At 70.3% G+C, this 53,350-nt stretch carries 57 protein-coding genes and 1 pseudogene; 19 read left to right on the top strand and 39 right to left on the bottom strand.

What is annotated here, in order from left to right; genetic code table 11:
• From VFR64_00290 to VFR64_00265, 6 genes are all read right to left on the bottom strand, one after another.
• Positions 1–502: glucosidase (locus tag VFR64_00290; GenBank protein ID HET9488179.1), on the bottom strand; the 502-nt coding region annotated here is incomplete at its 3' end.
• A gap of 265 nt (positions 503–767) precedes the next feature.
• Positions 768–1,808: an SMP-30/gluconolactonase/LRE family protein gene (locus VFR64_00285; protein ID HET9488178.1), complete on the bottom strand. Its 1,041-nt coding sequence runs from the start codon at positions 1,806–1,808 to the stop codon at positions 768–770.
• A gap of 3 nt (positions 1,809–1,811) precedes the next feature.
• Positions 1,812–2,939, bottom strand: coding sequence for a glucose 1-dehydrogenase (locus VFR64_00280; protein HET9488177.1), 1,128 nt, complete (start codon positions 2,937–2,939; stop codon positions 1,812–1,814).
• 193 nt (positions 2,940–3,132) lie between these two features.
• Positions 3,133–4,758 (bottom strand): SMP-30/gluconolactonase/LRE family protein, encoded by a 1,626-nt coding sequence (locus VFR64_00275; GenBank protein HET9488176.1) that lies wholly within the window; start codon positions 4,756–4,758, stop codon positions 3,133–3,135.
• Positions 4,755–5,627, bottom strand: coding sequence for a heme-binding protein (locus tag VFR64_00270; GenBank protein ID HET9488175.1), 873 nt, complete (start codon positions 5,625–5,627; stop codon positions 4,755–4,757). Before VFR64_00270 ends, VFR64_00275 begins: the two co-directional genes overlap by 4 nt.
• A gap of 110 nt (positions 5,628–5,737) precedes the next feature.
• Positions 5,738–6,145 carry a hypothetical protein gene (locus tag VFR64_00265; protein HET9488174.1) on the bottom strand — a complete coding sequence of 136 codons (408 nt, stop codon included), beginning with the start codon at positions 6,143–6,145 and terminating at the stop codon, positions 5,738–5,740.
• A gap of 255 nt (positions 6,146–6,400) precedes the next feature.
• Here VFR64_00265 and VFR64_00260 point away from each other — a divergent pair, with 255 nt between their 5' ends.
• The 11 genes from VFR64_00260 (at position 6,401) to VFR64_00210 (ending at position 16,177) form a co-directional block, all read left to right on the top strand.
• Positions 6,401–7,096 (top strand): methyltransferase domain-containing protein, encoded by a 696-nt coding sequence (locus tag VFR64_00260; protein ID HET9488173.1) that lies wholly within the window; start codon positions 6,401–6,403, stop codon positions 7,094–7,096.
• A 220-nt stretch (positions 7,097–7,316) separates the two neighbouring features.
• The gene (locus VFR64_00255) at positions 7,317–8,024 is read left to right on the top strand and encodes a glycosyltransferase family 2 protein (protein ID HET9488172.1); all 708 of its coding nucleotides are present in this window, start codon (positions 7,317–7,319) and stop codon (positions 8,022–8,024) included.
• Complete coding sequence (locus tag VFR64_00250) at positions 8,024–9,016, top strand: radical SAM protein (protein ID HET9488171.1); 993 nt, start codon at positions 8,024–8,026, stop codon at positions 9,014–9,016. Before VFR64_00255 ends, VFR64_00250 begins: the two co-directional genes overlap by 1 nt.
• Entirely contained in the window at positions 9,010–10,035 is a 1,026-nt protein-coding gene (locus VFR64_00245) for a radical SAM protein (protein ID HET9488170.1), read from the top strand. The genes VFR64_00250 and VFR64_00245 overlap by 7 nt, the downstream gene beginning before the upstream one ends.
• Before the next feature lie 10 nt (positions 10,036–10,045).
• Complete coding sequence (locus VFR64_00240) at positions 10,046–10,558, top strand: TQO small subunit DoxD (protein ID HET9488169.1); 513 nt, start codon at positions 10,046–10,048, stop codon at positions 10,556–10,558.
• The gene (locus VFR64_00235; protein ID HET9488168.1) at positions 10,555–11,970 is read left to right on the top strand and encodes a glycosyltransferase 87 family protein; all 1,416 of its coding nucleotides are present in this window, start codon (positions 10,555–10,557) and stop codon (positions 11,968–11,970) included. The genes VFR64_00240 and VFR64_00235 overlap by 4 nt, the downstream gene beginning before the upstream one ends.
• Entirely contained in the window at positions 11,967–13,451 is a 1,485-nt protein-coding gene (locus VFR64_00230) for a glycosyltransferase (protein ID HET9488167.1), read from the top strand. The genes VFR64_00235 and VFR64_00230 overlap by 4 nt, the downstream gene beginning before the upstream one ends.
• Positions 13,448–14,104 carry a c-type cytochrome gene (locus VFR64_00225; GenBank protein HET9488166.1) on the top strand — a complete coding sequence of 219 codons (657 nt, stop codon included), beginning with the start codon at positions 13,448–13,450 and terminating at the stop codon, positions 14,102–14,104. The genes VFR64_00230 and VFR64_00225 overlap by 4 nt, the downstream gene beginning before the upstream one ends.
• Positions 14,105–14,247: 143 nt before the next feature.
• Complete coding sequence (locus tag VFR64_00220; GenBank protein ID HET9488165.1) at positions 14,248–14,937, top strand: carboxypeptidase-like regulatory domain-containing protein; 690 nt, start codon at positions 14,248–14,250, stop codon at positions 14,935–14,937.
• A complete protein-coding gene (locus VFR64_00215; protein ID HET9488164.1) occupies positions 14,934–15,620 on the top strand; it encodes a TIGR04282 family arsenosugar biosynthesis glycosyltransferase in 687 nt (228 codons plus the stop codon). Before VFR64_00220 ends, VFR64_00215 begins: the two co-directional genes overlap by 4 nt.
• Positions 15,617–16,177 (top strand): NUDIX hydrolase, encoded by a 561-nt coding sequence (locus VFR64_00210; protein HET9488163.1) that lies wholly within the window; start codon positions 15,617–15,619, stop codon positions 16,175–16,177. The genes VFR64_00215 and VFR64_00210 overlap by 4 nt, the downstream gene beginning before the upstream one ends.
• A gap of 19 nt (positions 16,178–16,196) precedes the next feature.
• Here the strand turns inward: VFR64_00210 and VFR64_00205 are convergent, their stop codons facing one another.
• Together VFR64_00205 and VFR64_00200 are read right to left on the bottom strand one after the other, a co-directional pair.
• On the bottom strand, positions 16,197–16,784 hold the full coding sequence (locus tag VFR64_00205) for a TQO small subunit DoxD (protein ID HET9488162.1): 588 nt from the start codon (positions 16,782–16,784) through the stop codon (positions 16,197–16,199).
• A 100-nt stretch (positions 16,785–16,884) separates the two neighbouring features.
• A complete protein-coding gene (locus VFR64_00200) occupies positions 16,885–18,210 on the bottom strand; it encodes a glycosyltransferase 87 family protein (protein ID HET9488161.1) in 1,326 nt (441 codons plus the stop codon).
• 43 nt (positions 18,211–18,253) lie between these two features.
• On the opposite strand from VFR64_00200, the gene VFR64_00195 reads away from it, so the two are divergent.
• Positions 18,254–20,119: an adenylate/guanylate cyclase domain-containing protein gene (locus tag VFR64_00195; protein HET9488160.1), complete on the top strand. Its 1,866-nt coding sequence runs from the start codon at positions 18,254–18,256 to the stop codon at positions 20,117–20,119.
• Here VFR64_00195 and VFR64_00190 read toward each other — a convergent pair.
• From VFR64_00190 to VFR64_00170, 5 genes are all read right to left on the bottom strand, one after another.
• On the bottom strand, positions 20,094–20,414 hold the full coding sequence (locus VFR64_00190; GenBank protein ID HET9488159.1) for a DoxX family protein: 321 nt from the start codon (positions 20,412–20,414) through the stop codon (positions 20,094–20,096). The genes VFR64_00195 and VFR64_00190 overlap by 26 nt on opposite strands.
• Complete coding sequence (locus tag VFR64_00185) at positions 20,366–20,581, bottom strand: DUF2282 domain-containing protein (protein ID HET9488158.1); 216 nt, start codon at positions 20,579–20,581, stop codon at positions 20,366–20,368. The genes VFR64_00190 and VFR64_00185 overlap by 49 nt, the downstream gene beginning before the upstream one ends.
• Before the next feature lie 174 nt (positions 20,582–20,755).
• Positions 20,756–22,381, bottom strand: a complete 1,626-nt coding sequence (locus tag VFR64_00180) for an FAD-dependent oxidoreductase (protein ID HET9488157.1) — start codon at positions 22,379–22,381, stop codon at positions 20,756–20,758.
• Entirely contained in the window at positions 22,378–24,372 is a 1,995-nt protein-coding gene (locus VFR64_00175; protein HET9488156.1) for an amylo-alpha-1,6-glucosidase, read from the bottom strand. The genes VFR64_00180 and VFR64_00175 overlap by 4 nt, the downstream gene beginning before the upstream one ends.
• Before the next feature lie 5 nt (positions 24,373–24,377).
• Positions 24,378–25,943 (bottom strand): GMC family oxidoreductase, encoded by a 1,566-nt coding sequence (locus tag VFR64_00170; GenBank protein HET9488155.1) that lies wholly within the window; start codon positions 25,941–25,943, stop codon positions 24,378–24,380.
• 169 nt (positions 25,944–26,112) lie between these two features.
• Between VFR64_00170 and VFR64_00165 the strand changes: the two genes are divergently transcribed.
• On the top strand, positions 26,113–26,904 hold the full coding sequence (locus VFR64_00165) for an aquaporin (GenBank protein ID HET9488154.1): 792 nt from the start codon (positions 26,113–26,115) through the stop codon (positions 26,902–26,904).
• 11 nt (positions 26,905–26,915) lie between these two features.
• A complete protein-coding gene (locus tag VFR64_00160) occupies positions 26,916–27,947 on the top strand; it encodes a VOC family protein (protein HET9488153.1) in 1,032 nt (343 codons plus the stop codon).
• Between the two features lie 40 nt (positions 27,948–27,987).
• Here VFR64_00160 and VFR64_00155 read toward each other — a convergent pair whose 3' ends face one another.
• The 22 genes and pseudogenes from VFR64_00155 to VFR64_00050 all read right to left on the bottom strand — a co-directional run bounded on the left by VFR64_00155 (position 27,988) and on the right by VFR64_00050 (position 44,884).
• Positions 27,988–28,614: a sigma-70 family RNA polymerase sigma factor gene (locus tag VFR64_00155; protein ID HET9488152.1), complete on the bottom strand. Its 627-nt coding sequence runs from the start codon at positions 28,612–28,614 to the stop codon at positions 27,988–27,990.
• Between the two features lie 35 nt (positions 28,615–28,649).
• Positions 28,650–28,907, bottom strand: coding sequence for an STAS domain-containing protein (locus VFR64_00150; GenBank protein ID HET9488151.1), 258 nt, complete (start codon positions 28,905–28,907; stop codon positions 28,650–28,652).
• 159 nt (positions 28,908–29,066) lie between these two features.
• The gene (locus VFR64_00145; protein ID HET9488150.1) at positions 29,067–31,229 is read right to left on the bottom strand and encodes a sigma 54-interacting transcriptional regulator; all 2,163 of its coding nucleotides are present in this window, start codon (positions 31,227–31,229) and stop codon (positions 29,067–29,069) included.
• A 103-nt stretch (positions 31,230–31,332) separates the two neighbouring features.
• Positions 31,333–31,524 (bottom strand): hypothetical protein, encoded by a 192-nt coding sequence (locus VFR64_00140; GenBank protein HET9488149.1) that lies wholly within the window; start codon positions 31,522–31,524, stop codon positions 31,333–31,335.
• Positions 31,525–31,581: 57 nt separating this feature from the next.
• Complete coding sequence (locus VFR64_00135; protein ID HET9488148.1) at positions 31,582–33,084, bottom strand: HAMP domain-containing sensor histidine kinase; 1,503 nt, start codon at positions 33,082–33,084, stop codon at positions 31,582–31,584.
• 1 nt (position 33,085) lies between these two features.
• Positions 33,086–33,397, bottom strand: coding sequence for a redoxin domain-containing protein (locus tag VFR64_00130; protein HET9488147.1), 312 nt, complete (start codon positions 33,395–33,397; stop codon positions 33,086–33,088).
• A 15-nt stretch (positions 33,398–33,412) separates the two neighbouring features.
• The gene (locus tag VFR64_00125; GenBank protein ID HET9488146.1) at positions 33,413–33,613 is read right to left on the bottom strand and encodes a hypothetical protein; all 201 of its coding nucleotides are present in this window, start codon (positions 33,611–33,613) and stop codon (positions 33,413–33,415) included.
• Between the two features lie 68 nt (positions 33,614–33,681).
• Positions 33,682–33,993 (bottom strand): hypothetical protein, encoded by a 312-nt coding sequence (locus VFR64_00120; protein ID HET9488145.1) that lies wholly within the window; start codon positions 33,991–33,993, stop codon positions 33,682–33,684.
• A complete protein-coding gene (locus VFR64_00115; protein HET9488144.1) occupies positions 33,994–34,245 on the bottom strand; it encodes a hypothetical protein in 252 nt (83 codons plus the stop codon).
• A 16-nt stretch (positions 34,246–34,261) separates the two neighbouring features.
• Positions 34,262–34,918 carry a fumarate hydratase C-terminal domain-containing protein gene (locus VFR64_00110; protein ID HET9488143.1) on the bottom strand — a complete coding sequence of 219 codons (657 nt, stop codon included), beginning with the start codon at positions 34,916–34,918 and terminating at the stop codon, positions 34,262–34,264.
• Between the two features lie 80 nt (positions 34,919–34,998).
• The gene (locus VFR64_00105) at positions 34,999–35,943 is read right to left on the bottom strand and encodes a fumarate hydratase (protein ID HET9488142.1); all 945 of its coding nucleotides are present in this window, start codon (positions 35,941–35,943) and stop codon (positions 34,999–35,001) included.
• A 128-nt stretch (positions 35,944–36,071) separates the two neighbouring features.
• Positions 36,072–37,319, bottom strand: coding sequence for an MFS transporter (locus VFR64_00100; GenBank protein ID HET9488141.1), 1,248 nt, complete (start codon positions 37,317–37,319; stop codon positions 36,072–36,074).
• Positions 37,320–37,322: 3 nt separating this feature from the next.
• Positions 37,323–37,607, bottom strand: a complete 285-nt coding sequence (locus VFR64_00095) for a virulence factor (GenBank protein ID HET9488140.1) — start codon at positions 37,605–37,607, stop codon at positions 37,323–37,325.
• Positions 37,608–37,616: 9 nt separating this feature from the next.
• Positions 37,617–37,967, bottom strand: coding sequence for a MoaD/ThiS family protein (locus VFR64_00090; GenBank protein HET9488139.1), 351 nt, complete (start codon positions 37,965–37,967; stop codon positions 37,617–37,619).
• Complete coding sequence (locus VFR64_00085) at positions 37,943–38,380, bottom strand: ArsI/CadI family heavy metal resistance metalloenzyme (protein ID HET9488138.1); 438 nt, start codon at positions 38,378–38,380, stop codon at positions 37,943–37,945. The genes VFR64_00090 and VFR64_00085 overlap by 25 nt, the downstream gene beginning before the upstream one ends.
• A gap of 33 nt (positions 38,381–38,413) precedes the next feature.
• Positions 38,414–39,223: pseudogene (locus tag VFR64_00080) on the bottom strand (arsenite methyltransferase).
• 15 nt (positions 39,224–39,238) lie between these two features.
• Positions 39,239–39,568 (bottom strand): metalloregulator ArsR/SmtB family transcription factor, encoded by a 330-nt coding sequence (locus VFR64_00075; GenBank protein ID HET9488137.1) that lies wholly within the window; start codon positions 39,566–39,568, stop codon positions 39,239–39,241.
• A gap of 61 nt (positions 39,569–39,629) precedes the next feature.
• Positions 39,630–41,591 carry an acetate--CoA ligase gene (acs, locus tag VFR64_00070; GenBank protein HET9488136.1) on the bottom strand — a complete coding sequence of 654 codons (1,962 nt, stop codon included), beginning with the start codon at positions 41,589–41,591 and terminating at the stop codon, positions 39,630–39,632.
• 90 nt (positions 41,592–41,681) lie between these two features.
• Positions 41,682–42,311, bottom strand: coding sequence for an ABC transporter substrate-binding protein (locus tag VFR64_00065; protein ID HET9488135.1), 630 nt, complete (start codon positions 42,309–42,311; stop codon positions 41,682–41,684).
• A complete protein-coding gene (locus VFR64_00060; protein HET9488134.1) occupies positions 42,308–43,309 on the bottom strand; it encodes a hypothetical protein in 1,002 nt (333 codons plus the stop codon). The genes VFR64_00065 and VFR64_00060 overlap by 4 nt, the downstream gene beginning before the upstream one ends.
• A 220-nt stretch (positions 43,310–43,529) precedes the next feature.
• Positions 43,530–44,297: an alpha/beta fold hydrolase gene (locus VFR64_00055; GenBank protein HET9488133.1), complete on the bottom strand. Its 768-nt coding sequence runs from the start codon at positions 44,295–44,297 to the stop codon at positions 43,530–43,532.
• Positions 44,298–44,368: 71 nt separating this feature from the next.
• Entirely contained in the window at positions 44,369–44,884 is a 516-nt protein-coding gene (locus VFR64_00050; protein ID HET9488132.1) for a tetratricopeptide repeat protein, read from the bottom strand.
• 63 nt (positions 44,885–44,947) lie between these two features.
• On the opposite strand from VFR64_00050, the gene VFR64_00045 reads away from it, so the two are divergent.
• Genes VFR64_00045 through VFR64_00035 form a run of 3 tightly spaced genes read left to right on the top strand, consistent with a single transcriptional unit; the run spans position 44,948 to position 48,457 of the window.
• Entirely contained in the window at positions 44,948–45,910 is a 963-nt protein-coding gene (locus VFR64_00045; GenBank protein HET9488131.1) for an ABC transporter permease, read from the top strand.
• Entirely contained in the window at positions 45,876–46,826 is a 951-nt protein-coding gene (locus VFR64_00040; protein HET9488130.1) for an ABC transporter permease, read from the top strand. Before VFR64_00045 ends, VFR64_00040 begins: the two co-directional genes overlap by 35 nt.
• A 29-nt stretch (positions 46,827–46,855) precedes the next feature.
• On the top strand, positions 46,856–48,457 hold the full coding sequence (locus tag VFR64_00035) for an ABC transporter substrate-binding protein (protein ID HET9488129.1): 1,602 nt from the start codon (positions 46,856–46,858) through the stop codon (positions 48,455–48,457).
• A gap of 33 nt (positions 48,458–48,490) precedes the next feature.
• Here the strand turns inward: VFR64_00035 and VFR64_00030 are convergent, their stop codons facing one another.
• Positions 48,491–49,285: an enoyl-CoA hydratase gene (locus tag VFR64_00030; protein HET9488128.1), complete on the bottom strand. Its 795-nt coding sequence runs from the start codon at positions 49,283–49,285 to the stop codon at positions 48,491–48,493.
• Positions 49,286–49,345: 60 nt separating this feature from the next.
• Between VFR64_00030 and VFR64_00025 the strand changes: the two genes are divergently transcribed.
• The gene (locus tag VFR64_00025) at positions 49,346–49,792 is read left to right on the top strand and encodes a hypothetical protein (protein ID HET9488127.1); all 447 of its coding nucleotides are present in this window, start codon (positions 49,346–49,348) and stop codon (positions 49,790–49,792) included.
• Between the two features lie 88 nt (positions 49,793–49,880).
• Here VFR64_00025 and pal read toward each other — a convergent pair whose 3' ends face one another.
• From pal to tenA, 3 genes are all read right to left on the bottom strand, one after another.
• A complete protein-coding gene (pal, locus tag VFR64_00020) occupies positions 49,881–50,861 on the bottom strand; it encodes a peptidoglycan-associated lipoprotein Pal (protein ID HET9488126.1) in 981 nt (326 codons plus the stop codon).
• Between the two features lie 133 nt (positions 50,862–50,994).
• Positions 50,995–51,702, bottom strand: a complete 708-nt coding sequence (locus VFR64_00015) for an HAD family hydrolase (GenBank protein ID HET9488125.1) — start codon at positions 51,700–51,702, stop codon at positions 50,995–50,997.
• Complete coding sequence (gene tenA / locus VFR64_00010; protein ID HET9488124.1) at positions 51,699–52,361, bottom strand: thiaminase II; 663 nt, start codon at positions 52,359–52,361, stop codon at positions 51,699–51,701. Before tenA ends, VFR64_00015 begins: the two co-directional genes overlap by 4 nt.
• Positions 52,362–52,413: 52 nt before the next feature.
• On the opposite strand from tenA, the gene VFR64_00005 reads away from it, so the two are divergent.
• Positions 52,414–53,184 carry an SDR family oxidoreductase gene (locus VFR64_00005; protein HET9488123.1) on the top strand — a complete coding sequence of 257 codons (771 nt, stop codon included), beginning with the start codon at positions 52,414–52,416 and terminating at the stop codon, positions 53,182–53,184.
• Positions 53,185–53,350 lie beyond the last annotated feature (166 nt).

Here is a 53,350-nt window from a genome sequence, read left to right as displayed (position 1 = left end):
CGTCGAAGTAACGGTCCTCGTCGAAGACGCCGCAGTCGATCAGCTCGAACTCGGGCGCCCGGCGGTCGCGCAGGCGGTTCTCCTCCACCAGGCGGCCGTAAGGGAAGGCCGCCTGGGGGTACTTGTAGAGTCCCCGCATGTAGGAGTGGGTGGGCGTCGAGTCGAGATAGAAGTAGTACTCCTTGACGTCCTCGCCGTGGTTCCCCTCGTTACCGGTGAGGCCGAACAAACGTTCCTTGAGCATCGGGTCGCGGCCGTTCCACAGGGCCAGCGCGAAGCAGAGCCGCTGATGGTTGTCCGAGATGCCGAGCAGCCCGTCCTCCCCCCACCGGTAGGCGCGGGATCGGGCGTGATCGTGGGGCAGCGACTCCCAGGCGGTGCCCCACGCGCTGTAGTCTTCACGGACCGTGCCCCATTGCCGCTCCGAGAGGTACGGACCCCACCGCTTCCAGTGAGCCGTGCGCTCGCGGGCTTCTAGCAGGCGTTGCGCCTCGCCGGTCATCACTACTTCCCCACCCCCTCGTTGTTGGACACGGGAACCCGGGCCCGGGGTTCGCCAGGGCGTGCCGGTGTCCCGGCCGGGCCTGGAGCGGCCGCCCCCGGGCTGGGCCCGGCGCGTCACCGGCCGCACCTGCGACAGAGACGGAGGCGAGATCGCCGCTGACCCGACCGATGCAGTCCCATGTATTCCATGAACGCGTCCCGCTCGTGAGACACGCCGGCCTGGAACGGCGGTGCGCATCCCAGGCTCCAAGCCCCAGCCCCCGTCAGAATCCCAGCCCTCGCGTGGTCAGCCGCACCCGGTACACCACCGGCCCGGCCGTGATGAAGAGCGCGTGGCCATCCTCTCCCCAGGCCACGTTGCCGGTGGCCGAGCCGATCTCGATGCTGCCCAGGTGAGCGCCGTCGGGCCCGAGCACGTAGACGCCGCCCGGGCCGGCGGCAAACAGGTTGCCCTCCCCGTCCACCTTCATCCCGTCGGGGGCCCCAGGCCTGGTCGCGGCGAGGGCCGTGGCATCGAAGAGGACGGCTCCGGGGCCGAGCGTGCCGTCGTCCCGCAGGGAGTAGGCCATCCAGACAGCCCGGGTCCGCTCGGCATTGCTCACGTAGAGCGTCGACCCGGAGGGGGACAGGGCGATGCCGTTGGGAGCCAGGAGCTCGCGGGCGAGGAGCGTCAGCTCGCCGGCCGTCGACAGGCGGAACACGCCGCTGAACGGCAGCTCCCTGGCAGGATCGTCGAACGTCTCGGGCAGCCCGAAGGGCGGATCGGTGAAGAAGAGATCGCCGTTCGCGCGGAACACCAGGTCGTTGGGGCTGTTGAGCCGGCGGCCCTGGTAGCGGTCGGCGAGCGTGGTCTTGCGCCCGTCGGGCTCCAGGCGGGCGATGCGGCGGTCGCCATGCTCGCAGAGCACCAGGCGGCCGGCGGCGTCGAAGGCGAGGCCGTTGGAGCCCGGCTCCTTCCCGGGGAAGGGGGCCGAGCCCGTGTAGCCGCTCGGCGTGAGCAGGAGGCTCACGCCCTCACCCGCGCGCCAGCGGTGGACCGCGTTGCCGGGCACGTCGGAGAACAACAGCTCCCCGCGCCGGCGGTCCCACACCGGGCCCTCCGTCCAGCGCAGCCCCTCGACGATGCGCTCCAGCGTCGCGCCCGGCGGCACCAGCCGGTCCAGGCGCGGATCGAGGCGCACGATGCGGGGCGCCGACGGTGACGTGATCATCTGTGCGACCCCGAGCCCCCCGGCGTCGCCGAGCGCGGCAGCCAGGCCGAGGAGCAGCCAGGCCAGGAGCGCGATGGCATGCCGCTTCATCATTGCTTACAGGCCCTCTCCTCCGTCCTGCGGGATCGCGGCGACCTCGCAAAAGACCTTGATCGCCCCTTTCGCCGTGGTGAGGGTGTCCAGGAGCTGGCGGTAATTCTGGAGCCCCTTGACCGGGTGGGTGAGCAGCCGTCCGAGCCAGCCCGCGTACTCGGCCTCGGCCTGGGCCAGGTCGCGCACGCCCAGCTCGAAGTATTCGCGGTTCGCGTTCACCGTGCCGACCATCACCTTGTTGCCGAGGACGAACTCGAGGTTGATCTTGTCGGCGGGCACCTCCACCTTGCGGTCGCCTCCGGTGACGCTGGAGAGCACGAGGACCCCGTTCTTGCCGAGGGCCTGCATGCTGTCGAATACGATGGGCGAGTAGCCGGTCGCCTCGAAGATCAGATCGAAGGGCCCGAACTTCTCGGCGCCGGCCAGGATCGGCAGGTCCCCCGTGGATTCGTAGCGTGCCCCGACGGCCTCGATGAGGTCCGAGTTGAGGTAGGGCCTTCGGGTCAACCCGAAGGTGGTCACCTGCAGGCCGCGCAGGCGGAGAACGAGCGTGGCCAGGAGACCGACGGTCCCGGCGCCCATGACCGCCGCCCGCCGGGGACGCCACACGCGCAGGCGCCGCTGGATCTCGTAGGCCTGGGCGATCCCTTTCTCCACGACCGTCAGAGGCTCCAGCAACACCCCCACCTCCCGCAGCCCGCGCGGGACCTTGACGATGAACTCCGCGTCGTCCACGTAGTACTCGGTGAGGAACCCGTGCCGCAGGTTGATCCCGCGCTCGAAGTACGTGTCGTCGGTGGTCATGTCGCTGGTGCCGATCAGGTCGTAGAGGCTCCCGCCCGGGCGGCGGACCGTGGCCACGACGTAGTCTCCCCGCTGCACCTCCGTCACGTCCGCCCCCACGGCCTCGACCCGGCCGAAGCCCTCGTGGCCGATGACCAGCAAGTCGTACCCGGGCGGCGGGGCGCCATACGCGGCGGCGTTGATCTCCTTGTCCGTCCCGTCGACACCGACGCGCAAGACCTTGACCAGGACGCCCCGCCCCCCGGGGATCTCGTCCAGCGAGGGCTTGGGCAGATCGGCCAGATGCACGCTGTCAGGCTTGCCGGGAATCACGGCGATGGCCTTCATGGGGATCCTCCCGCATCGATATCGTTCTCCGGTCCCCTTCCGCACCGACCGCACCATCTGCGGCTTGCGCGGGAGGCTTCGCCGGCCGACCAGACGGCGGCGGCCAGGCTGCCCCGCGCCGCCACCAGGGCGGCGACGATCAGCTCGCTACAGCCGATCAGGGTCTGGTTTCGGCTCGGCATATCGCCTCCGCTCAGCGCCGGGCGCCGGACACGCCCAGCCGGACCCGATAGAGGCCCGTCTGCGCGGTCAGGTAGAGCGTGCGCGCGTCGTCGTCACCCCACGCCATGTTGTGCGGATGCTCGGGACCCTTGAGCGTGCCCAGATGCGTGCCGTCCGGAGAGAGGATCCAGAGCCCGCCCGGCCCCGAGACGTAGACGTTGCCGCGCTGGTCGACCTTGACCCCATCGAGGGCGTCGTCCCCGGGGGCGCCGGTCATGTCGAAGAAGACGCGACCGCCGGCCAGGGACCCGTCGGGCCGGACCTCGTACCGCATCACGACCTTGCGCCGGGGGTCCCAGTTGCCGACGTAAAGGTAGCGCTCGTCGGGCGAGAGGGCCAGGCCGTTGGGGCCGGCCAGCTCGCTGGCGATGAGCTTCAGCTCGCCGTCGATCAGGCAGAAGACTCCGCTGAACGGCAGCTCCCTGGCCGGATCGTCGAAGAACTTCGGCAGCCCGAACGGGGGATCGGTGAAGAACAGGGCGCCATCGGATCGGTAGACCAGGTCGTTCGGGCTGTTGAGCCGCTTGCCCTGGTAGCGGTCGGCCAGGACGGTCAGCGCCCCGGTTCGCTCGAGGCGTACGACGCGGCGATTGCCGTGCTCGTTGATCGTGAGCCGACCCTCGCGGTCGAGGGCGAGGCCGTTCGACCCGGGCTGCCCGTACCGGCCCACGTCGATCCCGGCGTAGCCGCTCTTGGTCCGGAACACCGACACCTGCCCGTCGGGCGACCACCGGTAGATCGTGTTGGCGTTGGGATCGCTGAAGAGAAGATAGCCCTCGGTGCTGGCCGTTCGCGGCACCCAGACCGGCCCCTCGGTGAAGAGGAACCCGTCGGCCAGCTTCTCGATGCGGGCCCCGGCGGGAATGATGTCGTCCAGTCCGGGATCCCCGCGGACGATCTCCGTGGGGACCGCGAGCACTCGACTCGCGTCCCCGGGCGTGTAGAAGTCGAGCGTGGCCGAGCGCACCCAGATGAAGTTTCCCGGCGGGCTGGACACGGGGCCGTTCATGCCGAACACCGCGAGCTGGAACTGCTGGCCCGGGCGGACGTCACGACCGAGCACCACCCGGTTGGGAGCGTTGAAGCCCTTGACCAGGGAACCTCCTGTCTGGCCCAGGACGATCGGCAGCCGGCCGTTGACCCACACTTCCGCGTAGTCGTCGACGACGATCTCGAAGACGGCCGTCGCGCCGGTGGGATCGAACGATCCGATCCGGTCGGGGATGCTGACGTTGATGCGATACCAGGCGAAGCTCAGGCGGCCGTTCCCCTTGCGGGCCTGGAGCTCGGAGGCGGGCAGCACCACCCACGCCGAGTCGTCGAAGTCGGCGGCGCCGGCGTGGGGGGTGATGTCCCGGGTCCGGTTGGGCGGGCCGGACGGCCGCAGGTCGGGACCGGGGGCCCGGTGCTCAACGTCCACGATCCTGACGTCGCTGTACCGCCACTGCCCCTTGACCAGGCTCAGGCCCGCGTCCGTCGCCAGGTCGATGATCGCGGTGGGCCGGCCCCCGGGCGCATCCGCGGTGATCTGGCCCGCCGCCCCCGACGGGCCTCCCACCAGGACGAGGACCGCGATGGCTCCGCACAGGGCCCTCATCGGACCTTCACCACGTAATAGTTCAGTGGCCCCTGCACCTCGGTGAACATGTGGGGGACGCCGGCCGGCACCACGATGACGTCGCCCTTCACCACCCGACGGCTCTCCCCGCCGACGATGGCGGACCCGCGCAGCTCGCTGGGCTCGGTCACCTTCGCGTCGGGGACGCTGCCGCCGGTCACGAAGGTGGCGGCGCCTTCCAGGACGTAGATGAGGTCGGTGTCCAGCCTGTGGATCTCGGCGACGCCATCCATCTCGCGGTGGCTGGCGTGGACCATGTAGCTGCCCGTGTTCACCAGCACCGCGCCCTTCTCGAAGCCGGCTGCTACGGTCCGGGCATCGATGAAGGTAGCCTTCGGCGGCGCCGCCGCATCCGCCATCGCCGTCTTCAGCGTCCTGGCGGCGGCGGCCCCGGCCAGCGCGATCTCCTCGTCCTGCTGGGCGCTGGCCGCTCCGCTCACCCCGATCCCCCCGACGACCTGCTCCCCCACCACGAGGGGCAGGCCGCCCTGCAGCGGGGTGAAGTCGGCCAGGGCCACCATGGCCGTCCGGCCGTTCTTGATGATGTCCTCGAAGGCCCGGGTCGGACGCTTGAAGATCGCCGCCGTGCGGGCCTTGCCGATCGAGATGTTCGCCCCGGCGGCGAACGTCCCGTCCAGCCGTTCCAGCGCCATAAGGTTGCCACCGTCGTCGACGACGGCGATGACCCCGCCGGGCGCGTTGAGACGCCGGGCCTCGCCGATTGCCGTGGCGATGATCTGCCGCGCGCCCTCCAGCGTCAGGCCCTTCTTGTCGACGACCTGGGCCTCTGCCGTCGCCACCACCGCCATCGCCATCGCTGCTGCCGCCACGCTCGTGAGCCACTTCATGGTCATCGTCCTCCTCGGGTCAGTGGGTGGGTCCGCGGGTCCGCCGACCGGCCGCGCCCCGAGCGAGAAACCCGCGGGGGCGGCGGGCCGGCAGCCCGGCCATGTGCGCGCTACTTCATCGCCACCGGCTTGGCGAACGACGCCTCGCCGAGCACGACCTCGGCCCAGGCGCACCACATCTGGACCTTCGCGATGTCGCGGACGTAGGTCGGCAACGTGATCGAGCGGTTGACCTTGTCGTCCTTCAGGGTGAGCCGGTTGAGCAGGTACGTGTTGCCCTGGCTGTCGATGACCTGCCAGTGCGGATCGGGCGAGCCGGGAACCTTGAAGTCACTGGACACCGTGAGGACGTGCTTTCCCCGCTGGTGTTCATGGGTGACCGTCCCGCCGTTGACGGCCTTGCCGGCGAACGGCGTGGTGACGTCGGCCGCGAAGCCGGTGCTGGCCCCCAGCCCCACGACGACGAACGCGGAGAGGACCACGACACGGAGCAGACGAGCTTGCCGAGACCGAATCATGCGGCATCCTCCTTGTGCGGGGGTTCCAGTCCGTTCCCCGGTGGCCTTCCCGGCCGTCGCTCCACGCATCGCGGGGACGACTGTCAGCCGGTTAGACACCGCGGTCCCGGCTCCGGTTCGAGCCGATCCCTTCCCGCGTCGGCGGTGCACCGCGGACGTTCGAGTTCACGCTGGCCGAAGCGCTGTTTTCGAGGCTGTAGCGATCGGTCGACACCGGGGGCCGGCACCCGCGGTTCGCGGCGCTATTGTGGAGGCATGGTCCTCGCGCTGCTCCTTGCTCTGGCCCTGGCCTCGGCCTGCCAGCGGACCGGCTCGGGAACCCAGGACGGCCCGCACTTCCCCGTTCCCGACCGGCCGGTCGCCAGCATCATCTCGGCTGCGTACTCCGACGAGGCCACCCGCGACGCCCATGGCGAAGCCGAGCGGGTCATGGACCGGTTGGGCATCGCTCCCGGCGCGCGGGTGGCCGACATCGGCGCCGGCGACGGCTACTACACGATCCGGCTCGCTCGGCGCCTGGGCTCCTCGGGGCGAATCTATGCCACCGACGTCGAGGCCGACCATTTGAAGCGGCTCGAGGAGCGGCTGGAGCGGGAGGCGATCCGCGAGGTTACGGTGATCCTCGGTGGAGCCGGAGACCCGAACCTGCCCCCCGGCTCCATCGACGTGGCCCTCCTCGCGCACGTGTACCACGAGATCGTGCGCCCGTACGAGTTCATGTACCGCCTGCACGCGGCACTGGCCCCGCACGCACGGGTCGGGATCGTCGAGGTGGACAGGCCGACGCAGGATCACGGAACGCCGGCGGCGCTCCTCCGGTGTGAGCTCGGTGCCGTCGGATATCGTCTGTCGGCGCTCACCTCGCTCGCGCCGGCGGACGGGTACCTCGCGATCTTCGTCCCCCCGCACGTCCTCCCCCGGCCCGACGCGATTCGACCCTGTCGGCAGTGAGCGAGGCCATGGCCCTGCCGCCGCACCGTTCCTGACGATCCGGTGTCTAACCGGGGGGGGGAATCCGCGTGGTCTCTGGTCTATTGACGCCCGCGGCAATCGAGCATATCTCTGGAGCCCGGTCGCCGGCATCGGCAGGCCGCGCGGAATTCACACGGTTGTGACAATTGCGCGCCGGACAGCAGGGCAGGATCACGTCGCCGCGGGGGATGACACCGATATGGGGGACAGTGTGCGGCGAGCCGGCGGCCCGCGGGTCAGCGTCGTCATCCCCGCCCTGAACGAGGAGGCGGCCATCGGTTCCGTGGTCGACGAAGTGCCCCGCCGCTGGGCGGGCGAGATCATCGTCGTGGACAACGCAAGCACGGATCGCACGGCAGAGATCGCCGCCGCCGCTGGTGCCCGCGTGGTGCGCGAGGCCCGGCGCGGCTACGGGTCGGCCTGTCTGGCCGGGGCGCGAGCGGCCATCGACGCCGACATCCTCGTGTTTCTGGACGGCGATCGCAACGAGGACCCTCGCGAAATGGACCGCGTGCTCGCTCCGATCTTGGCCGGCGAGGCGCACCTCGTGATCGGCTCGCGGGTGCGGAGCGGGGCCCCCGCCGCCCTCACGCTCCAGCAGCGGGTGGGCAACCGCGTGGTCACGACATTGCTGCGCGTGCTCTACGGTCTGCGGCTCACCGACATCGGCCCCTTCCGCGCGATCTCGGCACGCGTGCTCCACGACCTCGGCATGGAGCACCCGACCTACGGCTGGCCCGTCGAGATGATCGTCAAAGCGGCGCGGCGCGGCTATCGCATCGTCGAGGTCCCGGTGAGCTGTCGGCCCCGGGTCGGCCGTTCCAAGGTCGCCGGCACCCTGCGGGGGAGTGTTCTGGCCGGCTACCACCTGCTCGTCACCACCGTGCGCTACGCCTGGAGGCGTTGATGGCCTTTTCGGTCGGCATCGGGCTCACCAACGATTGCAACCTCAAGTGCCCGCACTGCTACCGGCCGGACCGGGCGGTCGAGCAGCTGACCCTTCACGACGTGCAGCGCGTCTGCCAGGCGATCTCGGTCCGTTCGATGAACCTCGGCGTCGGGGAGAACGGGCTGCACGCCGAGTACCAGGCGATCCTGGACCACCTGTGGAGGGGAGCCATCAAGACGAGCATCACCTCCAACGGCCTCAGCATCCAGGCCTTGGGGGATGCCGCGGTCAAGCGCTTCCACAGTGTCGAGTTTTCCCTCGACTTCCCCACCGAGCGCGAGCACGACGGCTTTCGCGGGGCCGGCAACTGGCGCACGGTGCTGGGCGGCCTCGAGCGCTGCGTCGATCTGGGGGTCCCGGTGACCGTGACCGCCGTGATGATGAGCATCAACTACGATGGACTGCCGGCCCTGGCTCGCCTCGCCGGGCAGTTCGGGGCGAATCTGCGCGTCAACATCTACCAACCCTCGAAGACCGACCGGTTCACGCTGAGCTACGCCCAGTTCTGGACGGCGTTCCGCCGGCTGGCCGACACGACCCGGCTGGTGGCGACCACCGAACCGGTGCTGGCCGGCGTCCTCGGCCTCGAGGACTTCAGCGGGTCGGGCTGTGGGCGCTCGACGGTGCGGGTGGCTCCCGACGGGCGGGTGTTGCCGTGCACCTACTGGCCGTCGAGCCGGATCCGCATCGCCGATCTCGTCCGCCTGGGCGAGGCCATCGTGGACGCCCCGGAGTTCGCCGACGCGCGGCGCCGGCCCCCGGCCTGCGAAGGCTGTCCCTGCCGCGGCGGCTGCGCCGCGCGCCGCGCGCTGAGCGGGCGGCTGGACGAGCCCGATCCCTACTGCCCGTTCGTGCAGGGGGAACAGATCCAGCTCCACTGGGAGCGAGCGGTCAGCCAGGATCTGCCGAAGCTGGGCAGCGCCTGCACGACCGTCGTTTCCGCGTGCTGACGGAGCCAGCTCTGGGCATCGCGCTCCGTGCCGCCGTGGTCCCCGACCTGCCTCGCTCGCTCTATCTGGAGACCACCAACCGCTGCGACTCGGAGTGTCAGACGTGCATCCGCACGTTCGCCAGCCTCGAACCTCCCGCCGATCTGACGTTGGCCCAGGTCCAGGCGATCGTGGAGCAGTTCCCCGTGCTCGACCGGGTGGTCCTGCACGGCATCGGCGAACCCCTGCTCAACCGCGAGATCTTCGACATCGTCCACTGGCTCAAGCCCCGCGTGGCGACGGTGCTCTTCAACTCCGATGCGATCAGCCTCACGGCTCCGCGCGCCCGGCGCCTGATCGAATCGGGTCTCGACGAATACCGCGTGTCCATGGACGCGGCGACCGCCGCGACCTACCGAAGGCTCCGGGGCGTCGACCAGTTCGACCGCGTCGTCGGCAACGTGCGCCGCCTCGTGGAGCTCGAACACGACCTCGGTCGGCCGACCCCGAAGGTGTCGCTGTGGTTCACAGCCACTCGGACGAACCTGGCCGAGCTGCCGGCCTTCGTGAGTCTGGCCGCCGGCGCGGGCATCGGCGAAGTCTACGTGCAGCGGCTGGTGTTCAACGGCCTCGGACTGGCCGCCGAAGAGAACGCGCTGCACGGCCGCCTGCTGGCGCGGGAGCAGGCCCTGCTCAGCGAGGCTACCCGGATGGCCGAGGACCTGGGCGTCGCGCTCCGCGCATCCGGCCTCACCACGCCGCTGGACAGTCTCAAGGGCGGAGTGGAGCGCCCGCGGCATTGGGCCGGCTGCCAGCGACCGTGGACGCTCGCCTATGTGACCGCCAACGGCAATGTCCTTCCCTGCTGCATTTCCCCCTGGGTGGCCCGTGACTATCGGGGGCTCGTGCTCGGCAACGCCTTCAGCGAGCGCTTCGCCGAGATCTGGAACGGCGAGCGCTACCGGAGGTTCCGTACCGACTTCGAGAGCGACGCCCCTCCCGACCCCTGCCGCGGGTGCGGCCTGCTCTGGAGCATTTGAGGGCCTGGCGGTGCACGCCCTGGGAGTCGGCGCGCGGGTGCCTGGCTGGCCCCTGGCCATCTTCCGCATGGCCTACGGTCTGCTCTACCTCGACATGGCGCTGCAGAAGGCGCCCTGGATCGGCTACGGCTGGCTGCGAGGGTTCATCGAGAAGGAGATCGCCCACCCGACCTTCGGCTGGTACGCCGCGTTCCTGAGCGACGTCGTGCTGCCGAACTTCGGCCTGTTCGCACTGCAGACGTTCGTCGTCGAGCTCGGGCTGGGCCTGCTCCTCCTGGTCGGCGCCCTCACGCGGCTGGCCGGCGCCGTGGGCTTCCTCTGGCAGACGCAGATCGCGCTGGGGGCGTTCAACGTGCCTGGCGAATGGTACTGGATCTGGCCACTGCTCACGCTGCCGCTGTTCTGTTTCGCGGCGACCGGCGCCGGTCGGATCCTCGGGGTGGACGCGTGGCTCGGCCCCGCGCTGGCCCGGCGGGCACAGACCGGCGCGGGCTGGGCGCGCCTGCTGAGACACGCGGCGTGAACGCCGTGAGGACGGGGGCGGCCGGCCGGGTCGCCCTCGGGGCCATCGGCGTCCTCAGCCTCGTGGGCTACGCGCTCGACGCCCGCTCTCTGCCGGGTGACGAGACGAACGCGTTCACGCGCCACGTGAGCGTGTTCACCGCGCTCTTCGTCCTCTACCTCAGCGCGACCTCGCTGACCCTCCGCCGCGGCGGCCACGATCGCGTGGTCCTCGGGCTGGTGCTGGGTTTCGGGCTGCTCTTCCGCGTCGCCGTTCTGCCCACGCCGGTCGTGCTCTCATCGGATGTCAATCGTTATCTCTGGGATGGACGAGTGCAGCGCGCCGGCATCAGCCCCTACCGGTATCCGCCTTCGGCGCCCGAACTGGCTCACCTGCGGGACGAGACCATCTACCCGAACATCAATCGCCCGACCAAGCCCACGGTCTATCCGCCAGGCACGCAGATACTGTTCGCGGCGGTGACGGCGGTGTTTCCCGACAGCCTACTTGGCTGGCGTCTTTTCCTTCTCGGCTGCGAGATCGCCACCGCTGTCCTGCTGCTGCGCGTCCTCCGTCGCATGGGCCGGCCGCCCGGCGCGGTCATCGTGTTTGCCTGGGCGCCGCTGGCTGTGTTCGAGGGCGTCCAGGCGGCCCATGTCGAGCCCGCGCTGTTGCCGCTGGTGCTGCTCGCGCTGCTCTGGCGCCAGGAGGGACGGATGACGATGGCCGGCGCGGCGGTGGGGGCCGCGGTGCTGTTGAAGCTCTACCCGGCGGCGCTCGCGCTCGCCTGGTGGCGCCGCGGGGACCGGCGCTTTGCGGTCGCCTCGCTCGGCGTGGTGGCCGCCGGCTACCTGCTGTATGCCGCGCCGGTCGGTTTCAAGGTGCTCGGCTTCCTGCCCGAGTACTTTTCGAGCGCCGAGGACTTCAACGTCGGCCTGCGCTGGTTTCTCACCGAAGGTATCGGTCTGGGCGGCGACGGTGTGGCCGGTGAAGTCGCGCGCGCCATCGTGATGCTCCTCCTGTTCGGGCTCCTCGGGCATGTGCTGCTGCGGACCCGGAGCCGGCTGCGCGAGAGTGCCGATGGAATCTTCGCCGCAGGCTTCGCCGCCGTGGCTGCCTGGCTCCTGCTGGCCCCGACGGCGCTCCACGCCTGGTACGTGCTGTGGATTCTGCCGTTTCTCGCGGTGGTCCCGTCGGTGGCCTGGCTCTGGCTGAGCGGCGCCGTCGCGCTCTCCTATCTCAAGTACGCGTGGTCCGAGTTGCCGCTCTGGGCTCGTCTCGTCGAGTTCGTCCCCCTCTACGCGCTCTTGATCTGGGAGTGGCGACACCGGCCGCGCACCGGCGCCGCCGCGGCCCCGATGGGGGAGCGAGGCGGTCGCCGAGCCGACCCTCGCCTGCCCGCGGCTCCGGCGCCCTCGCCACGGCCGGGATGATGCTCGCCCTCGAGGCACTCGCTGGCGCGATCGGGGCGGTGGCCGTCGTCGGGCTGTTTCTCTACGGCGTCAACGCGTACGTGATGGTCGGGCTCCACTGGTGGCACCATCGCCGCGTGCGGCCGGCCCCCCCGCCGCCCGCACACTGGCCCTCGGTGACCGTGCAGCTTCCCATCTACAACGAGCGCTACGTGGTCCATCGCTTGCTGACTGCCGTCGGCGCGCTCGACTACCCGGCCGACCGCCTGGAGATCCAGATCCTGGACGACTCCACGGACGACACCGCCGCCATCGTGGCCGACACGGCCTGCGCGCTCACCGCTCGCGGCCTGACCGTCGTGCACATCCATCGCCGCGAGCGGTCGGGGTTCAAGGCGGGCGCTCTCGCCGCGGGCCTGAAAGAAGCCCGGGGAGAATTCATCGCCATCTTCGACGCTGACTTCGTCCCGCCCCCCGATTTTCTGAGAATGACCCTGCCCCACTTCGTGGACGAACGCGTGGCCGTCGTCCAGACGCGATGGGGTCACCTCAACCGCGACTTCTCCCTGCTGACGATCGCCCAGGCCCTGGGTATCGATGGCCATTTCGGCGTCGAGCAGGCCGCCCGCTGCGCCGGCAATCTCTTCCTCAACTTCAACGGCACCGCCGGCGTGTGGCGCCGGGCCGCCATCGAGGATGCGGGCGGCTGGACCCACGACACGCTCACCGAGGATCTGGACCTGTCCTATCGCGCCCAGCTCCGGGGCTGGCGCATCGCCTATCGGCCGGAGCTGGTGTGCCCGGCCGAGCTGCCGGTCCTCGTCACCGGCTTCAAGTCCCAGCAGCGACGGTGGGCCAAGGGCTCGATTCAGACCGCGCTGAAGATACTGCCCCAGGTCTTCCGCGCGCCGGTGAGCCTGTGGGTGAAGTACCAGGCGGCGGTCCACCTGACCTACTACCTGATCCACCCCCTCATGCTCACGGTCCTCCTGCTCTCGATCCCTCTCCTGGCCGTGCGGGAGCTGGCTCCGCCGAAGCCGCTCGTGCCCGCCGTGAGCGTGGCGTTCGCCCTGGCTACCCTGGGGCCGGCCTGTATGCTCGCCTACGCTCAGCGCGCAGTCGATGCCCGCTGGCGCCGGCGGCTCTGGCAGATTCCCGCCATCATGGTGATCGGGGTGGGCGTGGCCTGGAGCACGAGCCTCGCCGTGCTCGGGGCGTTCCGGGGGGGCGACCTCACCTTCCTGCGCACGCCCAAGTTCGGCATCGGGCCCGCCGGCGGCGAGTGGCGTGGCAAGACCTACGTCGACCGCCGGGTGCGGCTCGGCCTGGCCGAGATCGCGATTGGCCTCTATTGCGCGATCGGGACCGTCGTCGTCTGGCACCACGGGGAATACGGCGTGGTGCCATTCCTGTTTCTGTACACGTGCGGCTTCATGGCCGTGGGGATCCTGACGATGCTGCATACGGCGCCGGCCGTCCGGGCGCGAATGGACAGGGCATGAGCTGCTGGCGCGCCGCGCGCGGGCTGGCGATGGCCGGGTTGGCGCTCGTGGCGACGGCGGGCGCGGCCGCGCGGGATGCCCTGGTCGCGGAGGGCGAGCGCTGGTGGATGTCATCCGGCGATCCCCGGACCCCCGTCGCCTGCGCCACGTGCCATCACGACCCCTCCGAGATGCGGGGCTGGGCGCCGAGCTTTCCCAAGTTCAGGCCGCTTCCGCCACCCCACGGCCGGGTCATGACCTTGCTGCAGGCCAACGCGGAGGCCGTCAGACGGCACTACGGCCACACCGATCCGCGGCCGGCGGCGACGGCGATCACCGCGTACCTCGCCGCCCAGGCTGCCGGCCTCCCCCCGACTCCCGGCCGCGCTGAGGGGCAGCCAGCGTTTCCGGCCCGGCTGCGCGCGCTGGAAGAGAGTGTCGCGCGCGGGCGCCGCCTGTATGTTCGCCATTGCGCCGCCTGCCACGGCTCGCCAGCGATCGCGCCAGCGTTCGCGGCGTTTCCACGCACCCGGGGCGGCCACTCCGAATCGCTCGAAGGCTTTCTCGAAGCCCACGCGGGGAGGGAACGAGGACTGGCCTGGGACAGTCCGGCCATGGCCGATGTCATCGCCTATCTCCTCGCCGAAGTCGCGGGGCGACTGTCCTCACGCTGAGAAGGAAACCACGCGTGCCCAGGGCAGGCCACCCTCGGATCGAAGCGGGCTCGCGCCCCCGTTACAACGGAGCCGCCCCGCACCTCGGGCAGGCCACCCTCGGAGCGAACCGGGCTCGCGGCCCCCGTTACAAAGGAGTCACCATGATGCGAGCTGCGTTCGCCACGATCATCATGTTTGGCGCTATTGGTCTAGGGCCCGGGCTCGAGGCCGGCGCGGCGACCGTGATCACGGGCACCGTGAAGAGCAAGGCCGGCCAGGTTCTGCCGGGGCTGGCCCTGCTGGAGAAGGGCGAGATCCACAACAACGTGTGGGACCGTGGCGCTCTGGTGGACGCCAACGGCCGGTTCCGCATCGAGCTCCCGACCGGCGGTCAGTACGGACTTCACGTCTACTCGAGCGGCTACATCTACAAACCGGAGGCGATTCGGGTGGAGACGGGCCGGACACTCACCGTCGACGTCGTCCTCGTCCCCGAGCCGACACGGGCGAACGATCCGGTCATTAAGGGCGCCGGCTTCTTCCCGTGGGAGCAGAGACAAGGCAAGGTCACGTTCGTCAAGCTCGACGTCTCGGACCCCAACGACGACCTCGGTCCCCAGATCCTCGCGTTCAACGCAGCCACCGGGCGCGCGTTCGCCATGCAGCCGCCACGGCGGGTCCGCGATCTCAAGGCCAACTTCCCCCAGGGGGTCTACCAGCTCGAGGTCGACACGTCCGCGGTCCCCATCAATCCGCGCGACTGGCACTTCGTCGTCGCCGACCACCAGTGCAACACGACGGACATCCTGAGCGCCCCCCACGAGCCCAGGCCGCCGCGCGTGATCCGGTGAAGCCACCGGCGACCGTGATGCCGGTGGCCATCGTGATCATGGCCAAGGCGCCGCGTGCGGGCGACGTGAAGACGCGGCTCTGTCCTCCGCTCTCTCCCGGTGCGGCGGCGGCGCTCTATCGCTGCTTCCTGCTGGACAAGATCGACCAGGTGCGCGCTCTCAAGGACGCCCGGCCGTTCGTCGCCTACACGCCGGACGAGGCGCGGCCAGAGTTCGAGGCGCTGGCGCCGGGCTTGGCCCTGGTGTGCCAGCAGGGCGCCGACTTGGGCGCGCGGCTGCTCGGGACCCTCAGTGCCTTGCTCGGCGACGGGCACCCCGGCGCCATCGCCATCGACAGCGATACGCCGACGCTGCCGACCGCCTTTCTTCAGGAGGCGGTGGACAGGATCGCTGATCCGGCGGTCGACGTGGTCCTGGGGCCCACGGACGATGGGGGCTACTACCTGATCGGCATGCGGGCCCCGCGGGCCGAGCTGTTCGAGGCGATGGAGTGGAGCACGCCGCGCGTGCTGAAGGAGACGCTACGGCGGGCGGCGGCCGCCGGACTGAGATTCGTCTGCCTGCCTCCCTGGTTCGACGTCGACACGCCGGACGACCTGACCCGGCTGCGTGACGCCGTGGTCCGTCGGCGCGGCCACGCCCCCCCCCACACCGCGGCATTTCTGGAGGCGCACGAGCGATGACCCGCCGCAGCGAAGAGCCGTGGCGCACCCTGGACTCCAGGCCGATCTACGCCAACAAATGGCTGTCGCTGCGAGAGGACCGCGTGGAGATGCCGGACGGGCGAACGACCACGTACGGGGTCGTCACCACCGGGGATTGCGTCGGCGTGCTGCCCTTCGTGGACGCCGACACGGTGCTCCTGATCCGTCAGTATCGCTACGTGGCCCGCCGGGTCACCTGGGAGATGCCCACCGGCGGCGTGCACGCGGGCGAGCCGCTGGAGGCGGCCGCCCAGCGCGAGCTGGCCGAGGAGATCGGATACCGGGCCGGCCGTCTCAGCGCCCTGTGCATGTATCACACCAGCAAGAGCGTGATCGACGAGACCGCCCACCTCTACCTGGCCGAAGGGCTCACCCCGTCGCCCGCGCCGCCCGATGAGACCGAGTTCATCGACGTCCGGCCATTTCCGTTCGCCGAGGCACTCGACATGGTCCTGGCCGGAGAGATCGTCGACAGCATGACCATCATCGCGATCCTCCTCGCCGCGCGGCGGCGGGCGCCGCACCCAACCGCCTGAGGCCAGCCGCCTTCGACGCTCAGACCAGCCAGCGCATCATCCGGGCTAGGCGGCTGCCGCCAGCGGCGGCGCGGTCCAGGCGCGGCGCCAGGTACGCGTCGACCCCCAGGCTGCGACCGGCATCCGTCAGCAAGAAGAGCACGGGAAACATGATCAGCATCGTGTAGGTCCAGACCCACTCGTGCGGCACGCTCAGAATGCCGATCGTGATGTTGGCGGCCATGCCGATGGCCACCACCGAGCCCAGCCGGGTGAACAGCCCCAGGATCAGCGTGACGCCGATGAACGTCTCCGTGATCAGGGTCATCCAGCCCAAGAACGTCCAGTTCGGGATCAGCACGTTGACGAGGAAGTCCTTGTAGGCCCCCACCGTCGGGTGCTGGATCTCCTGCTGGACCCAGTACCAGAGGCCTCCGCCCGACTTCCTGCCAAAGTCGTCCGACGGCACCTTCCACTTCGACTGCTGCCACCAGAGCACGCCGTAGACGATCCGGGCCAGCGCGAGTGGCCACAGCGGTGCCACCGCGGTGAGCCATCGGGTGGCCGCGCCGCCCCGGACCTCGCTCCGCTCCTCGGAGACCATGCGTTCCCTCGGGATCACCGCCATGCTACCCCTCCCTGGCGCCCGGATGCGCGCCCCCTCAACGCCTATGACACCGCGCCCCCTCGACGCCTATGACACGGGGTGGCCGAGATCCGGTTCGCCCTCATCCCTCCCCGGGGAGGCCCCGGGGGCGGCGCCCGAGAAACGAGGGGATCAGGCCGGCCCGTCCCGCGAAGGGGCGGCCCGTCACGAGCCATGCGAGCAGGCCGGCGGCCAGCGGCAAGCCCTGGACCAGCCTGGCCCAGGCGGGAATCGTCCAGGGCTCGTGCAGGAAGAACGCGTAGGCGTAGGCCACCGTGCCGGTGAAGGCGATCCAGGGCCACGAGGGAGCGAGCGCCAGGAAGGGCCCGAGCCACACCGCGTACCACGGAAAGACGTTGGGCATGAGGACGACGGAGCCGCCGATCAGGAACACCGCGCGTTCGCCGAATGTGCCCCGCCGGGCCGCCGCCCACGCGACGAACGAGACGAGGACGACCAGCGCCAGCGGCGGCCAGTCGATCAACGACCGGACGAGTCCGTGGTTGAAGCTCTCCTCGACCAGATAGCGCGGGAGCGACCCGACCGCGGCCCACCCCAGCAGCAGGGGGGGGAGATAGCCGACGCCGACCGTCAGCGCGAAGAGCGCCAGCACGCGGGCGCTCCGCCGCCCGAGCAGCAGCGGCAGGAACACGACCGGGTAGACCTTCACCAGGGTGGCGAATCCCAGAAGAATGGCCGCGATCTCCCGAGCCCCCCGCACCACGGCCAGCGCGGCCGCCACCACCCCGAGCAGCACGAGCGCGTCGAGATGAGCGCTCCCCCACAGCTCGACGAGCACGAGCGGGTTCCAGGCGTAGATCACGACACGCGCGGGTGACAGGCCCGACGTCACCAGCAAGACCAGCAGCAGCCCCAGGGTGAGGACCTCGGCCAGGGCCAGGCCGACCTTCATGGCCACGATGCTGTCCGGCGCCACGGCGTCGACGAGCCGAAAGAAGAGCTGCGCCCCCGGTGGATAGATGGTCCGCCACGTGGGATGATTCAGCCGCGGGAAGACCGTCGTGTCCCGCAGCGGTTCGAGCTCCCGGGCCACCGGGGGGTAGGCGTACGGATCGATACCGGCCCGGGCGACCCGAGCGTCCCAGACATATCGATATGCATCCGTCGAGAGCGACGGGGCGGCCGGAAGGAGCACCAGCCGACATGTGGCGGCCACCGCCAGGATGGCCACCACTGCTCCGCGCCCCGGCTGCCGCACCCAGACGACGAGGCCCACCACGTAACAGAGGAAGGCGACGGAGAAGGCAATGAGGAACGTCCAGGGCGCCTCCACGAGGTTGGGAACGAGGCCGAGCACGGTGCAGGCACCCAGAAGGCCTACGGCAGACAGCACTCGGAACAGGTCAGCGGTGCCCGCCTTCACCAGGCCGCCGATGATAGCAGGCATTTCTCCGGGGCCGCGACTCCGCGCCGGGTGGTGGTATGTCTGAATGAAGATGCCGCAGGTGCTGGACAGGGCGCCCACGCCCTCCGCTGAAGCTCCGGCCACGGTCCGGCCGCCAGCCCTCCGCCCGTGGCAACGGCTGAGCGTTCGCCTGGCTGGCCTCTTCGCCACCGTCACCCTCCTGACGGTGGGCCTGGTCGGCGGGCTCGTCTACGAGCGGCAAAAACGCGACGTCGAGGAGACGCTCGGCGTCCAGCTCCTCAACATCGCTCGCACCGGCGCCCTGTTGATCGATGCCGGGCTTCACGCGGACGTCCAGCGCACCCTCACCCAGGAGTCGGAGGCCTACGCCCGCATCCGTGCGGCCCTCGCCGCCATCAAGACCGTGGTCGTGCTGCCCACGCCGACCTACACGCTCACCGATTACGATCGATCGAAGCGGCAGGCCCGCTTCATGGTCACCAGCGACGGCCCCGGGCTTCCGGGGGAGCCGTACCCGCTGGTTCCTGAACTGATCGAGCCGCTGGGGCGGACGTTCGAGGACGGGGTCGCGCGGCACACGCGAATCTATCGCAACCAGAGCGGCACGTGGATCACCGCCTTCGCGCCGATCGCGGACGCGACGGGCCGCACCATCGCCGTGCTCGACGTCGATTATCCGGTGAATGTCTACCTGGCGAGGCTGGAGGAGCTCCGATTCACGCTCCTGCAAATCTCGGTGGCCGGGGCGCTGGGCGCCCTCCTCCTCGGCTTCCTCTTCGCACGCCACCTCACCCGGCCGGTCAGCGCCTTGACCGCGGGGGTCGGGCGCGTCGCCGCCGGGGACCTCTCCCGAGCGCTGCCGGTGCGCGGCCATGACGAGGTCGGACAGCTCACTCGCGCCTTCAACGACATGCTCGAAGGGCTGCGCCAGCGCGACTTCATCCGCAGCACCTTCGGCCGGTACGTCTCGCCCGAAGTGGCCCGAACCCTCCTGGAGTCGCCGGAGGCGTTGCGCCTCGGGGGAGCCAAGCGCGAGGTCACGATCTTGATGTCGGACTTGCGGGGCTACACGCGGTTCGCCGAGCATGGCGACCCCGCCGACGTCATGGCCATCCTCAACGCCTGCCTGGGCCGCCTCAGCGAGGTGGTCATCGCGTACGGCGGCACCATCAACGAGTTCATCGGCGACGCCATCTTCGCCATCTTCGGCGCGCCCCTCGACCACCCCGATCACGCCGAACGGGCGGCGGCGGCGGCGCTGGCCATGCAGCGGGCCATGGCCGAGCTCAACGAGGCTCATGCCGCCCGCGGCCTGCCGCGCTTCGAGATGGGCATCGGCGTCAACACCGGCGAGGCCGTGGTCGGGAACATCGGCTCGGAGCAGCGTGCGAAGTACGGGGTGGTGGGGAGCGCCGTCAACACCGCGGCCCGGATCGAGGGAGCCACGGTTGGAGGCCAGGTCTTCGTGAGCGCGGCCACCTACGAGCGGATCCGGGACATCGCCGAGGTCAGCTCCCCGGTGTCGGTCGAGGTGAAGGGGCTCTCGGAGCCGTTGCGCCTCTACGAGCTGCGCGGGCTGGCCGGGCGCTTCGATCTCCGGCTGCCCGAGACCGCCGACGAGACCCGTCCGCTGGCCGCGGTCGCCCTGCCGCTCGCCTGCTGGATCATCGAGGGCAAGACCGTCGCCCCGGACGTTCTGACAGGGATGGTCGTCGGGCTGGCTCCGCGCCGGCTCCAGGCCCGCCTCGCCGTCGCCCTGCCTCCGCTCACCAACGTCCGGCTCCGTCTGACCTACCCGGCCCTCGGCCACGACTCGCAGGATCTCTACGGCAAGGTCGTGGCCGGCGCCGACCACGACTTGACGTGCATCCGGTTGACCTCGGTCGACCAGGTCGACGAGCGAATCATCCAGCGTCTCCTCGCCGGGTGAGCCGCGCGTCGGGCCTCCGGGAGACCGGGTCCGGCCGACCCGCCGACTCCTGATGGCGGCGGTCGACCCAGTGACCGAGCAGGCGATCGAGCGAGACCGCCCCCGCCCCGCGAGTGACGAGCACGAGCAGGATCGCCGTCCAGGTCAGGTGCTCCGGCCACGCGTGCGGAAAGACGAACAGCTGGATGGTCAGGATCATGCCGAAGAACGGCAGGGTGGCGAGGCGGGTGGCCAGGCCGAGCAGGATCAGGATCGAGCCGCCGACCTCGGTGGCCGCCTGGAAGTGCCGGCGCACGAGGAGCTCCTCGTTTCACAGTCGTTCTTGCCGGCCTTGGCGATGCCGTAGCACTTCTCGTGCTCGAACTTCGGCTTCGGCGCGGGCCCACCCTGGGCGCCCGCCGTGACGGCGATCGAGAAAGCGGCCGCGACGGCAGAAGCGATGAGGGCGCGAGACTTGTTCATGCCGCGCTCCTTTCGGCGAAGAGATGTTTGAACGGCTCGTCGGACGTTGGACACCGGACTCCGCACCCGGGTAGCGTGTCCACGACGCCAGGGGGGACTGTAGGCAAGCCCCGGGCGGTCGGATGTCACGGTCGTGTCAAATGTGAGACCGCCGGGGGGGGAGGCGCTCCCGTCCTACCGCCTGGCCTCGACCCGCTCCGGCACGTCGGCCCCCAGGCGCTCGGTGATGAGCTGCTGGAAGAATCCCCGGAGCGGCGGCAAGTTGGCGAAGAGGGCGTGGAAGGCCTCACGATCCACCGCCAGGATGTCCACGCGGCTCAGGCAGCGCGCGGTGGCCGTGCGCGGCCCCTCCCGCACCAGCGCGATCTCGCCGAAGCAGTCGCCCGCGCCGAGCCGGCGCAGCACCATCTCGCCGTCTCCGGCCCGCTGGGCGATCTCGACCTCGCCGTTCACCACGACGTAGAGCCAGTCGCCGCGGTCACCCTCCCGGAACACGGTCTGCCCGGGCTCGTAGTGCTCGCGCTGGATGGTGAAGGCGCGGTCGGTCTTGAGCTGCACGATGTCCGGCGGCAGGAACAGGTCGAGGGTCCAGTCGGCGGCCACCCGGATCTTGCGATCCAGCCCCGGGAGCTTCATCAGATAGATGGTCCGCCACAGCCACCAGGCCACGAAGCCCGAGAGCTTGACGCCGAAGACCTCGGCGACCGCCGAGTGGTGACCGAGCGCGCCCATCTTGCCGAGGGCCTTGAAGGCGAACGCCTGCCGCGGCGTGCTCCGGAGCGTGGCGACCACGTTCCGGGCGACGCAGCGGGCCTCGCGGATGGCGTGCTGGGCCGTGGGCGGGCAGGGCTCGCCCGTCTTGGCGTCCCTGATCCAGGCGCAGTCGCCCACGGCCCACACCCCCGGATGGCCGGCCAATTCCAGATCTGGACCCACCACGATCCGCCCCTTCTCCTTGGGGACGGGCAGGGCGGCGACGACGGGATTTGGCCCCGCGGGAACCGTGCTGACCAGGGTCCGGGTCGGGATGCACTCGCCGCCATCGAGCAGCGCGGCGTCGGCGGTGGCGCCGTGCAGACGGGTGTTGAGCCGGATCTCCACGCCGCGCTCGATCAGCAGGCGCTGGGCGAACTCGGCCAGGCTGGCAGGCAGCTCGGGCAGGATGAGCGGCCCGGCGTGGAGCAGGATCACCCGGAGGTCCTCGACGCGGATGGTGCGGAAGCTCCGCGCCACCGCCCGCACGAAGTCGTTCAGCTCCGCCACCGCCTCCACGCCCGAGAAGCCCCCGCCGGCCACGACGAACGTCAGCAGGCGCCGCCGCATGTCGGGGTCGCGCTCGATGTCCGCTTCCTCGAGGACATGGATGAGGCGGTTGCGCAGGGCCAGCGCGTCGCCGAGATACTTGAACGGCAGCGCGTGCTCCATGAGGCCGGGCTGGCCACTGAAGCTCGTCACGTTCCCGAGCGCGATGACGAGATGGTCGTACTCGAGGTGAAATTGGCCCGAGCCGAAGCCGGCCGCCGCCGTCACCCGCCGCCGGTCGAGATCGATCCGCTCGACCGCCCTGGTGTAGAGGGTGGTGCGCGGGCAGAGCCGCCGGATCGGCGTGATGGTGTCGAGAATCCCGATGCTCCCGGAGATGACCTCGGGCAGCATGGGCTGGAACACGAGGTAGTTCTCGCGGCTGACGAGGTGGATCTCGACGTTCGGATCGCGGCCGACGAGCTTCTCCAGCTCCAGAGCCGCATAGACGCCCCCGAAGCCACCGCCCAGAATGATGATCCGCGTAGGCTGGCTCATGCCTTCTGCTCCGTGCCGAGCGCCTGCCAGGCGCGCAGCGTTTCGGCCACCGACCACGCCTGGGCCACGCACCCCCGGGGCACGAACGGAGGATCGCCGTCGAAGATCTCGGCGATGGACCCCAGCCCGTGATCGTCGAGGTGATGGGCCAGGGGGGCGAGGAAGCTGCGCGCCCGGGCGCGATCGCCGTAGACCTTGTAATGGGCGAGGGCGAAGGGCCCGAGGAGCCACGCCCACACCGTCCCCTGATGGTAGGCGCCGTCCCGCTCGTGAGGACCGCCCCCGTAGTGGCCGTGATAATCGGGATGGCCGGGGGCGAGGCTGCGTAACCCGTACGAGGTCAACAGTTCGCGGGCGCAGACGTCCACGACCCGCCGCTGTCGCTCGGCGCTGAGCGGGCTCTGGGGCAGGGCCACCGCGAAGAGCTGGTTCGGGCGCAGCGAGCCGTCGTGGCCGGCGGCGCCGTCGATCACGTCGTAGCAGTAGCCCGCCCCCTCGTTCCAGAAGCGCTCGAACGAGCTCCGTACCCTCGCGGCCAGCGCCGTCCAGGGCGTGGCCGGCTGGCGCAGGCGGCGGGCGAAGGCTTCCATCGTCGCGAGCGCGTTGAACCAGAGGGCGTTGATCTCGACGGCCTTGCCCGCGCGCGGCGTCACCACCCAGTCTCCCACCTTCGCGTCCATCCAGGTGAGCTGCACACCGGGCTCGCCGGAGCGGAGGAGGCCGTCGGCCGGGTCCACGCCGATGCCGTAGCGGGTGCCCTCGCGATGCCAGTGCACGATCGACTCCAGCACGGGGAAGAGCTCCTTGAGCAGCCCGTCGTCTCCGGTGGCCGCGTGGTAGGCGCGGATCGCGTCGAAGTACCAGAGGGTCGCGTCGACCGTGTTGTACTCGGGCATCTCGCCCTGATCGGGAAATCGATTGGGCAGCATCCCGCGGTCGACGAACCGGGCGAACGTCCGGAGGATCCGGGCGGCGACCTCGGGCCGGCCGGTGGCCAGCGCGAGCCCGGGCAGGGCGATCATCGTGTCCCGTCCCCAGTCGCCGAACCAGTGGTAGCCGGCGATGATCGAGAGGCCCTCGGGCTCCTCGGCCAGCGGGCGGCTGACGATGAACTGGTCGGCCGCCAGCACGAGCCGACCGATCCACGCCGGGGCCGCTTCCGCGGCAGCGCCGAGGGACCCCCGCCAGCGGCGCAAGAGCTCGGCTTCGTGACGCCGGCGCCGCTCCCAGGCCTCCGCAGCGTCGAGCGAGGGATTGGCCTCGGCCGACAGCACCAGCGTCACCGCTTCATCCGCGCCGAGCCTGACCAGGAAGGTCCCCGCGTGCAGGTGGTCCTCTTCGGCGTCCAGTCCCCGCTCGCGCTCCGCGACCCGATGGAAGCCGCGGTACCAGGTGTGGGCCAGCCGGGCCTCAGCTCCGGCCGCCAGCATCAGCAGCGGGCGAGCCCCCGGGTAGGCGATGACCCGGATTCCGTCCCGCGCGGGCGAGATGTCCATCCGCCAGTCGGCGCCGTGGGTCGAGCCGTGATAATCGCGGTAGTTCACGAGCACCTCGAGGTTCAGACCGACCGGGACGCGCCCGCGGAGCAGGGCATAGCGCACGTAGGTCGTATTGGCTCCGGGGTCCATCCAGACGCGCTTCTCGACGAGGGCGTCGGCCAGGGCGTAGGTCCAGACCGGCGTGGTGCCGTCCAGATGGAACCGCTCGATGGCCCGATAGCCCTGAGGGGCCACCGTGCCGTCGGTCCACCGGTTGGTCCCCAGGGCCGCCTCCAGGCCGTCGTAGGCGATCTGCTCCTCGATCTTGCTCACCAGCAAGGTCCGGCCGAGGGGCGGATCGAGCGCGGCCACCAGGAGACCGTGGTAGCGGCGCGTCAGCGTGCCGGCCACCGTGCCCGCGGCGAAACCGCCGAGGCCGTTGGTGCACAGCCACTCCCGACGCTCGGCCGCCTCGAGGTGCCCCGCGATCTCTCGCCCGAAGGTCGTCGTCACGGGGGTCATCCCAGACGTTCTGTCAGGTGGTCGCCGACCCGGAGGGCGTTGGCCATGATCGTCAGGGCCGGGTTCACGGCGGCGCTGGACGGGAAGAAGCTCGCGTCCACCACGTAGAGGTTGGCCACCTCGTGGGCGCGGCAATTGACGTCGAGCGCCGAGATCCGCGGATCGTGCCCGAACCGGATGGTGCCGTTCTGGTGGGCGACGCCGGCCAGGGGGATGCGCTGGCCGATGAACAGGTTCCGGGCGAACAGGCCCTGGTGGCACTCGTGGCCGTGGACCATGCACTTGGACTGGCGCTGCATGAGGGACTTCAGTGCCGCGATCAGCCGCTGGTGGCCTTCCTCGTTGTTAGGCCGGTAGACGAGCACGATGTTCCCCTGCCGGTCGAGCGTCACCCGGTTGTCGGGGTCCGGGAGGTCTTCGGAGGTCAGCCAGAAGTCGAGCGAGTGCGTGGCCATCAGCTCCAGGGTCCAGCCCGGGGCGATGGCGGGCGCGCCGGCCTTCAGGGTGTCGCCATCGAGCTTGCCCACGAAGGAGATGTGCCCCAGGGGGTACTCCCAGTCCGGCGAGCCGAAGTAGAAATCGTTCACGGCCAGGGTCTTCTGGAACACCGTCGGATTGGGGCACTTGGAGAGCGCCATCAGCACGGAGTTGGTGTGCCCCATGTAGTGTCGGCCCACCACGCCGGAGCCGTTGCCCAGACCGCGGGGATGCTTGTCGCTGGCCGAGCGCAGCAGCAGCGCCGCCGAGTTGATGGCGCCGCCGGAGACGACCACGACGTCGGCCGAGTAAAGTTCCCGGGCCCCGTTGCGCTCGACGACGATCTGCGTCACCTCGTGGCCGCTCCGGCTGGTCTCGAGCCGCGACACGTAGGCGCCGGTGAGTAGGGTCACGTTGGGATGCTCCAGCGCGGGCTCCACCGCCACCACCTGGGCATCGGATTTGGCCGAGACCAGGCAGGGGTGCCCGTCGCACGTTCCGCAGCGGATGCACCGGCTGGCGCGGGGGTTCTGCTCGTCGAGCATGATGCCGAGCGGTACCGGGAAGGGCTTGAGGCCCAGGCGCTCGAAGTCGTCGCTGAGCTGCTTCATGCGCGGCTCGTGGCTCACCGGCGGGCGAGGATACGGCGCGCTGGCCGGCGGCTCAGTCGGGTCGGCGCCGCGCTGGCCGTGGACGTGGTAGAGCTGCTCGGCCCGGGTGTAGTACGGCTCGAGGTCCTCGTAGCTGATCGGCCAGGCGGGCGAGATGCCCCCGTGATGACGCAGCTCCCCGAAATCCTCCCGGCGCAGGCGGAACAGCGCCGCCCCGTAGAACTTCGTGTTGCCGCCGACCCCATAGTTGGTGTGCGGGTGCAGCGGCTGGCCGTCGGCGTCGTGCCAGACCTCCTTCGTCTGATACTTGCCCTCGACGTTCACGGCCCGCGTGCTCCAGTTGGCCAGCTCGCGCGGCACCCAGTCGCCCCGTTCCAGTATCAGGATCCGCTTGCCGGTCGGTGCCAACGCCCAGGCCAGCGTGCCGCCGCCGGCGCCGGTCCCGATGATCGCCACGTCGTAGCGTGTGGCCATGGTGTCAGCCTCCCCGGACCAGTCTGATGGACGGTTAGACACCCCCACCGCCCGGGGGGGTTCGCGGCCTGGCCCGGGCGCATCCGGGCGCGGGCCAACCGGTTCTAAGCGGTAGCGATGAACGACCAGACGCGGCTCCGGCTCTCCCGCTGCCCGCGGCGGCTCCGCCGTGCGTGAGACGTTGACCCGTCACTGGCCCGAGTACGTGATCGAGGCGGCCGGCCTCGGCCTCTTCATGATGTCGGCCTGCTTCTTCTCCGTGCTGCTCTTCCACCCCGCTTCCCTGGCGCCCCAGGCCTTGCCCGATCCCCTGCTCCGGCGCGGCCTCATGGGGTTGGCGATGGGCCTCACCGCGGTCGGCTTGATCTATTCGCCCTGGGGGCAGCAGTCGGGAGCGCATTTCAACCCGGCGGTGACGCTCACCTTCCTGCGCCTGGGCCGCGTCACCGGCTGGGACGCCCTATTCTACGTCGGCGCCCAGTTCATGGGCGGCGTAGCCGGCGTGGTCCTGGCCGCGGCCCTCGCCCGCGGGCTCATTGCCGATCGCTCCGTCAACTTCGCCGTCACCGTGCCGGGGATGTGGGGGAGGGGCGTGGCCTTCGCTGCCGAGGTGGCGATCTCGTGCGGCCTCATGCTCGTGGTGCTCACCGTCTCTAACACGCCGCGTCTGAGCCGGTTCACCGGGCTCTTCGCCGGCGTCCTGGTGACGACCTACATCACCCTGGAGGCACCGCTGTCGGGCATGAGCATGAACCCCGCCCGCTCGTTCGCCTCGGCGCTCCCTGCGAGCGTGTGGACGGCGTTCTGGATCTACCTGACGGCGCCGCTGTTCGGCATGCTCCTCGCTGCAGAGCTCTACCGCCGGGCCCGCCGGCCGGTGAAGTGCGCCAAGCTCCACCACGACAACGCCCGCCGCTGCATCTTCCGCTGCGGCTACATGGCGGCGGCGCCGGGACGCTAGGAGAGGCCCCTATGCCCAAGCGCAAGATCGCCACCATGTTCCTGACCCTGGTCCTCGCTCTCGCCCTGCTGATGCCCCCGCCGCCGGCGACCCCGGCGGCCGCGCCGCTGGCCCAGGCGGTGGAGGCCATCGGAATCACCGTGAGCGATATGGAGCGCGCCGTCGAGTTCTACTCCCGCGTTCTGTTCTTCGAGAAGCTGTCCGACGTCGAGCTGGCGGGCGACGCGGTCGAGCGCCTGCACGGCGTCGGGGGCCTCCGGATCAGGGTCGTCCGCATGCGCCTGGGCGAGGAGGTCATCGAGCTCAGTGAACCGGTCACCCCGCGGGGCCGTCCGATTCCGTCGGACTCCCGGAGCAACGATCGCTGGTTCCAGCACATCGCCATCATCGTCTCGGACATGGACCAGGCCTATCTCTGGCTGCGCCGCCACCGGGTCCGGCACCTCTCCTCCGCCCCGCAACGGCTGCCCGACTGGAATCCCAACGCCGGCGGCATCCGGGCCTTCTACTTCGCCGATCCCGACGGCCACCCGCTGGAAATCCTGGAGTTCCCGCCGGACAAGGGCGATCCACGCTGGCAGCGGCCGGGCGATCGCATCTTCCTGGGGATCGACCATACGGCCATCGTCGTCGGCGACACGCAGGCGAGCCTCGAGCTCTATCGCGACGCCCTGGGCATGACGGTGGTGGGCGGGAGCGAGAATTGGGGTCCGGAGCAGGAGCGACTCAACAACGTGGCGGGCGCCCGGCTCCGCATCACCACGGTGCGGGCCGCGGCGGGCCCCGGCATCGAGCTGCTCGAGTACCTGACGCCCCGCGACGGGAGGGCCACGCCGCCTGACGTCAGCGCGAACGACCTGGTGCACTGGCAGACACTGCTGGCCGTCCGCAACGTGCCGGCGACCGCCCGCGCGCTGGGGGCCGGCCGGCTCACGTTCGTCTCGCCGGGCGTCGTGGCGACGACCGACACGCGGCTGGGGTTCCGGGAGGGATTCGTCCTGCGCGACCCCGACGGTCACGCCCTTCAGCTGCGGGCCCGCTGACTTAGTCGCCCGCGCTCGAAGACCCCGACGGTCACGCGCTTCAGCTTCCGGCCCACTGACTCTCCAGCTCAGGGGCTAGACGGCGCGTCAGGCGCTCACGCAGGACCATGCGGGCGCGGTGCAGGCACGACTTGACCGCGGACACCGATTCGGCAAGGACCGCGGCCGTCTCCTCCGAGGAGAGGCCTTCGACGTCCCGCAGCACCAGCACGGCGCGATAACGCGGAGGCAGGGCGTCGAGGGCCCGCTCGAGCTCGGCGCGGGTCTCACCCTCGAGGAGCGCGCGCTCCGGGTCCTGGGACCAGTCGACCACGAGGAACGGACGGTTCCCCTCCCGATGGCCGTCGGCCCTGTAGGTGGGCAGCCACTGGTCGAGCGAGTTCTCCACCTCCAGGCGCTTGCCGCGCCGCTTGTTGAGCGCCGCGTTGGCGGTGACCCGGTAGAGCCAGGTGGCCACGGCGGCACGTCCTTCGAACCCCCGCACCTTGCGGAACACGCTCAGGAAGACGTCCTGGACCACCTCCTCGGCGTCGCCGGCGTTGCGGGTGATGGAGTAGGCCAGGCGATAGACCCGGGCCGAGTAGCGTTCCATGAGCATCTCCAGCGCCTCGGCGTCGCCAGCCTGGAGGCGCTGCACCAGGCTCCCCTCAGCGTGGATTTCAGTCACGGCCACCTCCCGTCCTTGGCCTCGAACGTCACGGCCTAGCCCTTCAGCAGCGCCGACACGAACCCGGAGCAGTTCACCAGCGCCACGCCACGGTCGCGGAGACACCGGAGCAGCGGGACCCCAGGGCGGTCGACGAACGACACTCCCGAGAGATCCAGGGCCACGGAGGTCGACGTGGCCAGGGCCTCCTCGCAGGAGCGGCGGAGCTCTTCCACCCAGGGGCCGATGACACGGCCTTCGAGACGAAGAACGCAACCCGCTCCCGGCTTCTCGGTCCGCGCGATCCTCAGCATCGGCCAGGTCCCGGGGCAAGGGACGTGCCGGGCCAGAATCCGCTCGGGCGGAGACGAGGAACCGCTTGGGATTTCAGGACAATCGTGGCGCGCTACGGCTGGGCGCCGGACTGTTCCCACGACGGAACGTGGCGGGGATCTACGAGGGAGCGGGGCTGACTACGACTGGTCGTGGCGTGAACGCTTGAGTCCGAGCTTCTTCATGCGGCTCCTCAGCGTATTCGGGTGGAGCTTGAGGATCTGCGCGGCCCCCTTCGAGCCCTCGATGACCCCGCCCGTCTTGCTCAGCGCCGCGAGGATGTGCTCGCGCTCCACCTCCTCCAGCGACGGCAGGGGGCCCGCCGTCGCCGGGTCCGGGCTCGGCCAGCGGACCGGCGGCGACTCCGCCGTCCGCGAGGACACCGGCGCCAGGTCGGGGTCGAGCTCGAGGACTTGGCCCGGGGCCAGGATAACCGCGCGCTCGACGACATTCTGGAGCTCGCGGATGTTGCCCGGCCACGAATACCGGAGCAGGCGCTCCATGGTGTCGCCGGACGCCGTCTCGACGCGCTTGCCGAACCGCGCCGAGAACCGGCCGAGGAAGAACGTCACGAGCTGAGGGATGTCAGACCGGCGATCGCGGAGCGGCGGTAGCTCGATGGGGAAGACGTTGAGCCGGTAGAAGAGGTCGGCCCGGAAGCGTCCGGCCCGGACGGCCTCGTCCAGGTTACGGTTGGTGGCCGCGATGACCCGAACCTCGACGCGCACCGTCCGGTTACTGCCCACCGGCTCGAACTCCTGCTCCTGCAGCACGCGGAGCAGCTTGACCTGCGCCTCCGGCGGCAGCTCCCCGATCTCGTCGAGGAAGATCGTCCCACCGTCGGCCACCTCGAAGCGACCGACCCGCCGCTCGATGGCGCCGGTGAACGCTCCCTTGGCGTGGCCGAACAGCTCGCTCTCCAACAGCCCAGCCGAGATGGCGCTGCAATCGACCTTGACGAGGGGGCGGTGGCGACGGGCACTGCGATCGTGGACGGCCCGGGCCACGAGCTCTTTGCCAGTGCCTGTCTCCCCGGAGATCAGCACCGTGGAGTCGGTGCGGGCCACCTGCTCGATCTTGCGGAGGACCCCGAGCAGGGCCGGGCTCGACCCGACCATCTCGACGAAATTGTGCTCCCCCCGGATCTCTTCTTGAAGATAGACATTCTCGGCGTGGAGCCGATTCCTCAGCGTCTCCACCTCGGCCAGGGCGGTCTTGAGTGACCGCTCCGCCTTGACGCGCTCGAGCTCGGCGGCGGCCCGGGAAGCGAAGACCTTCAGCACCGACAGGCCGCCGGGCGGATCGTCCATCGGTTTGTCGTCCATGACGGCCAGGTGGCCGATCACCTGACCCGACGCCGCCGTCATGGGAATGCCCAGGAAGCTCTCGGCCTCCAGCTCGACCAGGATCGTGTCGTCGGGAAACAGGCGTTGCAGCTCCGCGCAGTAGTAGCGCGCGGTCCCCTCGACGACGCTCAGACAGGGCGTCATGGCGACGTCATACTCGAAGTTCTCGCCGAAGCCGTCTCCCTTCCAGAAGGCCAGCGTCCGCACCCGGCTTTGCTGGTCCTCCCGGCACTCGGTGATGAATGCGTAGCGGACGCCCAGGGCAAGCGCGAGGTGACGTACGAGAGAGTAGAAGAAATCGCTTCCCGTCACCGGCGCCGTCCCTTCGACGATCGCCCGGAGCACCTCTTCGGCCTGGGTCCGTCGGGCCACTTCCTGCTGCATGGCGTGACTGAGCTCGGCGATGTCCTCGTAGGCTTTCATGTTGGCGACGGCCAGGGCGATCTGATTGGCGACTTCCTGAAGGAACTCCACGTCGGCCTCGGAGTACTGGTTGAGCCGCGTGCTGGCCACGGCCAGGACGCCCAGGCTGCGCCCCCGCGCCACGAGGGGGACGATGACGTAGGAGCGCACGCCGTCGGCCAGCGCGTGCTCCTCCATCGCGTACTGGCGTTCCTTCTCGAGGTCGCGCCGGAGCAGCGGCCGCTGCTCCTGAAAGGCTCGGCCCACGTGGGTTTCTCCGGCGCCCATCTCCAGGCCCACCACGAAGTAGCTCGAGGACAGGGACGATTCGAGAACGAACAACCGCAGGACGTTCCGCCGGGGATCGTGGAGGAAGATCGCGGTGCGGTCGAACGGCACGACGTCCCGGAGCGCCTGAGCGACGGCGTTGAAGAGCGCGTCCCGGGTCAGGTTGGAGATGATCGCGTTGTTGATCTCGAGCAGCGCGCGGTAGCGCTCGGCGTCCGGGACGGGCCCGGCGTGGTGGCCAGGCTGGGCGGGTAGCGGCGTCGGCACCGCTCCTATTGTACGCCGGCGGTGTGGCGGTCAGCCGGCGGCCGGCCGGCGGTATCGTCCGCGGCCGGCGAATGGGCAGCCGTCCCTGAGGGCCGGGTGCCGATCACGCCGCCGGTGAGGCCGACCGTCCGGGCGAGACGCGGGACCGCACCCAGTCGTGACGGCCGGGCGGGCCGGCGGCTCGACGCTCGCCGAAGTAGTCGATGTAGCGGTCGATCTTGCGCGACCGCGCCCGCAGCAGGGACAGGAGGTACAGGATCGAGTCAGCCAGGACAGAGACGGCCTTGGTATTCATCACGCTCTTAGACGCATGGACCCGGAACAGAGATTCGCCGGCCGTGGCCTCACCGCGTCAGGCGAGCGGGAACCACAGGGTGAACCGGCTACCCTCGCCGGGGCGGCTTTCCACCGTCACGCGCCCGCCATGGGCTTCGGCGACGTGCCGGACCAGGGCCAGCCCCACGCCGCTGCCGCGCCGGCCCTGCGTCTCGCTGCGGCCCACCCGGTAGAACTTGTCGAAGATCCGCGACTGCTCCTCGCGCGGGATGCCGATCCCCTCGTCGGCCACCTCCAGCACCAGATGTCCCTCAGCCGCCCGGGCCTCGACGCGTAGCGATTTCCGCTCCGCCGAGTACTTGATGGCATTGTCGACCAGATTGGCCAGCGCCTGCGCGACGGCGTCGGCGTCCAGAGGCACCTCGGGGAGGTCCGGCGCCACCTGCACTTCGACCTTGAACCCCTGCTGGGCCAGGGGCACGCTGAAGCCCTCCACGCTCTCCCGCACGAGGGGCTCCACGGCGGTGGGCACGGGCACATAGGTGCGCCGGCCGCTCTCGATCCGCGAGAAGTCCAGGACGTTGTCGATCAGGCGCGTGAGCCGCTCGGTCTCTCGGGTGATCACATGGTAGTACTCCTGGCGCGCCGCCTCGTCGGGCAGGCGGCCCATTTCCAGGGTCTCGCCGAACATCCGGATCACCGAGAGCGGCGTCTTGAGATCGTGAGAGACGTTGGCCACGAAGTCGGCCTTGAGGCGCGCCATCTCCGTCTCCCGCCGCACCAGCCGGTAGGTGGCCACCAGGCCGGCCACCACGACCAGGAACAGGACGCCGAAAGCCGCGGTGAAGATGGCCACCTGGCGCTGCACGGCCTGGCGGGGCGAGGGCCCCTCGGGCTGGTAGAGGGCGATGCGCCAGCGAGGGAAGCCCTCGCGGAAGGGGACGGCGGCGATGAGCTCGGCGTGCTCGAGCGGCTCCTTGCTGTAGATCGTCCGGCCTCGCTCGTCCACGATGGCGCAGATCGTCAGCGCCTCCAGCGGCTTGATGGTGCTGTCGAAGACAGCATGCAACGCATCCGGGCGTCGGGTGAAGGCGGCCAGCACTGGCGCGCCCGCGGGGCCGCGGAGGATCGCGGCGAGCCCCGGCTGCTCGTCGGTCACGAAGTGCCGGCGGCCGCCGCGCTCCCACAGCCCCTGAACGACCGCCGCCGGCACCGCGCGCGCCAGCGCCTCGTCCTCGCCGGGCCCCGAGGGGTAGAGCGCGCGGCCGGCGCGGTCGAGGAGCACGAGGCTCTGGAGCAGCGGGGTCTCGGCCCGGAGCCGATCGAGCGCCTGGCGGCGGTCGGGGGCTCCCAGCGCGTGCTCCACACGGGAGAGAATCTCGTCATCGGCCTGCCGGACGACCATCTCGATCTTGTCGACGGCCATGGAGGCCATGTCCCGGGCCTGCTCGCGGAACAGGAGCTCGGCCGAGGTCTGCCACTGGCGAAGCGAGAGATAGCCCAGCCCGGCGACGATCGCGGCGGGAACGACGACGGCCGCCAGCGCGAGCAGGGCCGAGCGCGGAAGGGGCGCCGCCACCTCAGCCCGGCTCGGCCAGCAGCCGGCGGATCATGGCTTCGGTCTCCTCGACCGCCCCCTCCCCGATGTGCCGGTAGCGAACGATCCCGCGGCGGTCGACCAGAAAGGTCGTCGGCCACGCCCACACGCCCCAGCGCCGCCAGAGGGCGTGGTCGTTGTCCTGCACGACCGGATAGAGGATCGAGAGCTCGCGGCTGGCCGCGAGCACGCGCTCATACCGGCGCTCCCAGAAAAATTCCGGGGAGTGCACGCCCACGATGGTGAACCCGCCCGCGCGGTATCGATCGTGCCAGCCCCGCAACTGCGGGACCACCCGCTTGCAGTTGATTCAGCCGTACGTCCAGAACTCGACGAGCACCACCCGGCCACGCAGGCCGGCCAGGGTGAGCGGCGCGCTGTTGATCCACGGCCCGCCGGCGATGTCGGGCGCGGGACTCCCGAGCGTCAGAGTGTCGGCGCCGACGGGCGCGATTCCACCCAGCCCGATCCCCAGCAGCAGCGCGAGACCGATCCACCGGCGCGAGGGCATCGTGGGCCCACAGTGCCCCGGCGCGGCCACCGGGTTGTCACAGCCGTGTGAACTCTGCGCCGGGGCCGTTACACGACCTTCTGCGCCGCAGCCGTGAAGCCCTGCGGCGCGAGCGCGAGGGCCTTGGCGAGCTTGCTGGCGAAGATCTGATAGCCCACCGCGGCAACCACGTCCAGCACCTCCGGCTCCGAGAAGTGCTCGCGGAGCCGGGCGAAGCAGGCGTCGGAGACCTCCAGGTCGTCGCGGGTCATCCGTTCGCAGAGCTCGAGGGCGGCCCGTTCCCGCTCCGTGAAGAGCGGGCTCGTCGGGTAGTCATCGAGCGCGGCCAGCGTCGCCTCGGGGACCCCCGCCTCCACGCCCACGGCGTGGCGGATGTCCATTCAGTACGGCGTCCGAGAGAGACGGGCGACGTGCAGCTGGAGCAGCGCGCGCAGGCGCCCGTCGAGGGTGCCGAACCACTCGATCGCGCCGTAGAAGCCGCCGATGCCGAGCAACAGCGCGGGCCGGTGAGCCATGATCTTTTCCGGCGTCGGAACCTGGCCGAACAGCTTGCGACCGATGGCATAGAACACCTGGAGGATCAGTCCTGGCTCCTCGACGGGCTTCAAGCGGGCGACACTCGCGTGTGTCATGGCGTTGTCCTCCCGTTCAGACGATCTCCTGCTCGGGGGTGGCCTCGCCGAAGCGGCTCATCGAGTACCGCGGCAGCCCCCGGTACACCTCGTGCAGACGATGATTGATCTCCTGGTTGGCGAGCGCGAAGAGGCTCCGGCCGGCCCGATCGCCTTCCACCAGGAAGGGTCCCAACCGTTCGACCTCCAGCACCCACAGGGCCTGGGCGATGCCGAGCTCCCGCAGCCAGTGCACCTCGCGCACGCCCTTGATGCACTTGCCGTAGGCCGCCCCCAGCCCGTACCCGACGGTGGTGAGGTAGACCGCCCCGTGCGGCACGAACCACTCGCGGTAGGCCAGCTCGCTGAGCCCGGCCTTGCCGACGATGACCTTGGCTCCCGACTGCTCGAACCACCGGGGCATCGAGCGGCCGAAGCGGAAGGAGGCGGTGGCCGTGACCGCCTCCACGGAATAGCGGCCGTCCGGCCGTCGCGTCGCGGCCGGCGAGCAGTGGAAGTTCACGTTGGTGAGCTGGCGGACGCCGTCCGGCAGCCCCCGTCCCTCGTCCACGACCTTCCGGTAGACGCCCTCGCGCGCCGTGTAGACGAACCCGTCCAGAAAGACGACGTCGCCGAGCTTGAGACGGTCGAGATCGGCGTCGGCCACCGGGGTGGACAACCGCACCTCGTCCATGGCGACATTGTTTATTGTCGCGGGGGCCGCGGGCTCGGTGAGATCCGAGGGTGGGCTGTTCGAGGTGCGGGGTGGCTGTGTCATGGCCAGTCGATCGTGGTGCGGCGGTAGAAGTCGGTGAACCACTGCGGGTCGGTCCGGAACTCGACGCGGCCATCGCCGTGGATGCGCGCGGTGGCCCGGCGCGACGACAGGCAGAAGGCGTGAATGGCGATCGGCATGCCGCCCGTGTGGGTGTACGCGACCTCGACGTGCGTGGCCACGACCAGCGAGGTGCCGGCGAAGCCCATGGCCCCGATCCCGACCCAGTTGCCCAGCCGGGTGAGCTCGTCTTCCAGCGCGGCGATCTCGGGCTCGGGATTGCGACTGCCCACCGCCCGCAGGCACGCCGCTTCCTTGCCCAGCCGCATGCACGTGTCCTTGGCCCCGCCGATGCCCACGCCCACGATGGCCGGCTGGCAGGCCAGGCCCCGCCGCCCGAACTGCACGAGCGTGTCGAGGAAGAAGCGCTTGATGCCACCCAGGCCATCGGCAGGAAAGAGCATCCGGTAGTCCGTCCCGAAGAGCCCGCCCTTGTGCACCGTGGTCAGGTCGACAAAGTCCCAGCCTGGCTCGAAGGCGTAGGTGATCTCGGGCGCATGCACGCCCACGTTGTTGTTGTGGTCGGCACGGGTGAGCGGATGCACGCGGTTGGGACGTAGCGGGATGGTGGCGGTCGCCTCGGCGGTCGCCCGGCGCAGGACCCGCTCCAGGGCCACCATGCCGCCCTCGATCACGGCCTCGTTGCCCACGCGGACGTAGTAGCGGGGCAGCCCCGTGTCGGCGCACATCGGCCGGCGCTCGGCCGTGGCCAGCTCCCAGTTGGCCAGCATCTCGGTGAGCACGAACCGGGCGAGCTTGCCCGTCTCGCGATCGCGGGCCTGGCGGACGCCGTCCCGGTAGTCGGGCGGAATGTCGATCGCCGCGCGGGCCATCAGCTCGCGGGCCGTGTCCTCGATCAGCTTGGCTGAGATGGCCTGGCTCACGGCGGAGCCAGTCTATCACGCTCGGTCCGCCACCCCAGTTGCCGCGCGGCGGCCGCCGCGGTAGCCTGCCGCATCACCGCCCTGCGGAGGAGATCCACGATGCGCCGCGGGACGACTTCGATGCGCGATCACGATCGCGCTTCCCGACTGTATGAAGTGACCTCGCGCGCCAGAACGCCGCGCTCGCGCGGCAGCCCCCACGCGCAGATGGTGGCCACCAGCCCGCCGAGCCCCAGGCTGGCGAAGGCCCAGCCCCAGAGCATCGGCGTCGTTGTCGCCGGGTTCGTCGCCTTGAGGACGGCGCCGAAGGCCAGCGGCGCGATGGCCCCCGCCCCGAAGCCCAGCAGCGATCGCAGCGCCAGCGCGGAGCCGAGGTAGGCCGGGCTCACCGCCTCGGTCACCGCGGTGGACAGCACCGGGGAGTCCCCGAGCGCGGTGAACGCGTAGACGGCACCCACGGCGAAGATCAGCGCCAGCGGCCAGCCGATGAGCCACCCGAACGTGAAGGAGCACGCCGTCGCGGTGGCGGCCATGGCGACCAGCACGACCCGGCGGCCCAGCCGGTCGGACAGGCGGCCCATGGAGAACGACGCCACGAGGCCGGTCAGGTGGAAGGCCGCCGACATGAAGGCCCCGAGCTCAGCGGCGCGCAGCACGGTGGCCCCGGCGGCGCCCATCGCCGCGGCCACGAACGCCGGCGTCCACGCCCACATGCCGAGGAGCTCCCAGGAATGGAACGTGTACCCCAGAATCAACCGCATGGCGGACCGATTGCGGAGCACCTCACCGCCGAAACGGCGCCCGGCGGCGCGGGCGTGGACTCGGTCGGGAGTGACGCGCAGGGGCACCCACGCCATGGCGATGCCGATGGCGGGCCCGACCCCGGTCAGGACGAATGCGAGGGGATACCCGCCCAGGCGCAACGCCAGACCGGACACGAGCAGCGACATGGCATAGCCGAGCGACGAGAAGGCCAGCAGCCAGCCGACGGCGCCCCCCCGTCTTGCCGGCGGGTAGCGGTCGGCGATCAGCATGATGGCCGTCGTGTAGGTGCCGCCCTGGGACAGCCCCACCAGCGTGTAGAGGAGGAGTCCCGAGGCGTACGAGCGCGCGAACAAGGCGAACCCCAGCGCCGCCACCGCGCTCAACACGCCCGACCAGAGGAACACGCGCCGGGCCCCGATCCGGTCGGCCAGCGCGGAGAAGCCGAGCAGCGAGACCGCGTAGCCGGCTTGAAAGCCCGTCGAGATCGAGCCGGCCTGCACCGCGCTCATCCCCCACGCCGTCCACACCACCGGCAGCGCGGCGGCGTAGGTCTGGAAGACGAGCATGTTGAACGCGCGCGAGGCGCAAAGAATCGCCAGCCAGGCGTCCAACGCTCAGGGCCGCCGGAAGGCCTGGCCGATGAACTCCGGAAACCGCTGCTCCAGCTCGGCCACGACGCCGTCGGCAACCTCGGCGGCGTTGCCCGGTCGCTCCACGGGTGCGCTGCGCGCCCACTGCTCGATGTAGGCCTCGGACTCGTCCAGCCCCAGCTGCATCGCCGCCGAGTCGATCAGCATGTGGAAGCGCTCCGAGAGCTGGCGGGTCACGCTCTCCACGCCGTCCCGCGATTCCACGCTGGCGGGGATGCCGCGCCAGGCGATGATCTGATAAGTGGCCATCGCGCCGGCTCAGCCCCCCATGTACTGGCCGAGCAGCGTGATGCGATCGCCGGGGTGGACCGCCGAATCGAGCGTATGCGTGACCCCCAGCACGGCGTCGTTCACGAGGACCTCGATGTGCTCGCCGATGGCGTCGCCGTGCCAGAGCGCGGCCCGCAGCTCGGGGAAGCGCGCCGAGAGCGTCTCGAGCACGGACCGCACCGTGGCGCCGGCCGTGAGCGGCTCCAGGAACTCCTGCCGGCCCGTCCCGTCGCCGCCGGAGAACCTGGTGACCCAGCTGATGATCTCGACGGGGATCGTCGCCGTGGCCGCGCCCGCCTGTCCGGGGCTCAGGCTCACGGCGTCGCGGGGCCGCAGCACGAGCCCGACGGCACCACCCTGAGCCCCTGCGGCCGGCAGCCGACGGCGGGGGATTCGTCCTCCAGGTCGTGATTGAGGACGTAGACCTCCCACTGCACGCCGTCGGGGTCCTCCACCCAGAACTTGTCCTGGTTGGCGTGGCAGCAATCGACGCCGTGCTCCTCGCGCACCGGCAGCCCGGCGGCCTTGACGCGCGCCAGCTCGCGGACGACGGCGTCGCGGGAGCCGAGCTGCACACCCATGTGGTCGACGTGCCCGCCCTCGGCGCGCGCTCCCTGGGACATGGCCAGGTTGAGCGGCCCCCAGGGGGGCAGGAACTTGACGTAGCCCGGCTTGACCTTGACCGGGGCGGTCCCGAAGAAGCGCTCGTAGAATGCCCGACTCTTGGCCAGGTCCGACACGTGCATGTGCACGTGTATCCGGGGCGTGATGGGCACCGCGTCTCCAGCGGTCGCGGGCTTGCGGGCGCGGACGAAGGCGCTCATGAAGCGGCCGTCCACCAGCGGCGCGATCGCATCGGCGTCGAGGCCGGCCGCCGCCAAGGCCTCGCCCGCGTCCGACGCGCGGTAGATCCGGGTGGGCTCCACGTCGACGTCCACGAAGCCCGCGCGGGCCAGCTTGGCGCGATACTCGCCCTCGTCCAGGGCGCCGGCGATGCACCCGATCCACAGCTCCACGCTGCGGCGGATCTCCTCGGGCACCGGGCCGCGCACCACCACGTCGGACACGGCGAAGCGCCCGCCCGGCTTGAGGACCCGGAACGCCTCGGCCAGGACGCGGTCCTTGTCGGGTGAGAGGTTGATCACGCAGTTGGAGATGACCACGTCGACGGCGCCGTCGGGCAGCGGGATCTCCTCGATGTGACCCTTGAGGAACTCCACGTTGTCGACGCCGGCCCGGGCGGCGTTGTCCCGGGCCAAAGCGAGCATCTCGTCGGTCATGTCGAGGCCGTAGGCTTTGCCCGTCGAGCCCACCCGCCGGGCGGACAGCAGCACGTCGATGCCACCGCCCGAGCCCAGGTCGAGCACGGTTTCGCCGGCCGCCAGGTGGGCCAGCGCGGTCGGATTGCCACAGCCCAGGGAGGCCTGCACGGCTTCCGCAGGCAGCCCGGCGGTCTCGTCGGCCTGGTAGAGATCGGCGGTGATGGGATCGCAGGCCGACCCGACGCTGCTGCAACAACCCTCCGCGCTCTGGCTCACGCGGAGCGCGGCCTTACCATACTTGTCTTTCACCGTGGCCCGGATGTCTTCAGCCATGTCAGCCTCCTGGGATTAGCAACAAGCGGTGAGCAGGCGCACCAGCTCGCTCACCGTCTCCGAGCGTACCGAGTAGTAGACGAAGCGCTCCTGCCGCCGGCTCACGACGAGGCCGGCGCGGCGGAGCAGGTCGAGATGGTGCGAGAGCGTCGGCCCGGGGATCTCCAGCTCGGCCTGGATCTCCCCGGCCGCCACCTCGCGGCCGGCCCGGACCAGGAAGAAGAAGATCTGCAGCCGGCTCAGGTGGGCCAGGGCCTTGAAGGCCTCGACGTGCTGCTCGCGGGCCTGCAGTCGGGCCAGCGGCAGCCGGCCCGCGGGGCTCCGGGGCGGGACACTCAGATTCATAGTTCGAACAATATCGAAATGAGAACGGGCCGTCAAGCGGCCGGTCCAGCCCTGCCCCGAGCTAGCCTTCTTTGTCCTCGTACTTGTGCTTGAGCTCGGCCACCACGTTGGCGTCGGCCAGGGTGGTCGTGTCGCCCAGGGCCCGCCCCTCGGCCACGTCGCGGAGCAGCCGGCGCATGATCTTGCCGCTGCGCGTCTTGGGCAGCTCGGCGGCGTAAATCACGTCGTCGGGCCGGGCCAGCGCGCCGATCTTCTTGGCCACGTGCTCCTTGATCTCCGCCTTGAGACCCTCCGTCGCCGTCCGCCCCACCTTGATCGTGACGAAGGCGGCGATGGCCTGCCCCTTGATCTCGTGGGTCCGCCCGATCACCGCCGCCTCGGCCACCGATGGATGGTCGACGAGCGCGGATTCCACCTCCATGGTGGACACGCGGTGGCCGGAGATGTTCATGACATCGTCGATGCGGCCGAGGAGCCAGAAATAGCCGTCCTTGTCGCGCTTGGCCCCGTCGCCGGTGAAGTACATGCCAGGGATCTGGCTCCAGTACTGCTTGTGGTACCGCTCGGGGTCGCCGTAGATGCCCCGCAACATGGCCGGCCACGGCTTCTTGAGGACCAGGTAGCCGGCGTCCACCGACTCGCCCTTGTCGTTCACCACGTCCGCGTCGATGCCCGGGAACGGGAGAGTAGCCGAGCCCGGCTTGCAGATCGTGATGCCCGGCAGCGGCGAGATCAGGATCTGACCCGTCTCCGTCTGCCACCAGGTGTCCACGATGGGGCAGCGGCCGCCCCCGATCACCTTCCAGTACCACACCCAGGCCTCGGGGTTGATCGGCTCCCCCACCGTCCCCAGCAGGCGCAGGGAGGACAGATTGCAGCGCTTGGGATACTCCTCGCCCCAGCGGACGAAGGTGCGAATGGCCGTCGGGGCCGTGTACAGGATGGTGATGCCGTATTTCTCGACGATCCGCCAGAACCGGTCCTTGTCCGGGTAATCCGGGGTGCCCTCGTACATCACCCCGGTCGTCCCGTTGGCGAGCGGGCCGTACACGATGTAGGAGTGACCGGTGACCCAGCCGATGTCGGCGGTGCACCAGAAGACGTCCTCCTCCTTGATGTCGAAGATCATCCGGTGGGTGGCGGTGATCCCCGTGAGATACCCGCCGGTGGTGTGCACGATGCCCTTGGGCCTGCCCGTCGAGCCCGAGGTGTAGAGCAGGTACAGCATGTCCTCGGCGTCCATGGGCTCCGGCTTGACGTAGGCGTCGGCGCCCTTGACGAAGTCGTCCCACCAGACGTCCCGGTCGCGCTGCCAGTCGATCTCCTGCCCGGTCCGCTTGTACACGACGACCGTCGTCACGAACGGGCATTCCTTGAGCGCGTCGTCGGTGTTCTTCTTGAGCGGCACCTTGCCGCCGCGCCGGTAGCCGCCGTCGGTGGTGATGATGATCTTGGACTTGCAGTCGTTGATCCGGTCGCGGAGCGATTCCGGCGAGAAGCCGCCGAACACCACGCTGTGGGGGGCGCCGATCCGGGCGCAGGCCAGCATGGCGATGGGCAGCTCGGGGATCATCGGCATGTAGATGGTGACGGCGTCGCCCTTCTTGACGCCGTGCCGCTTGAGGGCGGCGGCGAACTGGTTGACCTCGCGGTAGAGGTCCCAGTACGTGAGCACGCGACTGTCGCCGGGCTCCCCTTCCCAGATGAGGGCGGCCTTGTTGCGCCGCGGCCCCTCCACGTGGCGGTCCAGGCAATTGTCGGAGACGTTGAGCCTGCCGCCGACGAACCACTTGGCGTAGGGCAGCTTCCAGTCCAGCGCCTTCTTCCACGGCTTCATCCAGCGCAGCTGGCGGGCCTGCTTTTCCCAGAAGCGGACGGGATTGGCCCTGCCCTCCTTGTAGATGGCCGGACTCGACACGACGGCGCGGTTGGCGAACTCCTTCGGCGGCGGAAACTTACGGCCCTCCTTGAGCAGGGCCTCGATGGGTTCGTCGCGTCGCGTGGTCGTCTTGGCTGTCGGCATGGGCTGACCTCGCCTGGCTAAGGAATTTCTGGGTGGATCGGCGCCCGGTCGTCGCGCCGATTATAAGGAGGAGGGCCGGGGGCTGCAAGCTCAGGAGCGGGTCGGCCGACGCTCCTTGACGGGCACGAATTCGTCACGCCGGGTTTTCAACCGCCGTACCAGCTCCTCGTACGAGCCCGACCGGATGATCCGGTCGAATTGCGAGCGATAGTTCCCCACCAGGCTGACACTCTCGATGATGACGTCGTAAATGAGCCAGCGGCCATCGCGCTGGTGCAGGCGGGCCTCGACGGGAATCTCCGTGCGCTGCCGGGTGACGACCTTGCCGCGGACGACCGCGTAGTCCCCGTCGACCGTCTCTGCCGTGAAGTGCACCTGCTCGCCGCCGTAGTAGTCGACCTTGGCCACGTACGTCCGCTCCAACAGGTCGGCGAAGAGCTGGACGAACTCCGCCTGCTGGGCCGGCGTTCGGCCCTGCCAGTGACGGCCCAGCGCCCGCCTGGCCGTCTCGGTCAGGTCGAACACCTCGTGCGCGATCTTGCTGACGGCGGCGCGCTTGTCCGCTTGCGGCAGCGAGGTGTCGTGGAGGATGCGCTGCACGTGGTCGGTGTACTGCCGCACCTGCTCGGTGGGCGACCCGGCCAGCGCGGCCGTGGCCGTAGCCACCAGCAGCCCCGCCGCCGTCAGCCACACCCGCCCGATCCCCCGTCCGACGCTCACCGTCGCTCGATCTTCAGCCCGGTCTTCGCCACCGAGACCGCGGCCGAGCCGGCCTGCCGGAGCACCCGGGCCAGCTTGTGCTTCTCGAGCAGGTTTTGCAGCTGGGCCTCACCGCCCTCGCCGAGCACCTCCTCGGTGACGATGGCGGAGTGGATCACCGCCCCATGACTGTCTTGCAGGTGGAACATCTGCACGCCCCGGTCGTGGGCGTAGAAGTCGTAGATGACGGCGGTGGGGAACTCGCGCTGCAGGTACTCGCGTACCGTGCGCACCATCTCCTCGCTCACCACGCTGGCACGCGAGGCCGCGCCCCGCGACTCCTCGATGGGCACCGCCGGCAGCGGCGGCGGGGGCGGGGGCGCCGGCTCCTCCCGGCGTGACGCCTCGGCGCGCGGCCGATGAGCAGCCCGCGACGGCGCCTCGGCGCGCGCTTGCGACCGGCCGGCAGCCGGAGCGGGCGCCGCGGGGGCAGGCGCGACGGGTTGGGCGACGACCGGCGGCGGCGCGACCGGGGCGACGGCCGGGGGCGGCGGTGGCGGTGGTGGCTCGACCACCGCCTCGGCCTCCCGCAGCTCCCCCACGTGGGAGAACTGCAGGCCGAAGCGAAACTCGAGACAGTCGACACGGTGGAAGCGGAGGTGGCGGATCTTGCGCAGAAAGGCCAGCGGGATGCGCTCGGTGATGAAGACGACCCGCGGCGACTGCGTGGACCAGTGCTCGTCGGGGTAGAGCTGGCTGAGCTCCTCGGGGGACTCCAGGCACCAGGAATAGGCCTCCAGCGCCCTCAGCATCATCTCGTCGTCGGCTTCGAAGCCCACGACGATCAGGGTCAGGACCTCCTCGGCATCGACCGTGACGAGGTCGATGGTGCTGCCCCCCAGGGTGGCCTGCTTGTCGAGCAGCCGCAGCCCCGGCTCGATGGAGGCGACCGAATCGACGACCAGCTCCTGCAGCTCCTTGATGTCCTCGATCTTCAGCGACCTGAATTCCGGCGTCATGCCACCTCCGACCACGTGCGAGACCAGCCCCGGTTGTGCGCGCTGTCCGCCGCGCGTTGCCCACGCAACCGTTGTGCCACACGCACCGCCGCCGCCGCGAAGACAAACACCCGGAGAATCGGCGAGTTGCGGTGGCGACCTGGCGCCGTCGACCTGGTGCAGGTGTCACCGTGACAGGGGAAGCGTCAAGAATTGACCACCCGCAAACAGCCGGGATCGTCTAGTGCAAGGAGCCCAGGAAGAACTGGGCGAGACGCTCTTGCAGGCCCGAGCCCAGCGCGCCGTGATAGCCGTCGTCGCTGAAGACGAACCGGGCCTGGGAGTTGTCGGCGAGCGCCCGGACCAGGCGCTCGGCGTGGTGAAAGGGAATCTGCTCGTCCGCCCGGCTGTGGACGAGCATCACGGGCACGCTCAGTCGCCGGGCCGCCTGTTCCGGGGACGGGCGCGTGATGTCGGCGCCCAGGAGCAGCCGGGACCACAGGCGCATGAGGCCCACCAGCGGCTCGCGCAGGAGCCACAGGCCGCGGTAGAGATCGCGGCCCAGATCCCGCAAGTCGGCAAACGGGGCATAGGCCGCGACCGCGCGGATGCGCTGGTCTTCGGCGGCGGTCAGCAGCGCCACCGCCCCGCCGAGTGAGAAGCCGAACACTCCCACGGGGCCGAGCCCGCGCTGCTGGAGCACGTCGAGGGCCCGCTTCAGGTCGTCGCGCTCACGATGCCCGAGCGTGGTGACCCGGCCCTCACTCTGGCCGAAGGAGCGTAGATCGACCAGGAGCACGGTGAAGTGCCGGTGGAACACGGCGGCCAGCGGCAGCAGATCTCGCTTGTCGGCCGGATAGCCGTGCAGGAGCACCACGGCCGGCCGCCCGGGACGCGCCGCGAGCCAGGCTGAGAGGCGCACCCCGTCGGCCGCGCGGATCGACACGTCCTCTACGGCCAGGCCGACATCGGCCGGGCGCAGGTCGATGGTGAGTCGGGGCGGCCGCACCGCCAGCCAGAAGGCGAGCAGGCTGGCGAGGAGGAACCCGCCGACGAGCAGCGGGACGACGACGGCGATCTTCAGCGCAGCGCGGCCGGGGGCGAGGCGTGTCCGTTGAGCCGGCCCAGCAGGGCGTGCAGGGCCTTGCGCGTCTCGGCATCGGCAGGGGCCATCTGCACGGCGCCCTCGAGCTCGCGAACCGCATCGGCCCAGCGCCCCTTGCGCATGAAGATGCGGCCGAGGTTCATGTAGGGGAACTGCCGCGGCTCGTAGCGGGGAGCCCGCTTGGCCTTCTCCAGCCAGGGGATGGCCTCGTCGAGCTTGTCCTGCTGCATCAAATACACGCCGATGTCGTTGTAGGGGTTGCCGAAGTCCGGATCGACCTCGATGGCCTTGAGGCATTCCCGGGTGGCTTCCTCCAGGCGCCCCTGAAAGCTCAGCGTCCAGCCGAGGAACGTGTGGGCTTCGGCGGTGGGATGCGCGGCGATCGACCGCCGGTAGAGCTCGATGGCGGCCTCGAGGTCACCCTGCATCTGCCGCCGGTAGGCCTCCTGCCACAGCTCCGTCGCCCGCGCCCGATCGTCGGCGTCGCTCATGGCCCGGACATGGCGGAGGCTTCCGAGGTCATCGGTAGCGGGTTATTATACGGCCCACCGGCGATGCACAAGTACGTCCTCCGGCGCCTCTTGTTCTTCGCCCCCTCGTTGCTGGGCGCCTCGCTGCTGATCTTCGTGCTCCTGCGCGTGGTGCCCGGCGACATCGCCGAGATCCTCGTCTATCAGACCGGCAGCGAGTCGAGCGCGGTGCAGGAAAAGCAGATCCAGCAGATCCGGGCCGAGCTGGGCCTCGATCAGCCGGTGGCCCTGCAGTACCTGAGCTGGCTGGGCGGGGCCCTGCGCTGGGATTTCGGCTACTCCTACACGCAGCGGCGACCGGTCACGGAGATCCTCTGGGAGCGCTTCCCCCGCTCCATGGAGCTCGCCTTTCTCACCATCGTGGTCGCCGTCCTGTGGGCGGTCCCGCTGGGCGTCGTCTCGGCGGTGCGTCAGAACACCTGGCTCGACCACGCGGTGCGCGTGGTGAGCATCAGCGGGCTCAGCCTGCCCATCTTCTTCACCGGTGTCCTCATCCTCTACGCGCTGGTACGCACCTTCGGCTGGATGCCCCCGCTGGAGTTCGTGTCCTTCCTGGACGACCCCGCCGAGAATCTCAAGCAGCTCGTGTGGCCGACGCTGGCCCAGGCCTACTACATCAGCGCGCCCATCATGCGGCTGACCCGGTCGCAGATGCTCGAGGTCGTCCGCCAGGACTACGTACGGACGGCCCGGGCCAAGGGCCTGGCCGAGCGGGCCGTGGTCTACCGCCACGCGCTGAGCAACTCGCTCCTGCCGGTGATCACCTTCATCGGCTGGTGGGGCGGGCGGCTCCTCGGCGGCATCGTGATCATGGAGATCATCTTCGCGGTCCCGGGCATGGGTACGGCGCTGGTCCAGGCCGTCAGCTACCGGGACTACCCGACCGTCCAGGCCATCGTGCTGGTCATGGCCCTCGTGTTCCTCACCGTGAACCTGGTGGTGGACCTTCTCTATGCCTGGCTCGATCCCCGGATCCGGTACGCCTGACCTGGCCGGCGGTCGGCTCGCCGTCCGCGTGCCCGACGTGGCGGCCGTCCAGGGCTGGCGTCAACCGGCGGCCCGCGCGCTCGGCGGGCTGCGGTGGTTCGTCGCCCGCCAGCCCCTGGGGGCCATCGGCGCGGTGATCATCCTGCTGCTCATCGCCACCGCGGTCTTCGCCCCTCAGCTCGCCCCCCACGGCGCCAAAGATGCCGCGTTCGCCCCCTACCTGCCGCCCAGCGCCGAGTTCCCGATGGGGACGGACCACCTGGGCCGGGACATGTTGAGCCGGGTCATCTGGGGCGCCCGGCTCTCTCTCTACGTGGGGCTGCTGTCCGTGGGCCTGGGCGTCACCCTCGGCGGTCTGTGGGGGGTCATCACCGGCTACTTCGGCGGCCTGGCGGATTCGCTGAGTCAGCGCATCGTCGACAGCGTGATGGCCTTGCCACCCATCATCCTGGCACTGTCGCTCATGGCCGCGCTCGGCCAGTCCGTCGACAACGTGATCGTGGCCCTGGCGATCCTGCTCGGCCCCACCGCCGCGCGCACGCTGCGCTCGGTAACGCTCGGCCTCAAGGAGACGCCCTTCGTGGAGGCGGCCCGCGCGGCCGGCGGCTCGCAGTGGCGGGTCATCTTCCGCCACGTCTTGCCGAACACCTTCGCCACCTATATCGTGCTGGCCACCGTGAACATCGCCTACGCCATCGTGGTGGAGGCCTCCCTGAGCTTTCTCGGCCTGGGCGCGCCGCCCGACGAGCCGTCGTGGGGCGGCATGCTCACCGCCGGCGTGCAGGCCCTGGAGACGGCCCCCTGGATGATCTTCTTCCCGGGCGTGGCCATCAGCCTGACCGTGTTCGGGCTGAACCTGCTCGGCGACGCCATCCGTGACATGACCGATCCCCGGCTCCGGGGCGGCCTCGGCTGACCCACTTCGCGGAACAGGAGGGACACCCCATGCACCGGTCGAAGGTCCTCGTGGTCATCCTCGCGCTCCTCGTGCTCGGCGCCGGCGCCTCCGGCGCCGCCGCCCAGGACAAGCCGCGGTACGGCGGCATCCTCAACTGGTACGTCTACGGCGATCCCGGCCGGCTCGACATCCACGCCGAGTCACCTCTGTCCGTCCAGCAGGCCCTCGCCGGCATCTACTCGGGCCTGCTCCACCACGACCCCGACGACCCCACGAAGATCGTCGGCGACCTGGCCGAGCGGTGGACGGTCTCGCCGGACGGCAAGGTCTACACCTTCGAGCTGCGCAAGGGCGTCAAGTGGCACGACGGGCAGCCCTTCACCTCCGCCGACGTGAAGGCCAGCCTCGACCGCGTGTTGAACCCCAACTTCAAGAGTCCCCGCTGCGGCTCCATGCTCAAGCCCGTGGTGGCCAGCGTGGAGGCCGTGAACCCGCACACCTTCCAGGTGAATTTGAAATTCCCGGCCGCGCCGTTCGTCGAGTATGTCGGCTCGGCCTGGTGCCGGATCGTCGCCAAGCACGTGCTGGAGAAGTTCGGCAACGATCTCTCGCGCCCCGAGGCGCAGATCGGGACGGGCCCCTTCAAGTTCAAGCGCTACGAGCGGGGCAGCATCATCGAGTGGGAGAAGAACAAGGACTACTTCGTCAAGGGCCTGCCCTACCTGGACGGGGTGAAGCAGTTCATCCTGGTCGGCGGCCCCACCCAGATCGCGGCCGCCAAGGCGGGACGCATCCATCTCTGGGACACCTGGCCGCCGCTGAGAAAGACCGAGGCCGATGAGCTGAAGCGGGCCCGCGGGGATGCGGTCGACGTCAGCCAGAACTCGATCGCCACGATCGCGTTGATCTACATGCACACCAAGAAGCCGCCCTTCGACAATCCCGACCTCCGCCGGGCCGTCAACCTGGCCATCGACCGCCAGGACCTCGTCGGCAAGGCCTTCGAGGGCGCCGGCGTCGCCTGCGCCCTCCTGGACCCCAAGCTGTTCACCGACTTCGCCCTGCCGCTGGCCGAAGTCAACAAGATGCCCGGCTGCCGGCAGCCGAAAGACCAGGACCTCGCCGAGGCCAAGCGGCTGGTCGCCAAGCACTACCCGAACGGGTTGGACATCGAGGCGGCCGTCCGCTCGGTGGGCGGCTACGTCGACCGCGCCCAGCTCATCATGTCGCAGCTGAGGAAGGTCGGCATCCGCGGCACGATCAAGACCTACGAGAGCGCTGCCGGCTTCGCCGTCTACGGCAAAGGCGACTTCACATTCATCGCCATCCAGGATCGCGCGATGGTGACCTCCGACCCGGCCGACATGTTCTCGCTCATCTACACGACGCCGGCCGGCAGCAACTGGGGCAAGTGGTCCGATCCGAAGGTCGACGAGCTGGCCGAGCGCGCGCTCAAGGAAAGCGACCGCGCCAAGCGCGCCCGTCTCTACCATGAGCTGCAGCGCCACATCCTGAACGCCCCGGTGTCGGCGGTGCCGGTGGCCTGGGTCGAGGGGTTCCACTTCCGGGACAAGAAGGTCCGCGGCCACAAGTGGGCACCCACCGTCTACGACAACAACACCTTCATGAAGGTCTGGCTGGCCCAGTAACGATCGCTCGGGGCGGGAGCCCGGAACGCGGCCTCACCGGCCGCGGAACACGGGCTCCCGCTTCTCCACGAACGCGCGCGCCGCCTCCCGGTGGTCCTCCGTGAGCCCGCAGCGGCTCTGATGCCACGCTTCCAGGTCGAGGACCTCGGCGAGGGTGGCGTGCTCGGCCGCGTTCAAGTTGCGCTTCACGTAGCGGTACGCGATCCGGGGCCCGCGAGCGAGCCGGGTGGCCAGCGCCATCGTCTCGTCCTCCAGCCGGGCGTCGGGGACGACGCGGTTGACCAGGCCCAGTCGGTGGGCCTCGGCGGCGTCGACCAGGTCGGCGGTGAAGTAGAGCTCGCGGGCCTTGGCGGTGCCCACGAGCGCGGTCAGGAAGAACGAGCCGCCGAAGTCGCCCGGGTAGCCCACACGGGCGAAGGCGGTGCCGAAGCGAGCGCTGTCGGCGGCGATGCGCAGGTCGCACGCCAGGGCCAGGGAGAGCCCGGCGCCGGCCGCCGCGCCCCGCACCATCGCGATCGTCGGCGTGGGCAGCTCGTGGAGCCAGCGCGAGACCTCCATTCTCTTCCGCAGCGCGTGGGCCCGTTCCTCCAGCGTCACCCCTTCCGCCTCCCGGGCCTCGGCCATGGCCTTGACGTCCCCGCCCGCGCAGAACGCCCGGCCCGCGCCCGTCAGCACCACGGCCCCGACCGCGGGATCGTCGGCCAGCCGGGGCAGAGCGCTCAGCAGCCCATCCAGCATGCGGGGGGACAGGGCGTTGAGCCGGTCCGGTCGGTTGAGGGTGAGCACTGCCACACCGTCCTTGACGATTTCCAACAAGTCCTCGGCCACGGTGCGCCTCCCAAATGAGCGTGGATGGAGTGGCTATCATACCCCTTAGAATGAGAGGCGATGCCGAAGCGCTGGATCCACTGGCTGGCTGTGGTGGTCGGCGTCGGTTGGATCGCCTGGTACCTGGGCTGGTCGAGCCCGGTGCAGGCGTGGTTGATCTCGCTGGCCAACCGGCCGGAGACGGCGAACGCGTTCGCCGACCCTATCACCGGGCGAACCGATGCCTTGCTCGTCCTCGTGTCGTTTTTCCTGCTCACGCCGATCTTCCTGGGAATCGTCCTGCTCGGCGTGATCTTCGTCATGATGATCTTCCTGCTGCTGGTCGAGCCGATGTTCCGCCTGTTGCGTCTGCCGCTCTGGTTGGCGGTGCCCGTCGTGCTGGCCGGCTCGGCGACGGCGGCGTACACGATGCGCGCGGTGTGGCTGCCGGACGTCCTGTACGTGCTGGGGCTCACGGCGAAGGCCGGGCTCATCTACTTCGCCGCTCCCGTCGCGATTCCGCGCTAAGCCAATCGGAGGGGGCCTAAGACGGCCCCCTCCGAGACCTCCCCCAGGAAAGACGAGCGCGCGGGCAAAGCCCGCGCTCGAAGCGTGGCTACTGCCCTTTGATGAGGGTGCGGGCGCGGCGGTTTTGCTTCCAGCAGGTTTCGTTCTTGTCGGTGCAGGCCGGCCGCTCCTCGCCGTAGCTCACCGTGTTGATGCGCTCGGCCGCGACACCCTTGTTCACCAGGTGCTCACGCACGGCCTTGGCGCGCCGCTCGCCGAGCGCGAGGTTGTACTCGTTGGTACCCCGCTCGTCGGCGTGGCCCTCGATGAGCACCAGGACCTCGTTGCCCTTGAGCCACTCGGCGCTCTCGTCCAGGACGGCGACGTCCTCCGGGCGAATGGCGGACTTGTCGAAGTCGAAGTGCACCGCCTTGAGCTGCGGGGCCTCCGCGAATTCGTCCGGGGCCGGACGCGGAGCGCCCTCGGGCTTCGCCTCGGCCGCCTCGCTCCCCGGAGCCGGCGTCATGGCCACGGCCGGCGGGGGCGGCGTGGGCGCGGGCTCGACAGCCGACGGCGGTGGCGGCGGTGGGGCGGCGACCTGAGGCTCCGGGCGCGTCGGGGCGGCCGCCGGCTTGGGCGGCTCCGGCTTCTGCCGTTCCAGCACGATGCGCACGGGCGGCTGGGCGTCGCTGATGTGACCGACCATCCGGTCCCCGTCCACCCGGAACCGCGCTTTCAGATGCCGGGGCCCGAGCTCGTGAACGAGCACGAGGTCCGAGCCGGCCACCTCGAGGAACACGCGGGATCCGGAGAGGCCGGCCATTCGCGAGGCGGCTGGCACCCCCTCCGCGGCCGGAGCCCCGTCCAGGGTGAGGACCCCGCGCCCCCCGGACCCTCGCTGTACGAAGTCGGCGAACGCGTCCTGCTCGCGCGGGATCCCAACGATGCCGTGACCGTACCAGGTCCCGATCCACCGGCCGGTGACGTCCACCTCCGCCGGCGCGGCGGCCCGCGGCGGCCGGGATTTGGCTGTCGCGCAGCCCGAGACGACCACCGCCAGACCGGCGATCAGGATCGCGACTCGTCGCATGAGAGCTCCTCCTTGCGTACGCTCCTATAGCAACAGACGGCCCGCGCTTTGGCGAAGCTTTTATTGCGCACGCGGCCACAGATGGGTGCGTGCGGAGCGCAGGGCCCGCCATCTTGGGCCGCGGCCGCGACGTTCAGCCGGCGAGGTCGAGGAGCTCGTCCAGACCGTGAATGATGCGTTCGGGCTGCACGGCCTGGTCGGCCGGCAGGCCGACGCGGGGCCGATCGATCCATGCGGCGCGCAGGCCCACCCGCTGGGCGCCGTCCACGTCCCAGACCAGGTGGTCCCCCACCATCCAGGTCCCGGCGGGAGCGACACCGAGGCCGGTGAGCGCGTGGCGGAACACGGCCGCATCCGGCTTGCCGGCGCCGAACTCCCCCTCGATGACCATGACCCCGAAGTACGGGGCCAGGGCGTGGCGGGCGATCTTGCCGCGCTGCAGTCGCGCATCGCCGTTGGTGACCAGTCCCAGCGGCACGCCTCGCGCGCGCAGCGCCTCCAGGGTGGCCAGGGCGTCGGGGAACAGGCGTTCGGCGGCACACCGCCGCGCCGCGAAATCTTCGGCGATGCGCCGGGCCAGGCCGTCGCCGGCGGCACCCAGCCGGGCCAGACCCAGCTCGGCGATCCTGGCCCACGCCCCGACCATGTCGGTGCGCTGGGCCCGGTGGCGCGCTGGATCATTCCAGAACCACCGCCGGACATCGGCGATAGCGGCGACGAGGGCGGACGCGTCGACGCCCACGGGCGCGGCCACGGCCGCGCAGCTCTCTTCCCAGCAGGCGTCCTGACAGCTCGAGTAGTCGAGCAGCGTGTCGTCCAGGTCGAAGAGCAGCGCCTTCACAGCGGCCACGCCTCGCGGCGGTAGCCCATCTCCCAGAACATCCACTCGTAGCGGCTCGTGGTCACGAAGTGGCGCGCCATGGCCTGCCGCTCGGCCCCGCCCAGGCCCGCCGCGATCCGGTCCGTGGCCTCCAGGACGGCACGGACCACGCCGCCGAAGTCCTCGGAGGCGTACGTGGCGATCCAGCGGGCGTAGAGGGGATCCCTGGAGCCCGTCTGCTCGAGGTGCTTGCCCACTTCCCAGTAGATCCAGTAGCAGGGCAGCAGCGCCGCCACCGCCTCGTGGTACGGCGCGCCGTGGGCGACGGCCAGCAGATAGCTGGTGTAGGCCAGGTTGGTCGGCGCCAGCGGCGTCGCCGCTACCTGAGCCGGCGTGAGACCGAAGTCCTGGAAGAACGACTCGTGCAGCGCCCGCTCGACCTTCAACGCGCCGGCGGCGTGCTCGTTGAACATGATGATCCAGTCGTCCTCCGGGGCCCGGGCGGCCGCCAGCGACAGGGCCCGGGCGAACTCCCTCAGATAGAGGGCGTCCTGGACGGCGTAGAAGCGGAAGCTCTCGCGCGGCAGCGTGCCGTCGGTGAGCCCGCGGATGAACGGGTGCCCCAGGATGGCCGCGTAGATGCCATCGATCGCCGGCCAGAGCTCCTTGGTGAACGTCATGCTCGGGTCTCCAGCCTATTGTATGATGCGGCTCCCACGGGGAGGAGACGACATGCTCGAGCTCGGGCTCGCCGGCAAGGTGGTCATCGTCACGGGTGGCAGTGAAGGTCTCGGGCGCGCCAGTGCCGAGCGCTTCGCCCGCGAGGGGGCGCGCGTGGCCATCTGCGCGCGCCGCAAGGACGTGCTGGAGCGCGCCGCCGACGGCATCCGCAAGGCCACCGGGGCCGAGGTGCTGGCCCAGCCGGCGGACGTGACTCAGGCCGCCGACATCGAGGCCTTCGTCAACGCGGTGGTCGCGCGCTTCGACGGCATCGACGTCCTGGTCAACAACGCGGGCACGTCGTCCGCCGCCGCCTTCGCCGCCGTCGACGACACGACCTGGCAGCGCGATTTCGACCTCAAGGTGATGGGCGCGATCCGCTTCTGCCGCCTGGTCATCCCCCTCATGAAGCAGCGGGGTGGGGGCCGCATCATCAACGTCACCACCGTCGGTGGCAAGGCGCCGGCGCCGCGGGCGCTGCCCACCTCGGTGACCCGCGCGGCCGGCATCAATCTCACGAAGTCCCTGGCCAGCGAGCACGCCGCCGATCGGATCCTCGTCAACACGATCTGCCTGGGCCTGGTCAAGAGCGCCCAGTGGGAGCGGCGGGCCAAGAACGACCTCGACGCGTACTACCGGGAGGTGGCCAAGCGGGTGCCGATCGGGCGCGTGGGCGAGGCCGAAGAGTTCGCCGATCTGGTCGCCTTCCTCGCCTCCGAGCGCGCCGGCTACATCACCGGCACGGCGATCAACTTCGACGGCGGGATGTCCGCGGTCGTTTGAGATGGGGGGCCCCGAGATGGCCCCCCATACCCCCCCGCGCTCGGCGCGCCCCGGCCAAGCCGGGGCGCCCCTCGATATTACGTTGGCGGACACGGGGGGCCCCGAGATGGCCCCCCATGCCCCCCCGATGGCGGGCCCCGGGGCCGTGCTCGCGGTCGTGAAGGAC

The sequence above is a fragment of the Candidatus Methylomirabilota bacterium genome, assembly GCA_035709005.1.
Taxonomy (GTDB): Bacteria; Methylomirabilota; Methylomirabilia; order Rokubacteriales; family CSP1-6; genus 40CM-4-69-5.
This window is presented reverse-complemented; position numbering and strand designations above follow the sequence as displayed.

Excerpts from the sequence above, each read along its gene's own strand:
- tenA (HET9488124.1), bottom strand. The coding sequence starts at position 52,361 with ATGACGTTCACCAAGGAGCTCTGGCCGGCGATCGATGGCATCTACGCG.
- VFR64_00060 (HET9488134.1), bottom strand. The coding sequence starts at position 43,309 with ATGACGCCGGAATTCAGGTCGCTGAAGATCGAGGACATCAAGGAGCTG.
- VFR64_00260 (HET9488173.1), top strand. The coding sequence starts at position 6,401 with ATGGTCCTCGCGCTGCTCCTTGCTCTGGCCCTGGCCTCGGCCTGCCAG.
- VFR64_00170 (HET9488155.1), bottom strand. The coding sequence starts at position 25,943 with ATGGCCACACGCTACGACGTGGCGATCATCGGGACCGGCGCCGGCGGC.
- VFR64_00075 (HET9488137.1), bottom strand. The coding sequence starts at position 39,568 with ATGAATCTGAGTGTCCCGCCCCGGAGCCCCGCGGGCCGGCTGCCGCTG.
- VFR64_00250 (HET9488171.1), top strand. The coding sequence starts at position 8,024 with ATGGCCTTTTCGGTCGGCATCGGGCTCACCAACGATTGCAACCTCAAG.
- VFR64_00270 (HET9488175.1), bottom strand. The coding sequence starts at position 5,627 with ATGAAGTGGCTCACGAGCGTGGCGGCAGCAGCGATGGCGATGGCGGTG.
- VFR64_00230 (HET9488167.1), top strand. The coding sequence starts at position 11,967 with ATGATGCTCGCCCTCGAGGCACTCGCTGGCGCGATCGGGGCGGTGGCC.
- VFR64_00160 (HET9488153.1), top strand. The coding sequence starts at position 26,916 with ATGCCCAAGCGCAAGATCGCCACCATGTTCCTGACCCTGGTCCTCGCT.
- VFR64_00180 (HET9488157.1), bottom strand. The coding sequence starts at position 22,381 with ATGAGCCAGCCTACGCGGATCATCATTCTGGGCGGTGGCTTCGGGGGC.
- VFR64_00195 (HET9488160.1), top strand. The coding sequence starts at position 18,254 with ATGAAGATGCCGCAGGTGCTGGACAGGGCGCCCACGCCCTCCGCTGAA.
- pal (HET9488126.1), bottom strand. The coding sequence starts at position 50,861 with ATGCGACGAGTCGCGATCCTGATCGCCGGTCTGGCGGTGGTCGTCTCG.
- VFR64_00205 (HET9488162.1), bottom strand. The coding sequence starts at position 16,784 with ATGGCGGTGATCCCGAGGGAACGCATGGTCTCCGAGGAGCGGAGCGAG.
- VFR64_00220 (HET9488165.1), top strand. The coding sequence starts at position 14,248 with ATGATGCGAGCTGCGTTCGCCACGATCATCATGTTTGGCGCTATTGGT.
- VFR64_00285 (HET9488178.1), bottom strand. The coding sequence starts at position 1,808 with ATGATGAAGCGGCATGCCATCGCGCTCCTGGCCTGGCTGCTCCTCGGC.
- VFR64_00035 (HET9488129.1), top strand. The coding sequence starts at position 46,856 with ATGCACCGGTCGAAGGTCCTCGTGGTCATCCTCGCGCTCCTCGTGCTC.
- VFR64_00150 (HET9488151.1), bottom strand. The coding sequence starts at position 28,907 with ATGCTGAGGATCGCGCGGACCGAGAAGCCGGGAGCGGGTTGCGTTCTT.
- VFR64_00125 (HET9488146.1), bottom strand. The coding sequence starts at position 33,613 with ATGCCCTCGCGCCGGTGGATCGGTCTCGCGCTGCTGCTGGGGATCGGG.
- VFR64_00005 (HET9488123.1), top strand. The coding sequence starts at position 52,414 with ATGCTCGAGCTCGGGCTCGCCGGCAAGGTGGTCATCGTCACGGGTGGC.
- VFR64_00110 (HET9488143.1), bottom strand. The coding sequence starts at position 34,918 with ATGGACGAGGTGCGGTTGTCCACCCCGGTGGCCGACGCCGATCTCGAC.
- VFR64_00045 (HET9488131.1), top strand. The coding sequence starts at position 44,948 with ATGCACAAGTACGTCCTCCGGCGCCTCTTGTTCTTCGCCCCCTCGTTG.
- VFR64_00040 (HET9488130.1), top strand. The coding sequence starts at position 45,876 with ATGCCTGGCTCGATCCCCGGATCCGGTACGCCTGACCTGGCCGGCGGT.
- VFR64_00120 (HET9488145.1), bottom strand. The coding sequence starts at position 33,993 with ATGGACATCCGCCACGCCGTGGGCGTGGAGGCGGGGGTCCCCGAGGCG.
- VFR64_00185 (HET9488158.1), bottom strand. The coding sequence starts at position 20,581 with ATGAACAAGTCTCGCGCCCTCATCGCTTCTGCCGTCGCGGCCGCTTTC.
- VFR64_00115 (HET9488144.1), bottom strand. The coding sequence starts at position 34,245 with ATGACACACGCGAGTGTCGCCCGCTTGAAGCCCGTCGAGGAGCCAGGA.
- VFR64_00280 (HET9488177.1), bottom strand. The coding sequence starts at position 2,939 with ATGAAGGCCATCGCCGTGATTCCCGGCAAGCCTGACAGCGTGCATCTG.
- acs (HET9488136.1), bottom strand. The coding sequence starts at position 41,591 with ATGCCGACAGCCAAGACGACCACGCGACGCGACGAACCCATCGAGGCC.
- VFR64_00050 (HET9488132.1), bottom strand. The coding sequence starts at position 44,884 with ATGAGCGACGCCGACGATCGGGCGCGGGCGACGGAGCTGTGGCAGGAG.
- VFR64_00275 (HET9488176.1), bottom strand. The coding sequence starts at position 4,758 with ATGAGGGCCCTGTGCGGAGCCATCGCGGTCCTCGTCCTGGTGGGAGGC.
- VFR64_00200 (HET9488161.1), bottom strand. The coding sequence starts at position 18,210 with ATGCCTGCTATCATCGGCGGCCTGGTGAAGGCGGGCACCGCTGACCTG.
- VFR64_00140 (HET9488149.1), bottom strand. The coding sequence starts at position 31,524 with ATGAATACCAAGGCCGTCTCTGTCCTGGCTGACTCGATCCTGTACCTC.
- VFR64_00265 (HET9488174.1), bottom strand. The coding sequence starts at position 6,145 with ATGATTCGGTCTCGGCAAGCTCGTCTGCTCCGTGTCGTGGTCCTCTCC.
- VFR64_00255 (HET9488172.1), top strand. The coding sequence starts at position 7,317 with ATGGGGGACAGTGTGCGGCGAGCCGGCGGCCCGCGGGTCAGCGTCGTC.
- VFR64_00210 (HET9488163.1), top strand. The coding sequence starts at position 15,617 with ATGACCCGCCGCAGCGAAGAGCCGTGGCGCACCCTGGACTCCAGGCCG.
- VFR64_00095 (HET9488140.1), bottom strand. The coding sequence starts at position 37,607 with ATGGCCACTTATCAGATCATCGCCTGGCGCGGCATCCCCGCCAGCGTG.
- VFR64_00025 (HET9488127.1), top strand. The coding sequence starts at position 49,346 with ATGCCGAAGCGCTGGATCCACTGGCTGGCTGTGGTGGTCGGCGTCGGT.
- VFR64_00225 (HET9488166.1), top strand. The coding sequence starts at position 13,448 with ATGAGCTGCTGGCGCGCCGCGCGCGGGCTGGCGATGGCCGGGTTGGCG.